This is a genomic window from Streptomyces polygonati (assembly GCF_042650325.1).
GTDB classification, from domain to species: Bacteria; Actinomycetota; Actinomycetes; order Streptomycetales; family Streptomycetaceae; genus Actinacidiphila; species Actinacidiphila polygonati.
The window spans coordinates 95,670-153,340 of the sequence record NZ_JBHSBB010000012.1 but is presented as its reverse complement, the minus strand read 5'-3'; the positions used below and the strand labels follow the sequence as shown (position 1 = coordinate 153,340).

General features: G+C 70.4%; 40 protein-coding genes (2 of these 40 cut by a window edge). 21 read left to right on the top strand and 19 right to left on the bottom strand.

Annotated features, from left to right (window positions below; translation table 11 throughout):
• A protein-coding gene (locus tag ACFO3J_RS17860; RefSeq protein ID WP_386430434.1) for a hypothetical protein crosses the window boundary here: on the top strand, window positions 1-674 show its 3' portion. The gene continues 301 nt to the left of window position 1, outside the view; 674 of the gene's 975 nt are visible here — the last part of the coding sequence; the start codon falls outside the window, past its left edge; its stop codon occupies window positions 672-674.
• 119 nt (window positions 675-793) lie between these two features.
• Here ACFO3J_RS17860 and ACFO3J_RS17855 read toward each other — a convergent pair whose 3' ends face one another.
• Both ACFO3J_RS17855 and ACFO3J_RS17850 read right to left on the bottom strand, forming a co-directional pair.
• Window positions 794-1,774, bottom strand: coding sequence for an NAD-dependent protein deacetylase (locus tag ACFO3J_RS17855; protein WP_386430433.1), 981 nt, complete (start codon window positions 1,772-1,774; stop codon window positions 794-796).
• 171 nt (window positions 1,775-1,945) lie between these two features.
• The gene (locus tag ACFO3J_RS17850) at window positions 1,946-2,290 is read right to left on the bottom strand and encodes a hypothetical protein (protein WP_386430432.1); all 345 of its coding nucleotides are present in this window, start codon (window positions 2,288-2,290) and stop codon (window positions 1,946-1,948) included.
• A gap of 704 nt (window positions 2,291-2,994) precedes the next feature.
• Here ACFO3J_RS17850 and ACFO3J_RS17845 point away from each other — a divergent pair.
• A complete protein-coding gene (locus tag ACFO3J_RS17845; RefSeq protein ID WP_386430431.1) occupies window positions 2,995-4,506 on the top strand; it encodes a GMC family oxidoreductase in 1,512 nt (503 codons plus the stop codon).
• Between the two features lie 106 nt (window positions 4,507-4,612).
• On the opposite strand, the gene ACFO3J_RS17840 is transcribed toward ACFO3J_RS17845, so the two are convergent.
• The 5 genes from ACFO3J_RS17840 to ACFO3J_RS17820 all read right to left on the bottom strand — a co-directional run bounded on the left by ACFO3J_RS17840 (window position 4,613) and on the right by ACFO3J_RS17820 (window position 9,620).
• On the bottom strand, window positions 4,613-5,821 hold the full coding sequence (locus ACFO3J_RS17840) for an MFS transporter (protein ID WP_386430430.1): 1,209 nt from the start codon (window positions 5,819-5,821) through the stop codon (window positions 4,613-4,615).
• Between the two features lie 30 nt (window positions 5,822-5,851).
• A complete protein-coding gene (solA, locus tag ACFO3J_RS17835; RefSeq protein ID WP_386430429.1) occupies window positions 5,852-7,024 on the bottom strand; it encodes an N-methyl-L-tryptophan oxidase in 1,173 nt (390 codons plus the stop codon).
• On the bottom strand, window positions 7,008-7,814 hold the full coding sequence (locus tag ACFO3J_RS17830; RefSeq protein ID WP_386430428.1) for a methyltransferase: 807 nt from the start codon (window positions 7,812-7,814) through the stop codon (window positions 7,008-7,010). The genes solA and ACFO3J_RS17830 overlap by 17 nt, the downstream gene beginning before the upstream one ends.
• Before the next feature lie 86 nt (window positions 7,815-7,900).
• Window positions 7,901-8,731 carry a pyrroline-5-carboxylate reductase family protein gene (locus ACFO3J_RS17825; RefSeq protein WP_386430427.1) on the bottom strand — a complete coding sequence of 277 codons (831 nt, stop codon included), beginning with the start codon at window positions 8,729-8,731 and terminating at the stop codon, window positions 7,901-7,903.
• Between the two features lie 10 nt (window positions 8,732-8,741).
• Entirely contained in the window at window positions 8,742-9,620 is an 879-nt protein-coding gene (locus tag ACFO3J_RS17820) for a TauD/TfdA dioxygenase family protein (protein ID WP_386430426.1), read from the bottom strand.
• Window positions 9,621-10,181: 561 nt separating this feature from the next.
• Between ACFO3J_RS17820 and dapA the strand changes: the two genes are divergently transcribed.
• The 7 genes from dapA (at window position 10,182) to ACFO3J_RS17785 (ending at window position 17,293) form a co-directional block, all read left to right on the top strand.
• Window positions 10,182-11,138 carry a 4-hydroxy-tetrahydrodipicolinate synthase gene (gene dapA, locus ACFO3J_RS17815; protein WP_386430425.1) on the top strand — a complete coding sequence of 319 codons (957 nt, stop codon included), beginning with the start codon at window positions 10,182-10,184 and terminating at the stop codon, window positions 11,136-11,138.
• A 90-nt stretch (window positions 11,139-11,228) separates the two neighbouring features.
• Window positions 11,229-11,882: a cytidylyltransferase domain-containing protein gene (locus ACFO3J_RS17810; protein WP_386430424.1), complete on the top strand. Its 654-nt coding sequence runs from the start codon at window positions 11,229-11,231 to the stop codon at window positions 11,880-11,882.
• A complete protein-coding gene (locus ACFO3J_RS17805) occupies window positions 11,879-13,114 on the top strand; it encodes a M20 family metallopeptidase (RefSeq protein WP_386430423.1) in 1,236 nt (411 codons plus the stop codon). Before ACFO3J_RS17810 ends, ACFO3J_RS17805 begins: the two co-directional genes overlap by 4 nt.
• 62 nt (window positions 13,115-13,176) lie before the next feature.
• Window positions 13,177-13,929, top strand: coding sequence for a helix-turn-helix domain-containing protein (locus tag ACFO3J_RS17800; protein WP_386430422.1), 753 nt, complete (start codon window positions 13,177-13,179; stop codon window positions 13,927-13,929).
• Window positions 13,929-14,723: a PIG-L deacetylase family protein gene (locus tag ACFO3J_RS17795; protein ID WP_386430421.1), complete on the top strand. Its 795-nt coding sequence runs from the start codon at window positions 13,929-13,931 to the stop codon at window positions 14,721-14,723. The genes ACFO3J_RS17800 and ACFO3J_RS17795 overlap by 1 nt, the downstream gene beginning before the upstream one ends.
• Before the next feature lie 59 nt (window positions 14,724-14,782).
• Window positions 14,783-16,090, top strand: a complete 1,308-nt coding sequence (locus tag ACFO3J_RS17790) for an ATP-grasp domain-containing protein (protein ID WP_386430420.1) — start codon at window positions 14,783-14,785, stop codon at window positions 16,088-16,090.
• A gap of 57 nt (window positions 16,091-16,147) precedes the next feature.
• Window positions 16,148-17,293, top strand: a complete 1,146-nt coding sequence (locus ACFO3J_RS17785; RefSeq protein WP_386430419.1) for a dipeptide epimerase — start codon at window positions 16,148-16,150, stop codon at window positions 17,291-17,293.
• 118 nt (window positions 17,294-17,411) lie between these two features.
• Here the strand turns inward: ACFO3J_RS17785 and ACFO3J_RS17780 are convergent, their stop codons facing one another.
• From ACFO3J_RS17780 to ACFO3J_RS17770, 3 genes are all read right to left on the bottom strand, one after another.
• On the bottom strand, window positions 17,412-20,720 hold the full coding sequence (locus ACFO3J_RS17780; RefSeq protein ID WP_386430418.1) for a glycosyl hydrolase family 95 catalytic domain-containing protein: 3,309 nt from the start codon (window positions 20,718-20,720) through the stop codon (window positions 17,412-17,414).
• Between the two features lie 14 nt (window positions 20,721-20,734).
• The gene (locus ACFO3J_RS17775; protein ID WP_386430417.1) at window positions 20,735-23,299 is read right to left on the bottom strand and encodes a discoidin domain-containing protein; all 2,565 of its coding nucleotides are present in this window, start codon (window positions 23,297-23,299) and stop codon (window positions 20,735-20,737) included.
• Between the two features lie 256 nt (window positions 23,300-23,555).
• Window positions 23,556-24,821: an ROK family transcriptional regulator gene (locus tag ACFO3J_RS17770; protein WP_386430416.1), complete on the bottom strand. Its 1,266-nt coding sequence runs from the start codon at window positions 24,819-24,821 to the stop codon at window positions 23,556-23,558.
• A gap of 86 nt (window positions 24,822-24,907) precedes the next feature.
• Here ACFO3J_RS17770 and ACFO3J_RS17765 point away from each other — a divergent pair, with 86 nt between their 5' ends.
• The 5 genes from ACFO3J_RS17765 to ACFO3J_RS17745 all read left to right on the top strand — a co-directional run bounded on the left by ACFO3J_RS17765 (window position 24,908) and on the right by ACFO3J_RS17745 (window position 31,948).
• Window positions 24,908-25,762 (top strand): LacI family DNA-binding transcriptional regulator, encoded by an 855-nt coding sequence (locus tag ACFO3J_RS17765; RefSeq protein WP_386430415.1) that lies wholly within the window; start codon window positions 24,908-24,910, stop codon window positions 25,760-25,762.
• 252 nt (window positions 25,763-26,014) lie between these two features.
• Window positions 26,015-27,337, top strand: coding sequence for an ABC transporter substrate-binding protein (locus ACFO3J_RS17760; RefSeq protein WP_386430414.1), 1,323 nt, complete (start codon window positions 26,015-26,017; stop codon window positions 27,335-27,337).
• Between the two features lie 131 nt (window positions 27,338-27,468).
• Complete coding sequence (locus ACFO3J_RS17755) at window positions 27,469-28,431, top strand: carbohydrate ABC transporter permease (protein WP_386430413.1); 963 nt, start codon at window positions 27,469-27,471, stop codon at window positions 28,429-28,431.
• On the top strand, window positions 28,428-29,324 hold the full coding sequence (locus ACFO3J_RS17750; RefSeq protein ID WP_386430412.1) for a carbohydrate ABC transporter permease: 897 nt from the start codon (window positions 28,428-28,430) through the stop codon (window positions 29,322-29,324). Before ACFO3J_RS17755 ends, ACFO3J_RS17750 begins: the two co-directional genes overlap by 4 nt.
• Window positions 29,321-31,948 (top strand): glycoside hydrolase family 2 protein, encoded by a 2,628-nt coding sequence (locus ACFO3J_RS17745; protein WP_386430411.1) that lies wholly within the window; start codon window positions 29,321-29,323, stop codon window positions 31,946-31,948. Before ACFO3J_RS17750 ends, ACFO3J_RS17745 begins: the two co-directional genes overlap by 4 nt.
• A gap of 60 nt (window positions 31,949-32,008) precedes the next feature.
• Here the strand turns inward: ACFO3J_RS17745 and ACFO3J_RS17740 are convergent, their stop codons facing one another.
• The 3 genes from ACFO3J_RS17740 to ACFO3J_RS17730 all read right to left on the bottom strand — a co-directional run bounded on the left by ACFO3J_RS17740 (window position 32,009) and on the right by ACFO3J_RS17730 (window position 44,023).
• Entirely contained in the window at window positions 32,009-40,918 is an 8,910-nt protein-coding gene (locus ACFO3J_RS17740; protein ID WP_386430410.1) for a hypothetical protein, read from the bottom strand.
• Window positions 40,915-42,321, bottom strand: coding sequence for a hypothetical protein (locus tag ACFO3J_RS17735; protein WP_386430409.1), 1,407 nt, complete (start codon window positions 42,319-42,321; stop codon window positions 40,915-40,917). Before ACFO3J_RS17735 ends, ACFO3J_RS17740 begins: the two co-directional genes overlap by 4 nt.
• Window positions 42,322-42,502: 181 nt before the next feature.
• Window positions 42,503-44,023: a ComEC/Rec2 family competence protein gene (locus ACFO3J_RS17730; RefSeq protein ID WP_386430408.1), complete on the bottom strand. Its 1,521-nt coding sequence runs from the start codon at window positions 44,021-44,023 to the stop codon at window positions 42,503-42,505.
• Between the two features lie 402 nt (window positions 44,024-44,425).
• On the opposite strand from ACFO3J_RS17730, the gene ACFO3J_RS17725 reads away from it, so the two are divergent.
• Both ACFO3J_RS17725 and ACFO3J_RS17720 read left to right on the top strand, forming a co-directional pair.
• Window positions 44,426-46,576 (top strand): DUF4139 domain-containing protein, encoded by a 2,151-nt coding sequence (locus tag ACFO3J_RS17725; protein WP_386430407.1) that lies wholly within the window; start codon window positions 44,426-44,428, stop codon window positions 46,574-46,576.
• 3 nt (window positions 46,577-46,579) lie between these two features.
• Window positions 46,580-48,265, top strand: a complete 1,686-nt coding sequence (locus ACFO3J_RS17720) for a mucoidy inhibitor MuiA family protein (protein ID WP_386430406.1) — start codon at window positions 46,580-46,582, stop codon at window positions 48,263-48,265.
• A gap of 109 nt (window positions 48,266-48,374) precedes the next feature.
• Here the strand turns inward: ACFO3J_RS17720 and ACFO3J_RS17715 are convergent, their stop codons facing one another.
• Together ACFO3J_RS17715 and ACFO3J_RS17710 are read right to left on the bottom strand one after the other, a co-directional pair.
• Window positions 48,375-48,965: a lytic polysaccharide monooxygenase auxiliary activity family 9 protein gene (locus ACFO3J_RS17715; RefSeq protein WP_386430405.1), complete on the bottom strand. Its 591-nt coding sequence runs from the start codon at window positions 48,963-48,965 to the stop codon at window positions 48,375-48,377.
• A 215-nt stretch (window positions 48,966-49,180) separates the two neighbouring features.
• Complete coding sequence (locus ACFO3J_RS17710; RefSeq protein WP_386430506.1) at window positions 49,181-49,918, bottom strand: SDR family oxidoreductase; 738 nt, start codon at window positions 49,916-49,918, stop codon at window positions 49,181-49,183.
• Between the two features lie 175 nt (window positions 49,919-50,093).
• On the opposite strand from ACFO3J_RS17710, the gene ACFO3J_RS17705 reads away from it, so the two are divergent.
• From ACFO3J_RS17705 to ACFO3J_RS17690, 4 genes are all read left to right on the top strand, one after another.
• Entirely contained in the window at window positions 50,094-50,663 is a 570-nt protein-coding gene (locus ACFO3J_RS17705) for a TetR/AcrR family transcriptional regulator (protein ID WP_386430404.1), read from the top strand.
• A 174-nt stretch (window positions 50,664-50,837) separates the two neighbouring features.
• Window positions 50,838-51,512 (top strand): TetR/AcrR family transcriptional regulator, encoded by a 675-nt coding sequence (locus ACFO3J_RS17700; protein WP_386430403.1) that lies wholly within the window; start codon window positions 50,838-50,840, stop codon window positions 51,510-51,512.
• Window positions 51,513-51,583: 71 nt separating this feature from the next.
• The gene (locus ACFO3J_RS17695; protein ID WP_386430402.1) at window positions 51,584-52,534 is read left to right on the top strand and encodes an aldo/keto reductase; all 951 of its coding nucleotides are present in this window, start codon (window positions 51,584-51,586) and stop codon (window positions 52,532-52,534) included.
• A 357-nt stretch (window positions 52,535-52,891) separates the two neighbouring features.
• A complete protein-coding gene (locus tag ACFO3J_RS17690; RefSeq protein WP_386430401.1) occupies window positions 52,892-54,061 on the top strand; it encodes a cytochrome P450 in 1,170 nt (389 codons plus the stop codon).
• Window positions 54,062-54,192: 131 nt separating this feature from the next.
• Here ACFO3J_RS17690 and ACFO3J_RS17685 read toward each other — a convergent pair whose 3' ends face one another.
• The 3 genes from ACFO3J_RS17685 to ACFO3J_RS17675 all read right to left on the bottom strand — a co-directional run bounded on the left by ACFO3J_RS17685 (window position 54,193) and on the right by ACFO3J_RS17675 (window position 56,810).
• Window positions 54,193-54,531, bottom strand: a complete 339-nt coding sequence (locus ACFO3J_RS17685; protein WP_386430400.1) for a thioredoxin family protein — start codon at window positions 54,529-54,531, stop codon at window positions 54,193-54,195.
• A gap of 83 nt (window positions 54,532-54,614) precedes the next feature.
• Window positions 54,615-56,033: a DEAD/DEAH box helicase gene (locus ACFO3J_RS17680; protein WP_386430399.1), complete on the bottom strand. Its 1,419-nt coding sequence runs from the start codon at window positions 56,031-56,033 to the stop codon at window positions 54,615-54,617.
• 132 nt (window positions 56,034-56,165) lie between these two features.
• Complete coding sequence (locus ACFO3J_RS17675) at window positions 56,166-56,810, bottom strand: GNAT family N-acetyltransferase (protein WP_386430398.1); 645 nt, start codon at window positions 56,808-56,810, stop codon at window positions 56,166-56,168.
• A gap of 203 nt (window positions 56,811-57,013) precedes the next feature.
• Here ACFO3J_RS17675 and ACFO3J_RS17670 point away from each other — a divergent pair, with 203 nt between their 5' ends.
• Window positions 57,014-57,376 carry a DUF6086 family protein gene (locus tag ACFO3J_RS17670; protein WP_386430397.1) on the top strand — a complete coding sequence of 121 codons (363 nt, stop codon included), beginning with the start codon at window positions 57,014-57,016 and terminating at the stop codon, window positions 57,374-57,376.
• 166 nt (window positions 57,377-57,542) lie between these two features.
• On the opposite strand, the gene ACFO3J_RS17665 is transcribed toward ACFO3J_RS17670, so the two are convergent.
• Window positions 57,543-57,671: the 3' end of a hypothetical protein gene (locus ACFO3J_RS17665; protein WP_386430396.1), read on the bottom strand. Its footprint extends 270 nt past the window's final position; only the last 129 of its 399 coding nucleotides appear in the window; the start codon falls outside the window, past its right edge; it ends in the stop codon at window positions 57,543-57,545.

Here is a 57,671-nt window from a genome sequence, read left to right as displayed (position 1 = left end):
CGGACGCGTCGGCGGCCGCGTTCTTGGATGAGACCGCGCAGCACGCGGCAACAGGCGTCCAGCACAGCGGAAAGTACTGGAGGGTGTTCACCGCCAGCCTCGTCCCGGGCACGGCGGAGGTGCGGGATGTCATGTTTGTCGACCGGGAGAAGGCCCGCGACAGGATCCTGAATCCCAACAAGGCGGGTATGATCACGTCGTGGTATTCCGAGTACCGAGGGCAGTGGCGTTGGGGAACGGGCCGGGCCGTGGTGACTTGGGACCAGCTGAACCAGCTGCCGACCAGTACCGCGGCGCTGCGGACGCGACTGACCGGCACGGACTTCGGTGAGACGGTGAGAACCGTCACCGACTTGCTGGCCACCTCCCCGGCGAGCCCGAAACTGCGCGCCGCGCTCTACAGGGTGCTGGCCACCACTCCGGGGATCCGCCTCGACGGCGCCGCGCGGGACAGCCGGGGACGCAAGGGTACGTCGATCAGCGTCACCTACAACGAGCAGTTCGGCCCGGCCACCGCGCGGGCGACCGAACAGCTGCTGATCGACCCTCGCACCGGCGTTCTCCTCCAGGAGCACCTCAAGATCGTCACCTATCCGAAGGGGTCACAGGGGAGGGTCCAGCACCTCAGCACCACCACGTACCTGTCCTCCGGCTGGGTCGACAAGCTCAGCTGATCCGGCGCGACCGTGTCGCCCTTTTCCTCACCGGCATGAGGCCGTTGGCCGGACACTGCTGTGCCCAGGCCAAGGAGGTCACGGGCCGACCGCACCGAACCCCGGCAGCGCGGACTCCGTCAAGCGCCGAGACGGTCGGCGAGGGCGGTGAGGGTCTGTCCGAGCGGCAGGTCGAGCCGGAGGGCGGCGAGTGCGTCCCCCCGGGTGGGGCCCTGGTTGACGATCGCCACCGGAGTGCCCTGGCGCGCTGCGCGCCGGGCGAAGCGCAGCCCGGACATCACGGTGAGGGAGGAGCCCAGGACCAGCAGGGCGAACGACGCGTCGACCAGGTCGTAGCACCGCTGAACGCGCTCGGCGGGCACGTTCTCCCCGAAGAAGACCACGTCGGGCTTGAGTGTTCCGACGCGGCACGCCTCGCAGGCCACGACGCGGAACTCCGCCGAGCGGGCGGCCGGGAGTTCGGCGTCCCCGTCCGCGTTGGTGTCGGCCGCGATGTCGCGGAAGCCGGGGTTGGCTTGGGCCAGTCGTTCGTCCAGGCGCGTACGGGCGCTGCGCTCGCCGCAGTCGAGGCACATGACGCGGTCGAGTCTGCCGTGCAGGTCGATCGTCTCAGGGGCTCCGGCGGCGCTGTGCAGGCCGTCGACGTTCTGGGTGATCACCCCGGAGACGAAGCCCGAGCGCATCAGACGTGTCACGGCCAGATGACCGGAGTTGGGCCGGGCCTGCGCGATGGCCCGCCAGCCCAGATGACTGCGAGCCCAGTAGCGGCGACGGTTCGCCTCGTCCGCGGTGAACTCCTGGAAGGTCATCGGTACGGACGGCCGCCGGCGGCCGGTGACCCCGCGGTAGTCCGGGATACCCGATTCCGTGGAGAGCCCCGCCCCACTGAGGACGACCGCCGAACGCCGCCCGGCCAGGAACCGGACCAGCGCCTCGGCACCGTCGTCCGGCCTGGACGCGGCGCTGCCCGTCGTCCCGCGGATCGGAGGCGCGTTCCGTCCGCCGAGGCTGTTCTCCTCGGGCTCCTTGATCCCCTCACCGGGAGCAGGAGGGGCGTGGGGGCTCTGGCCAGCCGGACCGGTCACGGTACCGATATCCATCTCAGCAGCGTACGCCTCCCGGCCGTATCCCCTGCCTCCGTCACCGGTGACGGCCACCTCGATCCGCGGACGGGTCGGGCTTCACCGGCCCCCGGAAATCGACATGGGCCAGACGCGGTTGCCGCGTCTGGCCCTTACTGCCGTGGCTGTCGCGGGCTGCCGCCCGGGGTGTCAGCCGAAGAAGTTGTAAGCGACCTCGATGACCCCGTCGCTGAGGTGCAGAATGCCGTACCCCTTGGCGATCGGTTCGGCCGCGGGGCCGAGGTGCCAGGTGTAGAGCGCCGCGTCGTTGTGCGAGCCGATGATCGTGGTCAGGTCCAGCGGGAGGTCGCCCAGCTTCTCGCGGGCGGCTGCGATCGCCCCCACGATGGCGTCGCGGTCCTCGGCGACCCAGTCAGGGTCGATGATCTTCGCCTGCTTGGCGAAAATCGACTCAAGGGTCGCCTTGCGGCTGTCGGCGTCGAAGTCGTTCCAGGCCTTGAAGTAGGTCTCGACGATCTCGGTGACGTTGCTCATAGGTAGGTTCCTTCCGAATATAACGAGATAGAGCCTCGCGCGAGCTGCTGCCGCAGTCCGGCGCGTGCTTCGGGCTCAAGGCGCCTGCACGGTGGTTGACTTCTGAACACTGTGTAATTGCACCACCACAAACACTAGCGCAACGCCGTAAAGTGTCAAGCGGACCCCGGGGAGGGGCGGTCGGCCCAGGTCAACCCGCACATACGGCCCGGTCGGCGACCCTCGGCCCGACGCCACTGCGGCGCCTGGCGGGATCTCGGACCCGGGACCGCGGAGGGCAAGCCGAGCGGTCGGCGCCTCAGGCGTGCGGCGAGCGCCCACATTGTTGAATGACGGTCACACGCAGGGATTCGGCCGCGGCGCCCTTTTCCGCCATGTGTTTCCGTGCGATTTTCCTGACCTCCTGTGTGTGGCCTCGGCACGGAGGCGCTCTCGCCTGCTCGGTTTCGGGTGCCCGATGCTGCTGTCCTAAACGGAGTGAAGTGAGATGATGGCTGAATAAGGTCTCAGGGGTGTTCGGAGCTTCGGCGGCCGTATTTCCGGCGGGTGGACGCGCGCAGACGGCTCCGACCTCAGCTTATGCCCGCCGTGTTGTTCGCCCCCGCTTCCGGGGCTGACCCGGACGTGGATATAGGGGTTGCCGTTAGGGGGGCACCCGCCCATAGCGTCGGTCCAGGTAGCGGAATCGGCGAAAGGTAGGGGCAGTGACTGACTTATTCGGCGGTTGGGACTACATAATTGTCGGCGGGGGAGCTGCCGGATCCGTGCTTGCTGCCCGTCTGTCCGAGAATTCATCAGCCAATGTATTACTCCTTGAGGCAGGAAAGGACACGCGCCCCGAAAATCGTCCCGCGAATTTCCGTGGCCGCCGATTCGATTTGGACATGAATGCCCATCCGGACTTCTGGTGGCACAGCCTCCGGGCCCGTGTCCACCCGTCGCTCGACCCGATCCCGTTCCAGGCGGGGCGCGGTATCGGCGGAACCTCGCAGGTCAACGGGCTCTTCTCGATCCGTGGCGTACGGAATGACTTCGACCGGTGGGTCGCCTTGGGCGCCGAAGGGTGGTCCTTCGACGAAGTCCTCCCCTGGTACATCAAACTGGAGGACGACCTGGACTTCCCGGACGCTCCCCACCACGGGAAGGGCGGTCCGCTGCCGATCTTCCGCGAGCCGAGAGAGCACTGGGGCGGCGCCGACCACGCGTTCCACGACGCGGCGCGGGATCTCGGGGTCGTCTGGCACGACGACACCAACGCGCCCGGGGCGACCGGCCTGTCACCGTTCGCCATGCACATCCGCGCGGGCAAGCGGGTGGCGGTGAGCGACGGATATCTGGAGCCGGCCCGCGGCCGGACCAATCTGACCATCAGGAGCGAGGTCCTGGTGGACCGTGTGACCTTCGCCCCCGGTGGGACCCGGGCAGTGGGTGTGGAGTTGGCGGGCGGTGAGAGCATCCCGGTCGCCGCGGGCGGTGAAGTGATCCTCGCCGCGGGCGGGACCCTCTCCCCGGCGCTTCTCGTCCGGTCCGGCATCGGATCCGGCGACGATCTGGCCCACCTCGGCATCGATCATGTGGTGGACCTGCCCGTGGGGCAGGAACTGACCGAGCACCCCTTTATCGTGCTGCCCCTGCCGATCCCGTTGGAGAAGGCGGCGAGCCCCTTCGGGCGCCCGGTGAACGTGACCTGGCGCTACTCCTCGGGCCTGGCGGGCGCCGGTGACAACGATATGATGATCATCCCGAACAATGGCTGGCTGGGCCTTCCCGGCGTCTGCATCTGGCAGATGCACGCCGTCAGCCGCGGCAAGCTCGTCTTCACCTCGCGCGATCCGCTGGCCGGCCCGCTGGCGGAACTGCGCATGCTCACCGACGAGAGCGACCGGCTGCGCGCGCGGGACGGCCTGGAGAAGGTCGGTGAGCTGGTCAACCATCGCGCGTTCAAGAACATCCTGGCCGACAGCCCAGCCCTGCCGACGATCGACCAACTGCCGGCCGCCACCTTCGCCAGCCACCACGTGGCCACGACGGTCCGGATGGGCTCCCCCGACGACGCGACCACCGTCGTCGATCCCGACTGCCGAGTCCTGGGCACCGAGGGACTGCGGGTCATCGACCAGTCGGTCATGCCCGAGGTCGTCCGGGGCAACCCGCTGCTCACCGTACTCATGATCGCCGAGCGGATGGCGGACCGGCTGAAGTCGTCACCCGCCTGACCGGCGGGAGGAGCGGACCGGCCGGGAGGAGCACTCCAGCCCGACGCAGCTGTCCGGCTTCCATCGGCTCCCTGCCCCAGGCGCGGTCGTCAGCGCGGTCCCGGCATCACGCGGGAACCTCGACCCGGGCGTTCATCGTGCGCTCGGTCGTGCCCACCCAGAGAAAATAAGTGGCCACGACGACCAGACCCCCGGCAGAGACCCAGAAGAGAAGGGCACTGCTCGGCCATGCGACGACGGCAGAGGTGGCCGTCGCGATTCCGACCCACGAGCCGAGAGACTCTGCTCCGCCTCGTACCGCGCCGGCGATCCCATAGGCCGCAAAAGGCGTTATACGCCCCTTGAGACGGGGAACGATCGAATCGTAGGCCGGTCCCCAGACCAACTCGGTGAGGGTGAAGATCGTCATGGCGCCGTAGGCGACGATCATCGAGGCGTGGCCGGTGAAGCCGAACATGAGGATCGAGATCCCCAGCGCGAGGTGCACTCCCGGAAGGATGGTCCCGGCCGCAGGGCCGGGACCGCGTTTCCTGAGGTACTCGACCGCGGCCGTGATCGGGGTCTGCAGGACGATGATCATGACCGAGTTGACGATGAACAGATACGAGATCGACTGCGTCCCCACATGATCGGCCGAGAACGTGGGCAGCACGTCGAAGACTTGTGAGTAAGCCACCCAGGTGATGCTCGTGAAGAACAGGAAGAAACCGAAAGCCAGTCTGCCGCCGGCTGCCGGGGCGTCCGACGGCGACTGGTCCTGTCTCTCGGAGGCTTTGGGGACGAGTTTGAGCAGGATGAGTGCGGCAGCGTACAGTCCGGCGGCGCTCCAGGCGAACAGCCCGGGGGAGTGAGCCATGAGGTAGCCGCCCGCCGCGATACCGGCTGGTGCACCCGCATTGACGGCGAGGTTGAGCCGTGAGAATGCCCAGAGCCGTTGTTCGGAAGAATAAGCGACTACTACCAGGGCCTTGAGCGCGGCGGTTGCCGAGGAGAACGACAGACCCAGCAGAGAGCCGAGGAGAATCCAGACGACAGGATTTCCGCCCTGATAAAGCGCCATGAGCGATGCGGTCGCGGTGGCGGCTATGTAGGCGGTGACGACCGAGCGGTGCAAGTCGATCCTGCTCAGAAACGGTGCGGCCACCATCCCTCCGACCCGACCGGAGAAGAGACACAGCGCTACGACCGTTGCCGCGGCCTCGCCCGACAGGCCTCGGGAGTTGATGAGCCAGAGAGCGAGAAAGGGCACCAGGAGAAAGTACGCCGCGGCACTGAACCCGCGGACGCCGAGAAACGACAACTCAGCCCATTTCATCTGCGCTCCATCCGCGGCCGGTACGCTGCATCAGGCCACCGTACGTGCGGCGAAGGCGGAGATGTCGACGCTGGTACGTCCGTCGACGACCAACTCGGCCATGGCCTCCCCGAGTGCTGGTGCGAACTTGAAGCCGTGACCGGAACACGCGCTGACGTAGGCGACGTTCCGGAACTCGCTGGACCGCGCCACGAAAAAACTCTCGTCAGCGGTCATCGTATAGACGCAGGCCGTCCCACTTCCCTCGGGCCGCAGTCCGGGAAGCAGCCGGCTGACGCTCTTCCACACGTCGTGGAGTTCCGCGTTCGTCGGCGGTTGTCGCGGAGCGTCCATGTCGGTCTGCGAGAGCTGTCTGTTGTGGAAACCCACCCTCACCCCGCCCCCGGCCCGCCAGGGGGGCAATCCGTAGACGAGTGCTCCTCCGGTGTCCTCGAACAGGAACACCGGGAACCGCCCGGGTTGGTGGCTGGATTCATGTCCGGCCGCCACGGGAAGCTCGAACACGGGGATGCGCATGGGGGTGATCTGATCGGACAGATCCCTCGGCAGCAATTGCCGGGCCCAGCCGCCGGCCGCGACGACGACACTGCCGCACGACAACTGCCAGTCGTCTCCCCGGATGGTCACCGAGGTCTCGTTGCTCGTGAGTGACAGGGCGCGCCGCCCATAGGTGAGATGAGCACCGTCCCGGACAGCTTGTGACAAGTAGCCGAACCGCGCCGTCTGAGCCGACAGCATCATGGCGCCGGGTTCGAGGATCGCGACCTCGTCGTCGGTGACGTGGAAGGCCGGAAACCGGCGTCGTATGTCGTCCGCGTCGAGATACTCGTGGGCCACACCGTGGGTTGACGCGGTGTCCCGAGCGCCGCGGACGAGACGGGAATCCGCCGACCCGACGAAGAGGCCCCCCTCCGAGAGGATGACGGGATCGCCCGTGGCGTTCGCGGCGTGCAGTTCCTGCCATCCCTCGTGGGCGCGTTCCAGCAGCGGCAGGAACACCTCCCCTTCCCAGTACGCGCGTCGGAAGATGCGCGTCTGACCGTGCGAGGACCCCAGCACGTGTGCGGGCCCGTGCGCATCGATGCCGAGGACGCCGATACCCCGCCGGGCCAGGTGAGCCAGAGCGGCGGATCCCATGATCCCGAGCCCGATGACCACCACGTCGTAGCGCCGGCGTCCGGACCCCTCACCGATCATCTTCATCCCCTGCACCATCGATTCCCTGTTGGCGGAGCGGCAGATCCGGTGAGTCCACGACGGTGAGTTCGGTAATCTCGTAGTACCAGTACAGCATTTCGTCCCGGATGACGTACTGAGCGCCGTAGAGACGCCGATGGGACTCGAACTCGCGCAGCAGCCCACTGCGGACCGAAGCCCACTCCTCGGTGTACAGCAGTAGCGGGAGCTCAATGCGATCCAGTACCCGCAGTTTGAGCTTGCCACCGCCCACCCTCACGTAGGCCGCCTTCGATCTCTCCAGCACGTCGGACACGCCCACCAGCGAGTTCAGCCCGACGATGGCACGGCCGCCCGGTGCCAAGCGGGACGCCAACTGATCCAGGAACCGCAGAAGTACCGTCTCGCCGTGGAACATCGCGGCCAGATCCAGCGCTCCCGCGCAGGTGTCCAGCTGCGCCTTGAGCTCAGGGGACGGGCTTCGCCAGCCCGGGGGATTGAACACGACGAGATCGAAGGGGCCGGTCAGCGGACCGTCCGTGGTCTCGAAGACGTCAGAGACCTGGAAGTCGATCCGGGAATCGGGGAAGTTGAGTAACTCATTGCGCTGCGCGGTCTCGACAGCCGTGAACGAGATGTCGGTGGCTGTGATCGAGGTCGCTCCCATGGCCCGCAGCATGAGTGCCATCGCTCCGCTGCCGGTGCCGAGATCGAGCACCCGGCCCGCGATCTCGTCCTTGGTCAGGTGCTGGGCCAGGAACTTGCCCAATGCCCGGCCGGCACTGCTCACCTGAAAGGTCTGGCGCTGGTCGAGCAACTCAAAACGATGTCCCTCGAACGTCGCGGTGTAGACGGCGTCCCGGGTGGGGGTCGCGAATGTCGTCTCGGCCCCCGGCAAATCCCCTAGCACTCCGAGGTCTCGGGGTGCGTCACGCCATCGAGCACGGCGAGCTCACGAGATCGGCTGGCCGAGGCTGTCAGGGCGGCCGTGATCGTCGACTTGAGCTGCGCGGTGTCGAAGACGGCGATGCCGCGCTCGGTCGTTCCGCCCGGTGTCATCACCTCGCGGCAGAGCTGCATAGCAGGCTTCTCGCTACGGGAGATCAGCAATGCCGAGCCGGCGAAGACCTGGGTCGCCATGTCCCTGCCCTCGGCATCGGAGAAACCTCGGGATTCCGCGAACTGGCAGAACGCGTCGACCAGGTAGCTGACGAACGCCGGTCCGCCGCCGCAGATGGCGGTCGCGTCATCGACCAGCTCCTCTCGCCGCACCCGCAGGGTCTTCCCGATCGAGCTCAGCAGCGACGTGGCCCGCTCCATGGTGGTGTCCGAGACGGACGGCGCCGCGAAGTAGACGGTCATCCCGCTGAACACCTCCGACGGAGTGTTCGGGATCGCCCGGACCACCTCGTCGGTGCCCAGTGATCGCGCGATGTGCGCGACCGTGACGCCTGCCATGACGGAGACCGTGGGGGTGGCGATGTCGAACTTGTGCTTCTCGGCGGCGGCGAAATCCGCGAAGTCCTGAGGGGGGATCGCGAGCAGGATCAGGTCCCCCGGCTCGGGCGTGAGCGTATCGGTGACGACGAGTCCCTTGACGCCCTGGAGCAGGGTCCTTCGTTCGGCGTCCCGCTCGACGGCGATCACTTGCCCGGAGTCCTCGGCCCCCAGCAGGCCGTACGCGATGGCCAGGCCCATGTGCCCGCAGCCGACGATGATGACGCGTGACGACATTGCCACTCCCCTAGGCCTGGACCAGCGCGGCATCGAACGGGGTCTTGACGTCTGAGACCGTTGTTCGGTGCAGGGCCCGGCGTTGTGACATGTCGTACGGTCGCCCGCGGTGCATGGTACATCGGTTGTCCCACACGACCAGATCGCCGACAGCCCAGTCGTGGGTGTAGACGAATTGCTCCTGCGTCGCGAATTCGATGAGCTCGGCGAGCAGGCTCCGCCCCTCGTCGACGGGCCGGCCGACGATGTGGGACGCGTGGGAGGCCAGATAGAGGTTGGACCGCCCGTTTTCGCGATGGTCCACCAAACGCTGTGGCACCGGCGGGAGAGATTTCGCCACGTCATCGTTGAAGCTGTCGAATCCGATGAGGCTTCTCGAGTGGGCTATGCTGTGCTCCGCCACGAGCTTGTCGACTTGCTGCTTGCGCTCGTCGGGGAGGGCCTCGTAGGCCGACCGCATATCCGCGTACTGCGTCGCGCTGCCGCTCTCCGGGATCTCGCGTGCCGACAGAAGAGAGCACTTGGCACGCACCGCCTTGAACGAACTGTCGGTGTGCCACAGCTGGTTGCCGAGGTTGTATCTCGCGAGCCGGTCCTCGGGGTCGACGACATTGCCCTCGCTGTCCAGGTTGGAGATGTCGGTGAACTCGTTCCTCAGCCGGAGGGCATTGCCGGCGTAGTTGGGCGCCGTCTCGATGGGGCCGAACCTCTTGGTGAACTCGAGTTGCTGTTCGTCGCTGAGGGGCTGGTCGCGGAAGACGAGGATGCTGAACCGCTCGAATGCCTCATGGATCTCATGGAACTCCTCGTCCGACATCGGAGCGGTGAGGTCAACTCCGGTGACCTCCACGACGAAGAGTGGATGCAGCGGCTTCAGATTGAGCGGCACGGACTTCCTCCAAAGAGAATCTTCGACAGGGAGGTTCACGATCGAGGTGTGGATCTTGATCAGCGCCGTGATACGTTGCCGTGTGCAAATCAGGCATTACTCTCTTCGTACGATCGGGACGATGTCAAGAAGTTTGAAACTCAGGGCCGCGTCGTTCAGGTGAGATGTCCTGGTTGATCACGCGATGTCTAATCGCGCCGAAGCCATGTTGCGCAGAGTCCATGACACGTATAGCGGTGCCGGTGCGTACGCGGGAGGCGCCCTCGGCGTATACGGGGTCCGTGATCTGGTGGACCGGTTACCCAACTACGCGTTCCGGAGCGACCTCGCCGTTGGTGACTATCCGTCAGAGAGGCACGATCTGGACGGTCCGCACCGCGTGTGGGAACGTGATGCCGGTGACGGCGGCGGCTTGATCCGGCGGATCGGGTCACGGCCGCGCGCGGTGGCCCGCGTCCTGTCCAACGCGGAACGGCCGGGTAGGTCATCAGTGGCGGCTGGTGCCCGCACCGCCTGAACGACGCCGCCCTGGTTACGAAGTGTCAGGTCTCTTAGCGCGGCATGGTGGGGCAGACCACTAGCATCACTCGTGACTTGATCGCATCAAGACAGGGAGTATGCGTGACCATCACCAAGCAGCACGTCAGCGGCGTTATTCTGCCCCTCGTGACTCCTTTCTCGGACGGGAAGGTGGACGAGAAGTCGCTGACTCAACTCGTCGCCCGCTACCGTGCGACGGGAATCACCGGGGTGGTGCTGGCGGGCACCACGGGTGAGTCACCCGTGCTCTCCGGCAGCGAGGTCCAGCTTGTCGTGGAGCATGTCGCCGGTGAGCTGGACGGCGCCCTGCCCGTCTATCTGGGCGTCTCAGGGAATGACACGCGGTCGGTCGCGGCGGACATCGCGAGCTACGACAAGCTGTCCGTCGACGGGTACCTCGTCGCCGCTCCCTACTACAACCGGCCCTCCCAGGCAGGGCTGAGCGCCCACTTCGATGCCGTGGCCCGGCAGACCGACCGCGCGGTCATCGTCTACAACATCCCGTACCGCACCGGCGTCAACCTGGAGAACAGCACCCTGCTGGCTCTCGCCGAGCGGCACTCCAACGTCGTCGGTGTCAAGGACTCGTCCGGCGACATCAAGCAGAGCATGGAGCTGATCCGCGAAGGATCGGAGCGGCTGGCCGTCATGACCGGCGAGGACCATCTGTTCTTCGCGTGCGTCGCCCTGGGAGGAGCCGGCGGCATCCTGGCCTCCGCCCATGTGCTGCCGGAACGCTTCGTCAAGGTCTACCGCGACCTCGCCGACGGGCGTCGCGAGGACGCGCTGAGCGCCTGGAACCAGCTGAGCCCCTGGATCCCCCTGCTTTTCAACGAGCCGAACCCGGTCCCCCTCAAGGCGTGGCTCGCGGAGCAAGGGATCATCTCGTCGGCCGAGTGCCGGTTGCCGCTGGCTCCCGCCACGCCGGGATTGCTCGCGGCGGTTCGCGAGCGGCTGCCCCGCGACCCCGCGCACTGAACTCACGCGTGCCCGTCGATCATCCGTACGCTCGGCGGCCGCCGTTCGATCTGCCCGACCCAACACCCCCAGCGGAAGGATCCATCCGACATGAAGTACGTCGTCCCCGCGAAGCGCTCCTCGACACGGGTCCCGGACAAGAATTTCCGCGCCTTCGCCGGCGAGAAGTCGCTGATGGACATCATGGTGGAGAAGTACGTACGCCTGGGCGACCCCACTCAGGTCTATGTGTCGTCCGAGGACCCGTGGGTGAAGGAGTTCTGCGACAGGCACGGGGTGAACTACCTGCCCAGAGAGCAGCACCTGACGGCCAACTCCTACCCCTACCAATCAGTGGTCAACGAGGTGTGCCGGCAGCTCCCGGGCGATGACGACGTCATGTGGTGCCACGCCACCGATCCGTTCTTCGACGACCACCGGGCCGTGATCGAGGCATGGGACGCTCGGGACCCCGCCGCGTCCGACTCCATCGTCGTCGTCTACCCGATGAAGGAGTATCTCCTCGACGAGAACTTCCATCCCATCGGTTTCGGTTTCGGCCCGTGGCACCGTCCGTCGCAGGAACTGCCCACCTTCTACCAGTTCGGTCTCACCTGCTCGATAATGACGCGGCACGTGGCGACCACCATCGGTGTCGTCGGAGCGAAGCCGCTGTGGCATCAGGCGACCAACCACACCATCGACATCGACACCCAGCCGGAGTTCGACCTCGCCGCGCGGCTCTACCTGCTGGAGAACTCGTGACCAGTGCGGCCCGCTTAGCCGAGTCGACGACGCCGGATACCGAGGCAGCGCGCCTCGCCCGCGCGGTGTCCCGGCTGGTCCAGGTGCCCAGCGTCAATCCCTTCCACGCGGGTCCGCGCGCGGAGCAGGCCGGCCCGGTCGGCGAAGCCGTCATCGCGCGGACGCTCGCGGAGGACCTGCGACGGTGCGGAGCTGCGGAGGTGTTCACCGAGGAGGTCGAGCCCGGCCGGCCGAACGTCTACGCGTTCTTCCCCGGCCGTACCGAGCGTCTGGTCGTCGTCGACGTCCACACGGACACCGTCTCCGTGGAGCACATGACGGATCCACCGTTCGACGGACGCGTCGAGTCCGGACGCGTGTGGGGACGAGGCGCTCTGGACAGCAAGGCCACCCTCGGCGTGCTGCTGACGCTGCTCGAGGAGTGGCAGCGACAGGGACTGCGACCGGAAGCGACGCTCCTCGTGACGGCGACAGCGGGCGAGGAGGCGGGCGGGCTGCTCGGCGCCACGCGTTTCAGGTCGTGGGCCATGGAGCGCGGTCTCGTCATCGACCAGATCCTTGTGGCCGAGCCCACCGGCTTCCGGCCGGTGCACGGACTGCGCTCGCTCGTCCTGGCCGAGGTGACGACCCATGGCGCGGCCGCCCATTCGGCCCAGCCCGAACTCGGCGACAACGCCATCGAGGCCATGGCGCCGGTGATCGCCGCCTTCGTACAGGAGAACGCCCGGCTGCGTGAGATGGCCGCGGCGACCGAACTCGGCTGCGGCACCGTGTCGGTGACGCAGGTCGACGGAGGCAGCGGAAGCAACATCATCCCCGACCGATGCTCGATCACGGTCGGCAGACGCATCGTGCCCGGTGAGAACCCGGCCGAGGTCCTTGACCGGCTGCGCACCCTCGCCCAGTCGGCCAGCCGTCTTCCGTGCGCGGTCAGGTCTCTTCTGCCTGAGGCGCCGGACGGCGGGCCGGCCTGGCCGGCGTTCTATCAGGCTCCCGACTCCGCCCTGGTCCAGCGGCTCGCGGAGATCTGCGGCACCGTACCCGGCGTAGCGCCCTACGGCGCGAACGCGCTTCGCTACTCCGGACTCGCGCACGAGGTCGTCGTATTCGGGCCAGGGTCCATCGACGACGCGCACCAGGCCACGGAGAACGTCGCTGTGGCCGATCTCGTGCGGATGGCCGACGCACTGCGCGCCTGGCTCCTGCCCGCGGCACCCGAGGGGAAACCATGACAGCCGACAGCCCACCGAGCGAGGCTCCCGCGGTCCCGTTCGGGAAGCAGACGGCCGCCTCAGTGGCGGAGGCGATCACCGAGCCGATCCAGCTGTACACCAGGCGCTGGATGCTGGCTCCGGCGACCGACCAGTACGGCGTCGACCTCGGGTTCGAAAAGGGGTCACAGTTCTGGGTGGTGGGCCGTGCCGGAGTCCTGGGCTCGTGTCCACCGGAGATCGCGGCGGCCGCGATCGCGTTCGAGCCGCCCGCTATCGTGCGGCGGGCGTGGAGTGCGGTACCTCAGGGGCTGAGTCACCACGATGTCGCGTTGGAGTACAAGGGAGTGATCGTACGGTGGGCCGAGCGGGCGTTCCGCGATGTCGACCTTGAGATCCTGGCGCAGGTCGACCTGCTCGGGAGACGGATCGCACATGCCGCGCCCGCCTCACTCGGCGTCCTGTTCGCGGGATGGCGTGGGCTCGATCCTCCGGAGTCGGCCGCCGGTCGGGCCGGACTGACCATCCATGTGCTGCGCGAACTGCGGGGAGCGGCCCATATCTGCGCCCTCGCGGCCAGCGGTCTGACGCCGCTGGACGCGATTCTGGCCGCGCCGCACCCGCCGCCGCGTACCGGCCCGAAGTACGCCGAGCGGATGGGATGGGTCGGCCCTTTCCGTGAAGTCTCCGAAATACGGGAGGCGCGGCTGGACGCGGAGGTACTCACCTCGACGATCCTCGTGCCCTACTTCGGGGTACTGTCCTCGCGCGAACTCGGGGAGCTGAGAGAAGCGATCACCACGGTGTGCCAATACGACGGAGGATCCAGGGTCTGATGGCATCGTCGATGTCGAGCGCCTCCGTGGACGAATCATGGGATGAGCTCCCCCCTCTGCCGCGTGACTTCCGGCGTGTCCTGGTGATCAGCGCTCATCCGGACGACGCCGAGTTCGCCTTTGGAGGCAGTGTCGCCCGGCTTGTCGAAGGCGGCAGCGAGGTGCGTTACCTGGTGTGCACCGATGGCAGCCTCGGCGGTGAGGACCCCGGCGTCGACCCCGCCGACCTCGGAGAACGCCGGGCCGCTGAGCAGCGCGCCGCCGCTGCTCACCTGGGGGTGGCGTCGGTCGCGTTCCTGGGCCTCACGGACGGCGCGGTCGAAAACGGACTGGGCCTGCGGCGTGCGCTGAGCCGCGCCATCCGCCGGCACCGCCCGGATCTCGTCCTGACGCACCAGCCGCTGCGTTCGCTGGTCTTCCCGATCGGGGCCTCGCATCCCGACCACCTGGCGGTCGGGGAAGCCGCGATGTGCGCGGTCTTCCCGGACGCGGGCAACCCGCGTGCCTTTCCGGAGCTGCTCGACGAGGGCCTGGCGCCCCACAAGGTCTCAGAGATCTGGGTGCCCGGTCACGAGCACACCAACTTCTACGTGGCGCTGGCGCAACGGCACGCGGAAGCAAAACTTGAGGCCATCCTGCTCCACGAGAGCCAGTTCGAACGCTCCCCCTCTCCAGCAAAAGAAATCGGGTGGGTGGCCGACCGGATGTCGAAATACGGCAGGCACGCCGACGCGGGCTGGGCCGAAGGCTTCGTACGCGTCATCTGCGCGACATCAGCAGGCCCGGCCGACTGACGCAGTCCCGGCGCGAAATTGTGGGCAAACATCGGATAGTGAGAGGCAGACCGCACCCCATGACGCTCAACGGCGCGCATTCCGACGCGCAGCACCCGGAAGCCTTTCTCCTCTACGGCAGCAACAAGGTCCTGACGCGCTATCCCGAGCTGTACCAGGCGCTGCGGGAGCGTGGTCTGAAGCCTCTGGTCATCACTGAACCCGTCGAGCGGGCGGGAAGACTCCCGGAATTCATCGGGGACACCTCGCACCCGTTGTCGGACATCGCCGCGGTGGGCTACCACGAGCGGGGCGACCTGGACGGGATTCTGGACACGGTGGCTTCCTGGCGAGCCGAGTACTCCATTGTCGGTGGATTCTCGATCGGGGAGTATTTCGTCGGCCCGTCGATCGTTGTGAACGACTACCTGGGGTTTCCGTCCCCCGGACTGCGCGCAGGGCAGGTCTGCAGGAACAAACATCTGCAGCGGCTCTACCTCGAAGAGTTCTCTCCGAATTCACGGATGATCGCACCGGACCAACGCGAGGATTTTCTCGCCTCCCGCGAAGTCCAGTCCGGGATTGTCAAGCCGGTGGGTCGAAACTCCAGTTCCGGTGTGTATCCGTTCTCCAGTGTCGAGGAACTGCGCGAGCAGATCCAGACCTACCAGGAGGATGAGATCCTGCTCATAGAGCAGCACGTGAGCGGGAATGAGGTCTCCGTCGAGTCCCTCGTGCAGGGTGGGGAGGTCATCTTCACGGGAGTCACACAGAAGTTCGTCGGAGAAGGGTTCGTCGAGATCGGTCATGAGTTTCCCGCCGACCTTCCCGAAGCGCAGACACGCGCGCTTGTCGAAACCAACAAAGAGATCCTGCACCGGCTCGCCTTCCAGGACGGCATCTCCCACGCGGAATACAAGATCGACCCGTCCGGCAAGGTGTACTTGATCGAGATCGCCGCGCGCTTCCCGGGCGACAGCATCATGGGTCTCTACAACCTCGCAACCGGAGAATCCCTGGCGACCGCGATCGTGGACATAGCCCTCGGTCGCACCGTCACCTATCCGACCCCCGCCAGGTTCGCGAAGCAGGTGTTCGTCGTCCCCCCACCCGGCATCCTCTCCGAGGTCTCAACGACCGGGGACCTGGGCACCGAGGTCAGCTGGTCCGACAAGACCTGGATGTGGCCGCTGCTCATCGAGGCGGACGCCGATACGCCGGCCACGCTGCGCGTCATCATGTGCGACAAGTCCGTGGGCGACACCGTGACATCACTGGAGAGTTCCGCCGACCGCGTTCTCTCCTTCGTCGTCGACGCTCCTACCCGCCATGACCTGCTCGATATCGCCAAGTCCGTGGAAGCGTCCGTCGTGGTGAAGACGGTTTGACAGGTTCACCGACGGTCACGGGTAGCTCCCCCCTTGATGTAAGGAGACACAGGAACCTTGCGGGTCGAACGGATCAGCTTGCACGAACTGCGGGTACCGCTGCGCTTCCCGTTCGTGACAGCGACCACCCGTCTCCTGGACGCTCACACACTGGTCGTCGAGGTCGAGGATTCCGATGGGTTCACCGGCTGGGGGGAGGCACCTCAGGCGTGGAAGGCCACGGGAGCGTCGGTCCAGTCCTCGAGAGCCGCGCTCGAGGGACCGATCGGAGAAGCCCTGATCGGGGTGGAGGCGGACGTCCGACGGGCGTCCTCGATCCTTCACCGCTGCGTGTACGGAAACCACTCGGCCAAGATGGCCATGGACATCGCGGTGCACGACCTCGCCGCACGGCGTTCCGGAGTGAGCCTCGCGACCCACCTCAGAGACTTCGCGTCGGGTCCGGACAGCCGCGGTTCCCAGCCGTACGGGGACGGGGAGACACCACCGGTCTCCATGGCCGGGGCCGTCCCGACCCGGATCGAGTCCGACGTCACGCTGCCCGTCGGAACACCGGATGAGCTCGCCGAGAACGCGTCGGCGAGGGTGGCGGACGGATTCACCACGGTGAAGGTCAAGGTGGGCGGGCGGCCGGAGGCGGATATCGCCGGCGTGCTCGCCGTACGCCAGGCGGTGCCGCACGCCGCCCTGCGACTGGACGCGAACGCCGGCTGGCGGGTCGAGGACGCGCTGTCGGTCCTCGGCGCACTGGGTAGAGCCGGTGTCGATCTGGAGTCCGTCGAGCAACCGGTGCCCCGGCACGATCTGGAAGGCATGGCGTACGTCAGACGGATGCAGCCGTACCGCGTCGTCGCCGACGAGTCCTTCTCGACGCTCGAAGACCTCGTGGCCATCGTCCGCCTCGGCGCCGCCGACGTGGTGAATATCAAGCTGGCCAAGTGCGGCGGTCTCACGGCGGCAGTCGAGCTGCACAAGGTGGCCCGCGCGCACGGCCTCGACGTGCTGGTCGGCTGCATGGTCGAGAGTCACATCGGCGTCGGCGCGGCCGCGTCACTCGCCATCGGCGCCGGCTCGACGACCGTTCAAGACCTGGACGGCGCATGGTGGTTGAAGTCGTCACCGTACCGCGGTGGAATGACGTACTCAGGTTCCGAGGTCGTGCTGCCGGATCGTCCCGGTACGGCCATCGACGGTCTCCTCTGACGGAGACCGGCCCGCGACGGCTCGGCCGGCACCCCGCCGGCCACGACAGCGCGGGGGCCACCGCTCCCGGTGGCCCCCGCACCCGTGCCCTGCGGCTACGCGCCGTCAGGCGTGTCCGCTAGCCGTAGACCTGCATCTCGTAGAGCGAGTAGCCCCACTGGCCCGACAGTTGGCTGCCCTGCATGCGGACGTATCTCGCCTGCCCGCTGACGGGGATCTTCTCGGTTCCTCCCGCCGAGTTGGTCCGGGTGTAGAGGTCGTGCCAGGTGGAGCCGTCCGTGGAGCCCTGCAACTTGTAGGACTTCGCGTAGGACGCCTCCCACAGCAGGTCCACCTCGGAGAGGTTGTACGTGCCGCCGAGGTCCACCTGGATCCAGCTGTTCGGGTCCTGGCCCGCGCTCCAGCGGGTGTTCAGGTCTCCGTCGAAGGCCTTGGCGGCCGACTGGTCGTCGCTGGACTGGGAGGAGGCCGTCGCCGGCCTGCCCTGCGCCAGGTTGGCCTTCGGGGCGGTCATGGTGAGGCTGACGGTCACCGTCTTGCCGGCCTGGAGCGGCAGGACGCGCGCGATGTTGCCCAGCGGAGAGCTCTGGACGGTGATCCCGTCACCGGTGATCGAGGAGATGCCCGCGCGCTGGATCAGCGTCAGGTTCTGGTTGATCTTCGAGGTGAGCGTCACCTTCGCGGTGTGCGCGGTGGTGTCCCAGGTCAGGTTGTTGATGGTGAACTGGCTCTTGCCGAGCATCCCGGAGATTGATCCCTTGTCCAGGCCCTTCGGCAGCCCCGGCAGCAGCTCCAGCGTGCCGGGCTTGGTGGCGGCCAGCATCTCCATCATCACCGTGGGCACGGAGTTGACGACGTCGGTGGCGAAGGTGTTGTGGTTGTTGTAGTGGGACGTCGCCATACTGGTGTAGTAGTAGTCGTCCTTGGCGAAGCGCAGCAGCTTCGCGCCCACCGAGTCCGGCATGTCGAGGTCGGCCGCGATCAGGGCCCCGTGCAGCAGACCGTGTCCGGCGTTCTCGTAGGCGCCCTGGTCCTTCTTCTGCAGGAAGACCTGCGCGGCCTTGAACTGCGCGGCGTTGGTCTCCGGGGTGATCTCGCGGTAGGGCCACACCGGCAGCAGGCCGCTGGAGTGGCGGTGCTGGTAGTTGTTCTTGTTCTCCAGGTCGGGCCACGCCCACTCGGCCAGCGCACCGTCGTTGTTGATCAGGTACGGCGGCAGGTGGTCCAGCTTCTCCTGCCAGACCGGGATCTTGTCGGCGTCGCGGCCGAGGGTCTTGGCGGTCTGGATCAGCGTCGTCAGCGCGAACTTGGCGCCGGAGATGTCGTAGACGGAGTTGACGGCGAGCGGCACCCCGCCCGGCGGGGTGTTCTCCGGCGAGATGGAGCCGGCGAAGATGTAGTTGCCGTTGGCGTCCTTCTTGGTGAGGAAGTCCTCGTAGAAGTCGCCCATGTCGCGGATCAGCGGGTAGTACTTGTCGGCCAGGAACGTGGTGTCCCCGCTGACCTCGTAGTACTCCCAGAACGGTTCGAGCAGCCAGGACTCCCCGCCCGTCACGTACTGGTACGGGTAGTCGAAGTTGATGTTGGAGATCAGGCCCTCGCCATTGGGGGTGTTGCCGCCGGTGAGCATGCCGCGGGTGCCGAGGAGTTTCTTGGCGTTGGTCTCGAAGTCCTTCTGCCATTGCTGGTTGAGCCAGAAGTAACCCGCCATGGCTTCCGGCATGTTGCCGATGTTGCCGCTGGAGATCTGCAGATTGAGATTGGCGTCCAGGTGGTAGTAGCCGTCCCAGCCGACGTTGCTGTCACCCGTCCAGTTGCCGAGCAGGTCCGGGGCCTGCGTCGGTCCGCTGGAGCCGAGCAGATGGTAGCGGCCGGCGTAGAACATCCGCTCGTACAGTGCCGGGATCGGGGTCGAGGAGGACTTCTGCTCGGCGAGCAGCTGCTCGGTGGACTTCGCCCGGTCGGCCGGGGTGGCGCCGAAGTCGATCGAGACCCGGCCGAAGATCGAACTGTGCGCGCTGGTGTGCCGGTTGAGCAGTGTCTGGTAGTCGCTGCTGAGCCCGGCGAGCTTTTGCTGGAGCAGGTTCTTGCTCCACTCCTGCTCGGCCGGGACGCCGCCGTTGTACGTGCCGTTGTAGCGCTGGGTCAAAGACAGCAGCAGTACGTAGCTGGCGTTGGAGACGGTCACCTGGCCGTTGCTGATGGTCTTGGCGCCGTCGGTGACGATGCGGGTGACGCCTTCGTAGCCGGCGTTGTAGCTGCCGCTGGGGTATTTGGCCCGCAGGTTCAGATAGTCGGTGGTGGAGTTGTCGGTGGTGGTGACGCCCTTGTTCAGGAGGTTCATGCCCGGGTCGATGGACAGGCCCAGGGTCATCGTCTCCTTCTGGCCGGCCGGCGCCGCCTGGTACTGGACGGTGGCGCCGTCGGTGCGGGATACGAAGGAGTCACGCTCCCACGAGCCCTTGTTGTCGGCCCAGTTGACCTTCACCACGCCCGCCGAGTAGTCGGTGGAGCGGACGTAGTTGCTGATCGGCCCGGCGTCCGGCATCGCGATGGTCATCTTGTAGCCGGGGTGCTTGCTGCCCTCGCCGCCGCCCTGGTAGCCCTGCACATCGGCGGCGAGCTGGTTGGCCTGCTGGTACTGGCCGGAGATCAACTCGTCGCGGATCTTGTTGATGTTGTCCTGGCTGACGGTGTTGAAGGTGCGGTGCGGATGGGCCTCCGTCCGCGCCATGAAGAAGTCCTTGTCGTCGAAGACGACCGTGTCGTTGCGCGGGTTGCCGAAGACGATGATTCCCTGCTTGCCGTTGCCGGCCAGCAGTCCGTCCTGCCAGTCGCTGTACGTCGTCGGGTAGGTGGTGGACGGCGCCACGGTCGGTGAGCCGGCGGAGGGGTTGCCGCTGCCGCCGCTCGCCGCGCCGTAGACCGCGAACTCCCACAGGGAGTAGCCGTACTGGGTGTTGGCGGTGACACCCTGCATCCGTATGTAGTGCGCCGCCTTGTTGACGGTGACGGTTTCGGTGCCGCCGCCGCCGTTCGTCGTGGAGTAGGCGTCGGTCCAGTGTGTCGAGTCGTCGGACGTCTGGATCTTGTACGCCTTCGCGTACGCGGTCTCCCAGGTCAGCGCCACGGACGAGACCGTGTACTCGCCGGCGAGGTCGACGTAGATCCAGGCGTTGGCGTCGTTGCTGTGGTCGCTCGACCAGCGGGTACCGGTGTTGCCGTCGATCGCGTTGGACGCCACATAGGTGCCGTCCTGGTACGAGGCGACGGCGCGGGCTCCTGGATTGCGGGCGAGGTTGACGGGGGCGTCGGCAGCGCTCGACCGGGACGCCTGCAAGGCCATGGTGAGCAGCAGCAGGAAGGTCACGGCGACACCGAGCAGTTTTCTTCCCGTGTGCGGTGTGGCGGGTTTGATGAGGATCATGGGTGATCGGTCCCTCAGCTGCCGTTGGCGGTGACGCGCAGGGACGAGATGGCGTCGTTGTTGCCCGTGGTGGTCAGGTTCGGGGCGTCGCCGGTGAAGTTCCAGGCGGTGCCGGCGAAGCCCGCGTCGGCGTAGCCGGTCACCGTGTAACCGGCCGGGACGCGGAGCGACGAGATGGAGTCGTTGGCGATGCCCTTGGCCTGGAGCGCCGGCAGGTCGTAGCTGCCGGGCCCGAAGGCGGCCGAGGTACCGGTGTAGTTGGCGTCGCCGTAGACGGTGGCGCTGCCGGTGCCGGCGCCGCCCACGGGGGTGCCGTAGACCTCGAACTCGTAGAGCGAGTAGCCGTATCCGGTGGCGGGCGTGACGCCCTGCATCCGTATGTAGCGGGCGTTCTTGCCCACGTTCACCGTCTCGTTGCCACCCTGGCCGTTGGTCGTGGAATAGGCGTCGGTCCAGCTGGTGGCGTTGTCCGAGACCTGGATCTTGTACGCCTTCCCGTACGCGGCCTCCCAGTTGAGCACGGCGGTGGACACCGCGTACTGCGCGCCGAGGTCGACGTAGATCCAGGCGCTGGGGTCGTTGCTGTGGTCGCTCGACCAGCGCGAGGAGCCGTTGCCGTCAATGGCGTTGGAGGCCAGGTAGCTGCCGTCCTGGTAGGAGGCGACCGCCTTGGCGTTGGCGCCGAGCGACAGGTTCACCGGGGTGCCGGCCGGCGGGGGCGGGGGAGTGGGCACGGTCTGGCCGGCCGGCGGCCACAGGGTGACGGAGTTGGTGCCGTTGTGCGCGGTGGCGAACGGACCGGCCATGGTGTTGGTGCCGCTGACCGGCTGGCCGAAGAAGTCCGTGGTGACGTCGGCCTGGATGCTCTGGTTGGCCAGCGGCATTTTGCCGACCCTGGCCTGGGTGACCGGGGTGTTGCCGTGGATGCCGGAGGCGTCCAGGTCGAAGTTCAGCGACATCTGGGTGTTCGTCGCCGTGTAGTGCACATTGGAGACCGTGCCGGTGGAATTGCCTTCCTGCACCTGGGTCTTGTCCGTGGCGTTGGCCGGCAGTGTCGAGCCCTGGACCAGGTTGTTGTACCAGAAGAACTTCTCCGGCGAGGTGAGCGCGGTGGTCTCGTTCATCGTGCCCGGCTGGAAGTAGTAGGCGTCCCGGCCGCTGCCGTCGTTGTGGATGTTCGCGTTGTCGAGGAAGAGGTTGTTGGCGAAGACGATGCCGGTGGCGTCCAGGGTGCGGATGTCGCTGTTGCCGATGAAGACGTTGTTGTCCACCAGGATGGGGCCGAAGACAGCCTCGGCGTAGTAGCCCCAGGGGCTGTTCATCACGATGTTGCCGGTGATGCGGACGTTCTGGTTGCCCCAGTCGGTCCAGATGCCGGCCGAGTTGCTGCCCTTGGAGTTCTTGACGTAATTGCCCTTGATCAGGCCCTCGTTCATGTAGTGGACCTTGATCGGGGCGGTCTCCGCGCCGCTGAACTCATTGCGGTAGTTGGTGTCCTCGATCATGTTGTAGAGGATCTGCGAGTGCCAGGAGAAGACGCCCGCGATGCCCGACTGGCCGCATTTCGCTATGTAGTTGTTGCGCACGATGTGCGAGCCGTACGCACTGGTGTTGTGGAAGTCGGTGCGCGCTGTGCCGGGGCGGTTTCCGGCCCAGGTGTCGTTGCTCAGGCCGATGTCGATACCGATCGTCCTGGCGTTGATGACGATGTTGTTCTGGATGATCCACTTCAGCCCGCCGTAGACGCTGATCGCGCCGGCCTGCCGGCGGTCGGGGCTGTCGGGGAAGTCCGAGTAGGTGTTGGCCGCGTGTTCGACCGTGAAGCCGTTGACGGTGATGTAGCCGAGGCCCCACACATCGGGCGCGAAGATCTGCCGGCGGACGTTGATCTCGGCCAGTCGCGCGTTGGGGTCGGCGCCGTTGAAGTTGGCCCAGATGGTGGTGCTGGACGAACCGACCTCGGAGTACCAGGTGTTGGCGGCGCCCTGCACCGTGCTGAGCGACGGCTTCTCGTAGTACGCGGTCTCGTCCAGATAGACGTCACCGGCGGTGTAGCCGGCGAAGGTGCCCCCGCCGCCGCCGTTCGGCTGCCCCTGGGCGTAAGGATTCCAGTCGCCGAAGTAGCTGTTGGGCAGCGTGGCACTCCAGACGTTGCCGGTGCCGCGGGTCCAGGAGTTGACCTCCTCGGAGCCCTTGACGGTCACCGCGCCGTCGCCGGCGCTGGTGTAGGTGATCCGGTGCTGCTCGTCGGTGCCGCCGCGCGCGGGCTTGACCGTCTCGCGGTACAGCCCGGCGTGCACCATCACGGTGTCACCGGGCTGCGCCACCTGGGCGGCGTGGTTGATCGTCAGATACGGGGAGGCCTGGGTGCCGGCGTTGCTGTCGCTGCCGTTCTTGGCCACGTGGATGACGCGCGGGGCGTCCGCCGCCTGCGCCGGGGCGGCCGCGGGCAGCGCCAGTACGGCGAGCACGGCGGCGGCGACCGTGGCGCACAGCGCGCGGAATACCGCGGCGCGGCGGGGGGCCCGGCGTTTGCGGCCGGGCGCGGCCTGGCGGGCCGGGCTGATGGGGTGTCTCATCGGGCTCCTTCGGAGGGGGGAGAGGGCGCCGCGACGGCCGGGTCGGCGCGAAGGCCTCACAGACGGGAGGCTTAGTTTCTTAATTAATTTATGCAACTCTTCGTGCCACGGCCCCGCAGGTGCCAGCGGTCGAGCACGGTACCCGCGCTCCAGCACGGCATCAATACATCGGACCAAAGTAGTCGCAGGTGAGCGGAAGCCGGGCCCCGTCAGAGGTGGCCGCGAGGCCGACGACCAGGCCCCGGGGCCCCAACGGCTAGCTGCGGGCGGCCAGTTCGGGGCCGTGGCCCGGGGCCACCGAGCCCTGGAGCACCAGCGCCGCGCCGCCGATCGCCGCCGCGTCCCGCGGGTTGCTCGACAGGTCCACCCGCACGCCGTGCACGTCCCGGGTGTACGCGCGCTCGGCGAGCTGCCGCCTGACCTCGCTGACATAGATCGAGCCGGCGACCGCGAAACCCGGCCCGGCCAGCACTAACGTGTCGAGGTCCCACACATTGACCAGCGCCACCGCGCCCTCCGCGAGCAGCGCCGCCGACTCGTCGACCAGCGCGCGGGCCTGCTCGTCGCCGTAGAGCGCGGCCCGCGCCAGCACGTCGAAGGCCCGGCTGTCCGGCTCGTCGGGGCTGATCCGCAGCCGGTCCGCGAGCCCCGGCACCGCACGGGCACGGCGCACCACCGCGCGCGGCGGTGCGTACATCTCCAGACAGCCGCGGTTGCCGCACGGGCAGGGCTCGCCGTCGCGGATCACGGACACATGTCCGATCTTTCCCGCGTTGGAACTGGCGCCGCGGTGCAGTGCGCCGTCCAGGACGAGGCCCGAGCCCACACCCGAGTTCATGTACAGGCAGCCGAAGGTGCGGTCCCTGGAGACCTGTCGGCCCCAGAACTCGCCGACGGTCGCGGCCGCCGCGTCGCTGTCCACCAGCACCGGGATGCCGAGCCGGGCCGCCAGCGCGTCCGCGAGGTCGAGTCCAGCCCACCGCGGCAGGCCCGGCGGGGCGAGGAAGCCGCCGCGGGCCAGGTCCACCGGCCCCGGGCCGACCACCGCGAGCCCGGCGACGCTCTGCGTCTCCAGGCCGAGGCCCTCTGTCACGTCCCGGTAGAGCGCGGCCAGTTGTCCGACGGCGTCCTCGGTACCACCCGGCCCGGGACCGCCGCCCGGCGCCGAACCGCCCGGGCCGGCGTCCGCGCTCGCGACGAGGGCACGGCCCACCGTGCCGCCGCGGGTGTCGGTGACCACGCAGGTCAGCGCGTCGGAGCCGACATGGATGCCGACGCCGTAGGCCGCCCGCGAGTTGATGATCAGCATGGCGCGCGGCTTGCCCCGGGTGGCCACCGTGTCGCCGGTCTCGCGCACCACCCCGTCGTCGATCAGCCGGCGGACGATGTTGGAGATCGTCGGCTGGGTCAGCCCCGTCGCGTTGACCAGCTCGACCCTGCTGATCGGGCCCGAGGACCGGATGAGGTCCACGACGAGCGCCCGGCTGCCCGGTCCCGCCGCCGCAGACTCCCGTCGGGCCATCCTCGTCCACCTTCCGTTCGGCCGTACGCTGTCGTACGACCGCGTCACGCATGAGGTTAGACGAGACCCACGACCAGGAGGCCAGCATGCCCGCGACCAGCGACGGGGCCCGCCCGCCGCGCGGCACTCCGGTCGGGCTCGCCCTGGTACGGGACGCCGAGGTGCTGGGCGCTGAGCCGTTCTTCCACGATTTCATCGCCGGTATGGAGCGCGTCCTGGTGCCGCTCGGGGTGCCGGTGCTGCTCCAGGTCGTGGCCACGGTGTCGCAGGCCGCCGACCGGATGCGGGCCTGGGCGCGGCACGGCCAGGTGCAGGGCGTGATCCTCATCGACCTGCTGCCGGGCGACGAGCGGGTGGCACTGGTCAAGGAGCTGGGCATGCCGGCGGTGGTGATCGGCGACCCGGTGACCGCGGGCGGGCTGCCGGCCGTGTGGACGCAGGACGACGTGGCGATGCGGGACGTCGTGGACGAGCTGGTCGCCGCGGGGCACGCCCACCTCGGACACGTGGCGGGCCCGGCGCAGATGGCGCACACGATCATCCGCCGGCGCACGTTCCAGGCGGCGGCGGCCGGGCGCGGGGTGCGCACCACGACCTTCGAGGGGGACTACTCGGAGGCCGCGGGCGTCCGGGCGCTGGCCGCGCTGGCCGCGCTGGGGGACCGGCCGACGGCGGTGGTCTTCGACAACGACGTGATGGCGCTGGGCGCCCTGCACGAGGCCGGCCGGCTCGGACTCGCCGTGCCGGCCGACCTGTCGCTGGTGGCCTGGGACGACTCCGCCCTGTGCCAGCTCGCCGTCCCGCCGCTCGGCGCGGTCAGCCACGACGTCCAGGAACTGGGCGAGCTGGCCGGCCGCACCCTGGCGGACGCCCTGGTCGGCGCCCCCGCCGCCACGGTCAACGCCCCGCCGGCCCGCCTGGTGGTGCGCGGCAGCGTCTGAGGCCGGGCCGCCGGGCCGCGTCGGGCCCGTCGGCCGCCGACCCGCCTGCCCGAATCCGGCTCCCCGCCTGCCCGTATACGGTCCCGGTCCGCACCGCCGCGGCGGTACGTCCGCTGCTCGACGCCCGGCGAAGCCGCGCTCACCTGCATCTATCCAGTTCCTTGATAGATTACTAATCTTTCTTATTGACTTCCGCTGGGCGCTCGTAGACGCTGTGTCGCGTTCGAGCACGTTTCAAGCAAAGGAAGCTCTATGGACCACCGCACCCGGCCCTGGGCCGTGCGCGTCATGGCCGGGTCCGTCATCACCGCCCTCGCCCTCGCCCTGGGCGGCTGCGGCACGGGCGGCGACTCGGCGAGCGGTACCGGCGGCAGCAACTCCATCGACGTCGTCACCCGCTGGTCGGCCGGCAACACCGCGGCGGCGGCGCAGGCCCGTGTCTTCCAGGCCTTCACCAAGGAGACCGGCGTCAAGGTCAACTCCACCGACGGCCTGGAGACCATCGACGACCAGGTCGAGAACGCCGTCGCGGCCGGCAAGTCTCCCGACGTGGTGATCGTCAACCTCTACGACAAGACGCTCGGCTGGCAGGACGCCGGCATCACCGTCCCGGTGGACACCTACCTCAAGGAGTGGGGCCTCGCCGACAAGATGAAGCCCAGCGCGCTGGACGAGTGGCGGGTCGGCGGCAAGCCCGATGGCAAGCTCCAGGGCCTGCCCTTCTCCGGCTTCAGCTGGCCGGTCTGGTACAACACCGACCTGCTCAAGGCGGCCGGCGTCGACAAGATCCCGACCAGCACCGACGAGCTGATCGATGCCGCCAAGAAGCTGCGCGCCGCCCACATCCAGCCGCTCACGGTCGGCGGCAACGACTGGACCGGGCAGAAGCTCTTCTACCAGATCGCGCAGTCCTTCACCGACGCCGCGACCATGGAGAAGGTCATGCAGGGCGGCGGCTACTGCGCCACCCCGTCCGTGATGCAGGGCATCAAGCTCTTCACCCAGCTGCGTGACGCCGGTGTCTTCGCCGACAACGCGGCCGGCCTGAACGCCGACGCGATGTACGCGGCCTACTACTCCGGCAAGGCCGCCATGATGTCCGCCGGCTCCTGGGCGTACACCGACGCCAAGAAGTCGGGCACCGGCGTCGAGACGCACACCACGCTGGCCGGCCTGCCGCTGCCCTCCGGCTCGGTCTTCAAGAACCCCACTGCGCTGCAGGGCTTCACCGGTGTCGGCTTCATGATCACCAAACGCGGCGCGTCCAAGGACCGCATCGACAACGTGCGCAAGTTCATCACCTCCTTCTACCAGGACGCGACCGTCGGCGACTTCGTGAAGGACGCCAGCATCCTGCCGCCCACCGACGGCGACTTCCAGAAGTACGCCACCGACCCGCTGCTGTCGCAGTCGCTCAAGCTCGACAAGACGGTGGACTACGCCGTGGTGCCCGATGTGTGGATCGGCTCGGCGTCCGACCCGATCATCCAGGTCCTGACCGGGGCGTACGGCAAGTCCTCCGCCGACAAGATCTGCCAGGGCCTCGACAGCGCCACCAAGGGCGCCAAGAGCTGACGCCGCCGGACCGCGCGGCTCCCGGGGGCCGCCGCGACGCGGCGACCCCCGACCGTGCCCGAACCGCCGGCCCGGACCGTGCGGCCCCTCCCCGGATCGCCAGCCCGACCCCGGCCGAAAGAAACGTCTCCATGTCAACGACCAGCACACTGACCGGCACCCGCGCCGCGCCCGAGCCCGCCCTGCCGGCCGCCCGCCGCCGCGGACGGCGCCGCGGCGGCCTGAACACCCCCCGTCTGCTGTGGCTGACGGTCCCGTCCCTGGTGTGGTTCGCCGTGTTCTCGGTGGGGCCGCTGGTGGCGATGTTCGTCATCGCCACCCTGCGCTGGAAGGGCCTCATCTACGACCCCAGCTACGTCGGCACCGACAACATCCGGCATGTCTTCGCCGACCCGGTCTTCCACGACGCGCTGCGCAACAGCGCCGTGCAGGTCGCCGTGGTCATCCCGGTGATGATTCCGCTGGCCTTCATGCTCGGCTACCACCTCAGCACCAAACCCCGTGGCTACCGCCTGCTGTCCGTGCTGTACTTCTCGCCGGGCCTGATCTCCATCTCCATCACCGGGATGATCTTCTACGGGGTGCTGTCGCCGAACGGCGGCACCAACGGCCTGCTGCAAGCGGCGGGCCTGGACTCGCTCGCCCACTCCTGGCTGGCCGATCCGAGCACCGCCCTGCCCAGCCTGATCGCCATCGACCTGTGGCGCGGCATCGGCTGGACCGCCGTGCTGTTCGCCTCCCGGCTGGCCAGTGTCCCCGGCGACGTGATCGAGGCGGCCAGGATCGACGGCGCCGGACGCTTCCGCATCATGTGGCAGATCACCTTCCCGATGGTGAAGGACTATGTCCGCACGCTCACGATGCTCCAGTTCCTCTGGACGCTGTTCACCTCCGCCGCGCTGATCCTGCTGCTCACCAAGGGCGGACCCGGCACCTCGTCCACCACGCTGTCCTACCTGGTGTACGAGAAGGCCTTCTCGCAGAGCGACCTCGGCTACAGCCAGGTCGTCGGCGTCGTCCTGCTGCTGGTCGGCGTCGCCGGGATGCTGCTGATCCGCGCCCTGCTGCGCAGCCCCCTGGAGAAGATCCGATGACCCTCCCGGCCTCCTCGCCCCCCGGCGCCCGCGCGCACAGCCCCGAACGCGCCCGTCCGCCGCGGCGCTCCCGGCGGCGCGGCGCCGGAGCGCTCGCCGTTCCGCTGTCCTGGCTGTACGCGCTGGTGCTGGCCGCGCCGCTGTACTACCTGGTGGTGAGCGCCCTCAAAACCAATATCGAGATCTTCAACCATCCCTTCGCGCTGCCCGGGCACTGGCTGTGGCACAACTTCCGCACCGCCTGGCGGACCGCGGACCTCGGGCAGGCGCTGCTGAACTCGCTGCTGATCTCCGTCGTCGCGATCGTGCTGACGCTGGGCCTCGCGCTGCCCGCGTCCTTCGCGCTGGCCCGGCAGGACAACCGGCTCTCCCGGCTGGTCACCGGCACCTTCTCGGTGGGGTTCCTGATCCCGCCGTTCGCGGCGCTGATCCCCACCGTGATCCTCGCGATCAAGATCCACATGTTCTACACGCGCGAGTTCCAGATGCTCTTCCTGCCGGCGAGCGCGCTGCCGCTGTCGGTGCTGCTGCTCACCCAGTTCATGAAGACCGTGCCGCCCGCCCTGGTGGAGTCCGCCGCGCTGGACGGCGCGGGCAACTGGCGGCTGCTGGTCAACGTGTTCATCCCGATCGCGATGCCCGGCGTGGTGAGCGTGGCGATCCTGCAACTGCTCACCTTCTGGAACGAGTACCTCTTCTCCCTGAGCATCACCGGCACCGCGCCCGGCGTCCGCACCGCCCAGGTCGCGCTGCCCACCCTGATCTCCGACTCGACCGACTTCGGCGTGCTCACCGCCGGCACCGTGCTGACCCTTCTGCCGGTGTATGTCGCCTACTCGCTCGCCAGCCGCCGTATGCAGGAAGCACTCACCGCAGGGGCAGTCAAGGGATGACACTCAGCACTGAACTCAGCACCGGCTCCGGCCCCGGCAAGGGCTCCGGCTCCGGCGCCCGTACCGTGACGGCGACCGGCACCGCCGCCGACGCCTCGGCGCCGCCCGCGACCCGTCACGACCTCGGCGGCGAGTGGCAGCTGACCTGGCTGGCGGGCCCGGACGGCACGCCCGCCGAGGTCCGGGACGCCGCGCTGCCCGCCCAGGTGCCCGGCGAGGTGCACACCGCGCTGCTCGCCGCGGGCCACCTGGCCGACCCGGACGTGGGGCTCGGCGAACTGGCGCAGGACTGGGTCGGCCGCTCCCAGTGGTCGTACCGCCGCTCCTTCGCCTACACGCCCGTGCCCGGGAGCCGCGCCCACCTGGTCGCGGACGGGCTGGACACGGTCGCCGAGGTCTACGTCAACGGCCGCCATGTCGGCGCCGCCCGCGACCAGCACCTCGCCTACCGCTGGCCGGTGGAGGACGTGCTGGAGCCCGGCGACAACACCATTGAGGTGCGCTTCGCCTCCGCCTGGGACGCCGCGCTCGCCCACGAGCGCGCGCACGGCCCGCTGCCCTCGCCGTACGACGAGCCGTACGCCCACATCCGCAAGGCGGCCGCCAACTTCGGCTGGGACTGGGGGCCGCACTATGTCACGGCCGGCATCTGGCGGGACATCGGGCTGGAGACGTTCGCGGGCCGGATCGACCACATACGCCCGCTGGTCGCGCTCGCCGCCGACCACGCGGCCGCCGAGGTCACCGCGCACATCCGGGCCGAAGCCCCGCCGGGCGCCCGCGTCCTGGTCGAACTGACCGGCCCGGACGGCCGGTCGGCCGGAAACGTGACCGGCCAGGTCACGGGGGAGGAGACGGTGCTGACCCTCACCGTCACCGACCCGGAGCTGTGGTGGCCGGTCGGCCTGGGCGCCCAGCCGCTCTACCGGCTGACCGCCCGGCTCGACGACCCGGACGGCACCGTGCTGGACGAGGCGGCGGTACGCGTCGGGCTGCGCTCGGTCGCGGTGGACGAGACCCCGGACGCGCTCGGCAACCGCTGGGCCCTGGTCGTCAACGGCCGCACCGTACGGGTCCGCGGCTACAACTGGATCCCCGACGACACCCTGCCCAGCCGCGAGACACCGCAGCGCGTCGTCGCCCGTATCGAGCAGGCGGTGGCCGGCAACGCCAATCTGCTGCGGGTGTGGGGCGGCGGCCACTTCGCCGACGAGCACTTCCTGGACGCCTGCGACGAGCGGGGCGTCCTGGTCTGGCACGACTTCCTCTTCGCCTGCGCCGCCTACTGCGAGGACGAGGAGACCGCGGCATTGGTCACCGCGGAGGCGGAGCAGGCGGTGGCCAGGATGTCCCCGCACCCGAGCCTGGTGGTGTGGTGCGGCGGCAACGAGACGGTGCTCGGCCGGCACCACTGGGGCTGGGAGGACCAGATCGGCGAGCGCGGCTGGGGCGCGCGCTACTACCTCGACGTGCTGCCCGAAGTGCTGGCCCGGCTCGACCCGACCCGCCCCTACGTGCCCAACTCGCCCTGGTCCGGGGCTCTCGACGCCGACCCGGCGGCCGACACGCACGGTCTGAGCCATCTGTGGGACGCCTGGAACGAGGGGGACTACGCGCACTACCGGGACCACGACCCGTCCTTCGTCGCCGAGATGGGATGGTGCGGACCCGCCGCCTGGACGACCCTTGAGCGGGTGCTCGGCGGGGAGACCCCCGGCCCCGCCTCGCCGCTGACCCGGCACCACCTGCGGGCCATCGACGGCATGCACAAGCTGACCCGCGGCCTCCAGCCGCACGTGCCCACGCCCGCGGAGGGCGCGGACTGGCACTTCGCCACGCAGTTGGTGCAGGCCCGGGCGGTCGCCGCGGGCGTGGAATGGCTGCGGTCGCGGGAGCGGTGCGCGGGCGCGGTGGTGTGGCAGCTCAACGACTGCTGGCCGGCGATCAGCTGGTCGGCGGTCGACGTGGCCGGCATCGAGAAGCCGCTGTGGTACGCCCTGCGGCACTCCTTCGCGCCACGGCTGGCGACCGTGCAGCCCGTGCACCCCGGCCCCACGCACGACCCGACGGGCACGGCCGGTCTGACGCTGACGCTGGTCAACGACTCGGTGGCGGACTGGACGCCGGAGCTGTCGGTGTACCGCGTCACCCTGGACGGCCGGGAGTTGGCCCGTACCCGCCTTGCGGCCAGCTGTCCGGCGGGCGGCCTGCGCACACTGCGACTCGACCCGGCGCTGGCGGCGCCGGGCGACCCGCACGCCGAGCTGCTGGTGGTGGACGCGGACGGGGTGCGGACGACCTGGGCCTACCGCCCGGGCCGCGCCCTGACCTCGCCGCCGCCGGCCCGCACGCTGACCGCGTCCTACGCGGACGGCGCGCTGGCCCTGACGGTGTCGGCGGAGTCGGTGCTGCGCGACCTCTGCGTCTTCCCGGACCGGCTGGCCGCCGCACTGGGCCTGCCCCCGCACGCGCTGACGTCCGACACGTCCCTGGTCACCCTCCTCCCGGGCGAGACCCACACCTTCCGCCTCACCACCCGGGACGGCAGCGCGCTGCGCGAGGCCGGCATCCCGGAGCGGCTGCTGCGGCTGGCCGTCCGCTCGGCGGAGGAGCTGACCGCGTGACCGCTTCGCGGGCCGCCCCTGGTGCACGGGGGCGGCCCGCTCGGCGCCGAAGCGGCGCGGTCAGTGCGGGATCGGCCCGCTCTTCGGCTTGGTGCCCAGGGCCCGGGTGAAGACGTCGTAGCCGGTGGTGCCCGGCAGCGCTCCCTTGGACTGGAGGAAGACATCGAGCAGCGCCAGCACTTCGAAGATCGAGTCCGCGCCGTCGGGCAGCGCGTACCAGCCGGCCGACGGGGCGTAGGGGCCGGCCAGCTGGGCGCCGGAGACGTTCAGCATCAGGTCGCCCACCTGGCCGGAGGCGACCGTGCCGACCGGCGTGCCGAGTCGTACGCACCACGCCTTGCCCCCGTCGCCGAAGCTGACGGTCACGTTCATCGCGCTGTTGAACACGTCGTACGGCTGGTTGCCCGTCAGTCTGCCGCCCTGCGCGAGCTGTCCGACCAGCCGCAGCAGGACCGGCAGGCCGCTGAACGCGCCGTCCACGCCGACCCAGCCCGACGCGGCCGACCCGTTGGGGTAGTACGTCGACGGGAGCTGGGAGGCGGTGGCGCCGCGGGCGGCGCCGAAGTCGCCGGCCGGCGACCGGCAGGGGTCGCCGGCCGGTGCGCCCAGGCACAGCGCGCTGGTCCCGGTGCCGATCGCGGAGCCGACCCGCGGCACATTGGCGAAGGTGCGCTGGGCGTCGGCCTCGGTCAGCACGTTGTTGGCGCGCAGCGCCGCCACCAGCCGGGCCAGCACGGTCGCCGCGGCGGGCTGGCCGAACGGCACCGAGACCCAGCCGGTGCGCGGCGTCGCGCGGGTGGAGTGGAAGTTGTCGGCCACCTCGGCCGGGATGGTCTTGCCCCAGAAGTCGCCGAAGGCACCGATGACCCCGCCGGCGTTGCAGTTGACGCCGGCCGGCGCGCCCAGGCACAGGGTGCTGAACGTGCCGTAGGTGGTGTGCACGGCGGTCGACCACGGACCGGGCTGCTCGGCCACCGCGCGCACCTGGAGCAGGTAGTTGGCGCCCTGGGTGAGCGGTGAGCGGTCGATGCCGATGCCCGGTCCGCCGGTGGAGGCGGTGAGCACCGGGCGTCCGAGCAGGTCGGTGATCTGCGCCTGGTAACCGGTGGCGCCCGGGACCGCGGTCCAGGTCGCCGCCACTTTCCCCGGGTCGTCGACCGTGGTGAGCCCGGTGGGGGCGCCCAGCAGGGTGATCGTGGCGTACACCGGCGGCGAGGCCACCATGCCCTGCGCGCTCTGCTTCTGGGCCACCAGGCCGCACATGTACTGGCGGCCGAGCTGCAGCAGATTGGTGTTGAAGGTGGTGGAGGTGCCCGGCGCCTGGACCGTCGAGGACGCCACGGTGCTGCCGCCGGCGGCCGGGCCCACGGCGAGGTGGTAGGAGGTGGCGCCCGGCGTGGCGTCCCAGCTCGCGCTGATCGCGGTGCCGTCGTAGCTGAGCTTGAGCCCGGTGGGGGTGGGGGCGACGGGGAAGCGGAACGGCTCGCTCCATGGGCCGTAGAAGTCGTTGTAGAGCCAGCAGCGCACGCTCACCAGGTAGTCCGCGAAGCGCGGCAGCCCGGTCACGTCGAACACGGTCTGCGGCGCGGGTGTGGTGCCGCCGGCCCCGCTCATCGAGGTGAGGTAGCCGAGGACCGAGGGGTCGTCGGGGTTGGAGTAGTTGAGGTTGACGTAGTAGCCCGCCTGGGGCGCCGCGGTCGGCGTCCAGTTCACCGTGACCTGGTTGCCCGCGAAGGTGGCACCGGTGACGGTCGGCCGGTCGAAGGAGGCGGCGGTGCGCGGCGGGGCCCACGGGCCGGTCTGCCGGCCGTGCCGGGTGCGGACCTTGACGTCGTAGATCTGTCCCGGCGGCGGCATGGAGCCGTCGTCCGGGGTGAGCACGCAGCTCGGGCCGGCCACGGCGGTCCGCGAGGCGACGGGGGTGACGGCGCTGGGATGCCACGGCGAGGGGCCGAGGTTGACCAGCTGCACGTCGTAGCTGCGGCCGGCCGCGCCGCCGGGGTCGGTCTGGTCGGTGAGCGCGGTCCAGCTCACGCCGAACTGGTCGCCCAGCACGGTCATCGCCGTGTCGGCCGGCGCCGGCGGGACGGCGGTGAGCACGATGTCGGCGCGGTCGCTCCACGGGCCGGTGTTGGTCACCGTGGCGGGGTCCTCCACCGAGACGCGGACCCGTACCCCGTAGCGCTGCCCCGCGGTGGGCGTGGTGCCGTCGTCGAGCGGCAGCGCGGTGCCCCCGGGGACTCCGTCGGTGACATGGCCGACGACGGTGCCGGGGTCGGCCGCACCGGTGGCGCGGGTGAGCTCCAGTTCGTAACGCGGGGTGCGGCGCGGGGTGTTCACGCCGGTGAAGGTCGCGCTCAGGGCGTCGACGTCGCAGGACAGGGTGAGATCGGCCGGGGCGGGCAGCAGCACGGTGATGATGTTCTGCCGCGCCCAGGGACCGATGTGGTCGGTCGCCAGCGCCCGTACCGACAGGCTGAAGACCTTGGCGGCGGTGACCGGGTTCTCCGCGGTGGCGCTGAGCCGCGCGGTCAGCTCGCCGCTCGCCTCGACGGTCGCGGTGGCGATGTCGGTGTCGGCGGCGAGCACCACCGCGTAGCGGGCGGCGCCCGCGACGGGCCGCCAGGTCACGGTGAACACGTCGCCGTCGCGGGACACGGCGGTGATGGCCGGTGTGGCCAGCGAGAGCACGTCGAGGCTCGCGGGCGTGCCGCTCGCGGGCGGCAGGTCGCCGCCCAGGACGGTGACCAGCGCGGTGTAGGCGCCGGCCGCGGGCTCGGTGACCTGCGCGGTCACGGAGGTCGCGTCGGCGGCCAGCTGGGTGTCGACCAGCGGTGTTCCGTCCGGGGCGAGCAGCTGTACGTGGTAGCCGGTGGCCCCGGTGACCGCGGGCCAGCCGGCGCTCAGCACGCCCGCCGACCAGGTGAGCGCCGGGCTGGGACCGGCCAGCCGGACGATGCCGAGGGTGCCCCAGTCGCCGGTGACGTCCCCCCGGCGGCCGCGGACCCGGACCTGGAAGGTGCCGGTGCCCAAGGTGGCCAGGTCCACCGGGATGATCCAGGTCGTCAGCATGCCGAGGTCGGCGGTGAACAGCACGGCGCCGGTGGGCCCGAGGAGCTGGACGGTGTAGCCCGACGCGTACTTGGCGCCGTCCCAGGTCACCGTCAGCGCGCCCTGCGCGTATGCGGCCGGGCGCACGTTGGGCCGCCGCGGTGTGGTGTCCTGCGGGTCGCCGCTGTCGTCGTCGCCGCCGTGGGCGAGGGCGTACAGGATCGCGGGGACCATGACGGCCAGCAGCGCCGCCGCGCCCAGGCCGATGCCGAGGTCCGCCACGATCTCCGCGGCCACCCCGCAGGCGAAGGCGACGACACCGTCGATCAGGCCCTCGCAGACCAGGTCCAGGGCCACTTCGGCCGCGCTCGGCCCGAACAGCATGACCAGGAAGAGGACCGTGTCCAGCGGATGCGTGAACAGGTCCTCGATCACCTGCCGCGCGCCGCCGGCCATGCCGGAGGCGAGCGCGTCCGGCAGGCCGTCCCAGGTGGTGCTGACCGGGATCCGGACCGTCAGCGCGGGCAGGTCCGCCGTCACCATCGGATCGTCCATGCCGGCGAAGGTCAGCGCGTACGTGCCCCGGACGCTGAAGGCGAACTCGCCGCCGTCCAGCGCGGCCGACGGGGTGAGGGTGAAGTCGGCGTCGCAGGCCGCCGCGCCGATGGCCTGCACGATGGCGCCGCAGCCCTCGGAGCCCAGCGCGTTGGCCAGGTCGCGCAGCGCCTGCACGAAGTCGATCACGTTCCGGGCCCAGTCGAAGGCGGGCCAGTCGACCAGGTGGAACTCGTCGGCGCCGCGCGGATGGGTGATGTACTCGAAGGTGGCGCCGAGCAGCCCGAAGGGTGAGACGGGCCGGGCCGCGACGAGCCGGCCGGTGAACCGGTTGCCGCCGTCCGAGCCCTCGCGCACGTTGACGCCGGCCTGGAAGAAGGGCGCGTCGAGGAAGTTCACCCCGGTGGTCAGCGCCAGAGCCGGGTGGTCGCCGGTGGTGAAGCCGAGCGACGGCCCGTGCGCGTACAGCCCGCTCGACGGGTCGAGGCCGGTGCCCGCCAGCGACATGAAGCCCAGGTCGATCGGGTCGTCGAGCTGGAAGGCCGCGGTGGCGTCGGAGAACTGCTGGGTGCTGGCGTTCCTGGTCACGGTGACCGTGCCGTGCAGCGTCAGCGAGGTGACCAGGGTCAGCCGGACATAGGCGTCGACGGTGAAGCCGGCGGCGAAGGTGTGCCCGTCGACGGTGGCGACCGTCTTGTACGGGTCGGCCCGGTCGTCGTAGTAGGAGATCCGGCTGCCGCTGAGGAAGGCGATGTCGATGAAGTCCGACGGCCAGTTCGCCCCGGAACCGGTCAGGCACTGGGCGAGGAAGGCGCCGACGGAGAAGTCGCGGTCCAGCGACAGGTCGAACAGCGCGGGGACCCCGCCGACCAGGGCGAGTTCGGCGGCGACCGACGGCCGGTTGTCGGGCAGGCTGGGGTCGGCCGGGGCCGGGCCGAGCAGGACATGGCCGCGCAGCGCCGCCCAGGAGGTCTGCGGCTTGAGCGGGGTGCTGGCGGTGGCCGGCACCTCCCAGACGATCCGCAGGTCCACCCCGAGCCCGGAGAGTACGACGCCGGGTATGCCGAACGGCTGGGCTATCCGCTGCTGCGTCTGGGTGATGGTGGAGGTCAGCCCGATGTCGTCCACCACGAGGGAGACGTCGAAGGTGGGCGCCGCGCCGAAGACGCCGGTGAAGGCGATCCGGCCGTCGAGCTGGAAGCGGTGGGCGTCGGCCGGCCGGTAGCCGAGATGGATGCCCGGGTAGGCGTCGGTGTGGGTGAGCACGACGGCGTCGAGCACGGTGAGGTCGGGCAGGTCGGCGCTGTAGACGGTGTTGACCGGGTCGGCCGCGTCGATCAGCGCCTCCAGCCGCAGCTCGGCGAACTGGTCGGCGCTGCCGATCTTCAGCAGCTTGTCGAACAGGCTGACCTGGCCGAACCGCAGCCGGGCCGTCAGATACGCGCCGGCCCGCAGCTTCAGCGGGTCCTGTCCGAGCCCGGTGAGCGGCGCCGGGGCGCTGGGGTCGGCGAGCGCGAGCAGCGCCGCGCTGTCGGTGGCCAGCGCGCCGAGGCTGCCGCCCGCGGTCGGATCGGCCTCGGTGGGCGCCCGCAGGTCGCAGATCACCAGGCGCGCGTCGGTGACCCGCAGATAGTCGTCCACCACCGCGAGCGCGGGCACCAGCGCGCCCATCCGGAAGTCGGCGCCGAGCGAGACCGCCACCGCGTACGTCCACGGCCGGGGATCGGGACCCGCCGCCCGGGCCACGTACAGGAAACCGTCCAGCGCGCTCTGCCCGGCGACGTCCACCGTGCCGTGCAGCAGCAGCCGCGATCCGGTGACGTCCAGATACAGCCGCGCCGAGGCGAAGGCGGGCGGGGTGAGCGGCGCGGGCACCAGCGTGGACCAGCCGGTGTCCGGCGCGGCGCTGGTGAGGGTGTCGGCGAGGGTGTCCACCGCCACATCGGCCAGATCGGCCGGGGCGACGGAGCCGGTGAGCACCGCCGGGGTGTCCTGCGTGCCCACGGTGAGCCCCACCGCGGCCCGCAGCCCGGCCACGTCGAACTCGCCCAGCAGCCGTACCACCAGCGGCTTGCCGGTCGCGGCGACATCGAGCGAGGCGCTCAGCGAGCGGACGGCGACGGTGGTGCCGGCGAAGGCGAACTCCCAGTCGAAGCCCAGCTCCCCCTCGGCGTGGAAGGTGCCGCTGTCCGGCACGGCCAGCACCGAGGCGGCGACCAGTTCCACCGAGGCGGGCAGATCGCGCGCGACGGCGTCGGCGGGCAGCGCGTAGTCGCTCCGGTCCCCGATGCCGTCGGCCAGCGCCAGGACGTCGAGGGCGCGGCCCTGGATCATCTCCCCGGTGAAGGTCCACGGGCCGGCGCTGTCGGGCTTGGCCGCCCGCAGCCCGATGGGCACACCGCCCAGCGTGAGCACCGCGCCCACGCTGCCGGTGACCTGGGAGGCGACCACGGGCTGCGGGACGGTCAGCGAGAGGTCCAGGTCGGTGAGCGACAGCCGGCCCGGGACGATCGTCCAGACGTCCTCGGCCTCGGCGCGGAAGGCGACCTGGTCCAGCGTCCCGCCGGGTCCGCCGAAGCGCAGCGCCACGTCGCGCACGTCGATGCCCTGGCTGAGCGGCAGGGCGGCCGGCAGGGCGGCGCGGCTGGCGGCCGGGGCCATCCAGCCGGCCAGCTCGGCGAACGAGGGCAGGTGGATCGGGTGCGCCGAGGCGGCGTGCAGCCGCCATACGTCGTCCGGTTCGTTCTTGAACGTGGCGATGTCGACCGGCTGCCCCGGCACCACTTCGAGGGTGGCGCCGATCTGACCCCACACGCCGATCGGGCTGGTCGACGGCTGGAAGGCGATCGCGGCGGTGACGTCGCTGACGGTCAGCAGATTCTCGGCGATCGTCCAGGTGCCGGTCTGCTCGAACGCGAACGACAGGTGGGTCACAGCGCCGGCGTCCGCGTCGATGAGCACCAGCAGCCGGGTGACGTCGAGGCCGCCGAGGGTGGCGATCCCGATGGGCAGGTTGACCGGACCGCCGCGCAGCAGGCCCAGCAGCTGCCCGACGGTCGGCAGGTGGACGACCTGGTCCTCGCCGAGTTCGACCCGTACCAGGCCGGCGGACAGCGGCAGCGGCACGCCGACGGCCACCGTGGTCGAGGACCGGCCGGCGGTCAGCGTCACCTCGCCGTCCAGTTGCGCGCTGACGTCCCAGCCGGTGACCGGGTCGTTGTCCAGCGCGATCGCGCACGACCAGCCGGACAGGGTGAGCGCGTCGCCGAGCAGCGCCCACGGCACCGTCTGGGCCAGGGTGACCCGGACGTTCCGCACCGCCCTCGCGTCGGGGTCGATCAGCAGCCAGATCCGCGACAGCCGCAACGAGCCCGTCGCCGCGGTCAGTTCGGCCGGCAGCACACGCAGCACCGACGCGCCGGTCTTCCCGGCGAAGCCGGCGACGGTGTCCAGGGAGGGCAGCGGACCGGTGGGTCCGTCGTCGAGGCCGTCGGCGTCGTCGTCCGTGGTGCCGTCGGTGTCGTTGTCGAAGGACAAATACCACGGGCCGGCGCTGGACAGCACGGCGGTGACCGCGTAGTCGCCCGAGTCGTCGCCGAGCGACAGCGTGGCGCCCAGCGTGAGCCGCGCGTTGGCGTAGGTGGTGGCGGCCCAGCCGGACGAGGTGGTCAGGTCCAGGGTCAGCCGCGGCGCCTTGAGGCCGAAGCCCTCGGCGGGCGTCCACGCGGTGTCCGAACCCACGGTCAGCACTGTGCTGGTGGCCTCCGTGCCGAGCGGGTCCACGCCCAGTTCGTAGCGGTAGACGGTGGCGTCCACCAGATCGAGCAGGGTGGCCGGCAGCGCGACCGGCAGCGTGTTCGCGACCCCGGTCGCCGCCAGCAGCGCGCTGACGCTGGGTCTGCTCACCTGCGGGTCGAGGGCGCTGAGGACGACGGTGGGGTGCCGGCGGGTGGCCACGGTCAGTTCCACCGCGATCGGGTCGCCGCCCAGCGTGCTGCCGCCGCCGACCGCGGCGCGCGCGATGACGGCCGGCCCGTCGCCGGGGTCGGGGACGGGCACGCAGCTGAGGGTGATCCGCTCGCCGGTGACCGGCAGGTCCGGCAGGCCGACACGGCGCACCACCAGCTCACCGAGGTCGGCCGCCGTGGTCCAGTCGAATGCGGGACGGCCGTCGTCGTCGAGCGCGACCGGTCCGCCGACGACGGTCTCGATCCGGCCGGCCGGATCGAGACCGTCCAGGTCGGCCGGGCACAGGTCGCGGCGGACCGCCACGGTGGCCTGGAGGTTGAGACCGACCGCCAGCGGGGCGTTCACCGCGGCGTCGGTGTGCTCCCAGGTGGTGGCCACCACCGCGATACCGCCCAGCCACAGGTCGTCGATGCCGCTGCCGTCGAGCGCGTCGAACAGGTCGCCGGGCGTCCAGCCGTCCGGCGGCCGGGTGGTCCAGGTGGCCCGCAGCAGGACGTCGTCGGAGACGGTGAAGACCACCTCGGCGGGCGGTTCCTCACCGGCGCCGAAGGCAGGGGACACCCCGCCGAGGGTCAGCCGGTCCAGCGCCTCGGACAGTACCGGCCCGGGGTCGTCGGGCGCGGTGCTGACGAACGGGGCGGCGCCGGTGGCCGTCGCGGCGGTCAGCACGCCGCGCACCCGCGCCGCGTCCTCGGGCAGGTCGTCGGGCAGCGTCACGGTGTCCAGCACGTAACGCAGCCAGGTGGCGCCGTCGTCGTCGGTGACCGTCACCCGCGCGGCCAGCAGCCGGTCGCGCAGCGCGGTCAGGATCGCGGCGGCCGACCGCAGCACGGCGGTGACCGGCGTGCTCGCGGGTCCGTAGGATTCCCCCGCCCGGGCCTGGACGGTGACCAGGTAGGGGGTGTCGGGCCGCAGCCCGTCAGTAGCGGTGAGGGTCGCCGCGGTCAGGTCGGTCTGCGCCCGGTGCACCACCGTGGCGCCGGCCGCGTCGGTCACCCGGACCAGGTAGGCGGTGGCACCGGGCACGGCGGTCCAGGTCAGCGCGCAGCCGTCGATGACCGCCCGCGCGGTCACCACGGGCGCGTCGAGCACGACGACGGTGACGGCCGCCGGTTCGCTCGGCACACCGAGCACGGTGACGGTGACCGTGTAGGTGACCCCGGGCCGCGCGGTGAAGTCGTCGGAGGCCAGTTCGACGGTGCCGGTGGCGTCGGCGGCGGCCAGCAGGGTGGAGTACACCAGCGGCGGCGGCTCGGCGGTGTCCGCGGTGACGTCGATCCGATAGGCGTAGGCGGCGGCCACGGGCGGGAAATCGGCCGACAGGGCGCCGGCCTCGTAGCGGGCGGTGACGACGGGCTGGAGCGCCAGCTGGTCGTCGGAGGGCGGCGGCGTCATCCGATGTCCATTCCCGTCGCGGGGTCGATGAAGGGAACGGAATTGCCCGCGCCCTGGCCGAAGTTGTCGCGGCGCAGCGCCGCCGCCGTGAAGTTGCTGAGATCGATCGTGCCGCCGCGCAGCTCCGGGTCGTTCAGCGCGTCGGTGTAGGCGGCCAGCAGCGGATCCAGTTCGAAGGCGCCCATCGCCTTGGGGACCTCGATCGCGGTGAAGTCGAGGTGGTCGGTGTCCCGGTCGTACTGGTAGACCGCCGCCCAGGTGAAGCCGCTGAGCACCACCCGCGCGCGGGCCCCGCCGCGCGGCCTGAGCCGGGTTCCCATCGCGAACGTCCAGTAACGCAGCTTGCACACCGGGTTGGTGGCCTCCTGGGCGATCGGCGGCTCACCGCGCAGCGGCTGCTTGGCCCGGCCGCGGCCCGGCGGCGGGGCGGGCGGTCGGAGCCTGCCGATGCTGTCGAGGTAGTCGCTGATCCGCCACAGTGCTGCCGGACCGGCCTGGTCCCACATCTCGTCCATCTCGTAGACGGTCAGCAGGTGCACCAGCACACTCCCGTCCTCCTCGTAGACGCACAGGGTGTCGGGCATGCTGTCGTCGGGCAGCGTCAGCAGCACATAGCGGCCGATCACCTGCGCCCTGACCTTCTTGGCGTCGTCGTCGGTGAAGGTGGCCAGCGGCGCGGGGGCGTTGGGCGCCCCGGGCAGCGGCCGGGTGCGCAGCTCGTTGAGCGCGAGCTGGTACGGCTCGAAGTTGCCGAGCTCCGCCTCGGTCGGCGTCAGCGTCAGGATCAGGTTCTCCGCCATCAAGGCGTTGGAGACCTCCTCCGCGGTGATCAGCCCGGTGGCGACCTCGGCGGTGATCGACGCGCACCGCGCCTGCTCGGACGGGTCGACCCCCTGGACCGGGCGGGGCGAGAACAGCGACCCGTTGGGACGCCCGAACGCGTAGAAGTCCTCGACGCGCAGGGCGGTGCCGTCCTGGAGCAGCCCGTTGTAGGCGTAGAAGGGGTAATAGGGCAGCAGCCTGCCGTCGATCGCCTCCTTCGGACCCATGAAGTCGAGGAACCGGTCGTCGGGGGTCGCGTAGGGCCAGCGGTCGGCCAGCCGGCCGCCGAAGACGTCCGGCGGAATGGGGACACCGGCGTACTCGACCCGCATCGCCTGCAGATAGCCGATCTGGTTCAGCCGGTACTTGGGGTATTTGGCGTTCTCGCGTGCCACGTCGGGGCTGCTCGCGGCGTCGAAGTACGCGCGCACCGTGACCGGTTCGCTGAACCGCTGGTCGAAGCCGATGTAGTGGTCGCCCACCTGGAAGGACTGCTGGCCGAGCAGCGAGCGTACGGCCGGGTCGTCCACCACGCCGGTCACCCAGTACTGGCCGCCCTCGATCGCGAGCCTCAATGCCATGGTCTGCGTTTCCCTCTCGGTCGTGCCCGGTCGTGCCGGTGGGATCCGCGGGCGGCGGGGCGCCGGGCGCGGAGGAGGTGGGGACGGGACAGCTGGATGGAGATGGGGCGGGGCGGGGCCGAGCGGTCGCGTCGGCCGGTACGCCGCCGTAAGGGCTCGTACGCCCGCGCCCCCCGCTGTCCTAGTGCCGGTCGACGGTGAACTCGTCCGGCCCGTAGGGGTAGTAGGTCAGCGCCGAGGTGCCGGCCGAGGCGGCGCGGACCGTGGTCGTCGCCTTGGTCGCCGCGGTGGCGACCCGCGTCCCGTACACCCGGACATCCAGCGCCGCCTGGTCGAAGGCCGCCTCGTCCTGGACCGCCCGCACCGATTCGTCGGTCGGCCGTACCACGATGTCGCCCACGATCACGGCCTCGCGGATGTCCACGGTGAACGCCGTGCTGTTGACCTGCTCGGCGATTTCGGTGATGTACACACCGGACACCGTGTTGGGGGTGGTGACGGTCGCCGGCTGACCGCGGATGCCCCAGTCCGCGGTCTGGCTCTGGGCCAGCCGGTTCAGCACCGCCTGGGTCGGATGGCCGTGGAACTTCGGCCGCAGCCCGCTGCTGATCAGTGCTATCTCCGGGCGCAGCGTGGCCAGCGAGTAGACGTCCGTACTGGAATTGCTGCCGTGATGGCTGACCTTGAGCACCGTGCAGCATCCGGCGCTCTTCTGCTGGGGGCTGCCCGCGGCCGGAGTGACGGTCCTGGGGAAGTACGCCTCCAGCGCCGGGCCCAGTCTCGACTCGACATCGGCGTGACTGGAGGAGAACCACTTCTTGCCGGCTGTCGAGGCGGCGTTCGCACCGGTGTTGCCACCGGCCGCCTGGCCGTTGCCGGCGATGTCGCCCGCGGCGAAGAACCGGAAGGACCCGTATTCGATCATCACGATCATCGAGCGGTCGTTCTGGTCCAGGCCGGCCGGGTTGTCGATGTCCACGACCTTGCTCGTCACGGCGTCCCACACGCCCTGCGCGGAGCCGATCACATGCACGGTGATGGGCAGCGCCTTCGGACCGGTGCCGCCCTTGCCCAGGTCGATCTTGGTGGGCGCGGCGCCGGTGACCCCGCCCTTGTCCAGTACGTGGATCTGGGTGGGCGTCACGGTCGCGGCAGCGGCGGCGTCGAGATCCTTGAGCAGCACCTTGTAGTACAGCTCGCGGTCGCTCGGCTTGCGGGAGTCGTCCTTCGGCCGGTAGACCGCCGCGGGTCGGTAGTGGTCGACCATCTTCACCGGCGGCGGAACCGCCTTCTTCTTGCCCTTCTTCTTGGTCGGCTTCGGCGGCGGGGGCGGCACCGGGACCGCCTTCTTGTACACCGACCGCAGTCCGGCGGCGTGGTCGGCGTGGTGATGGCTGATCATCAGCGACAACTCGGGCACGTAGTCCGACGCGGCCGGCGCCACCCCCACCTGCCGCAGGTAGTCCTCGACGAAGCCGCCGTAGTCGCCGTCGCCCCCGTCGATCAGCAGCGCCTTGGTGACCGTCCCGTGCAGGTCCAGCTTCTGCTCGACCGCGAACGGCAGGAAGTCCATCGGCTCCGTCGGCGCCCCGGTCACCGCCGATACCTTGGCCTGGAGCTTGGGCACATCCCGGTTGACCACCAGGATCGCGTCACCCTGACTGATGTTGATGACATGGATTTCCAGGCTCGCGTTTGCCATGACCCCCCCAGGCGCTGCTTCGGCGTCCATCAGACTGACACAACATCAGCCGCCGGTCGGCCGTGTTCCCGGGATATTCCGCGCGCCCATGCATGATGTCTCAAACCCGCCCCACCCACCCCCCACCAGCCTCTTCGCCCCCACCAACGCCCCGCCGCACGCCCCGACGGCCCCGCGCCCCTCCCGAACCGGCCAACCAGCCGAACGGGCCGCCAGGACGTCGAGCGCGGCACACACGCCCGGGCCTGGGGCCGGCGAGGTCCAACCGGGGGCCCGTGCGGTCGGAGCACTAAGGTACGGACGAGTCAGTCGTGGCCGGGGTCCGAACCCGGCACGCACCGGGCGGGAGGGGAAGGCGTGGGGGAGACAGACACGCGCGGTGGCACAGCAGGAGAGCCCGCTGTGCGGTCCGCGGTGACGTCGGTCGTGGTGCACGCGTCGGGCGCGGTCTGCACGCGCCTTGCCAGGCTCGAACTGGCGCTGGGCGACGGCGCGGTGACCGTCCGGGTCCCGGGTCTGCCGCCGACCCTGGTCGAACACTCGCTGCGCGGCCGCGTGGTGTCCGGACCGCCCGGCCTGCGGGTGACGGACCTGCGCCTCGACTTCGGCGCGGTGCTCCGGCGTGCCGAGCAACTGCCGAGCCTCCGGCTGGACGTGGAGGACGCCGAGGACCGGGAGTCCCGGCTGCGCGACCGGCGGGACCGGCTGGCCACCGAGATCGAGGAGGTGGCCGGCTTCCGGGCCGAGCCCCCGCAGCCGCGTCGGGGCGACCCGCCGCGCTGGGCGCCGGTGGAGTCCATCCTCACGCTGGCCGGCTTTGTCGAGTCCCGACTCTCCTTGCTGCACCAGCGGTTGCGCACCGCCGAGGACGAACTGGCCGCGGCGGTCCATGATCTGGATGTTCGCCGGCACCGGCTCGACCAGGCGTCCAGCGCCCTGAGCACCGACCGGGCCGACCTGTCGGTGGCCGCGGTGCTGACGCTGACGCTGGCGCCGGGCGACGCGCCGGACCCGGCCGCCCCCGCCGACGAGGCGGGCGAAGCGGACACCGAGCCGCTCGCGCCGACCACGAGGACCGGCGAGGGCGCCGCCGATGCAGCAGGTGGGGTCGAATCCACCGCCGTCGCCGTGGAGTTGGAGTACCAGGTGGGCGGCGCCGCCTGGGCCCCCGTCTACCAGCTCCGGCTGGACGGGCGCAGCGGCGCCGGCACGCTCGTGCTGCGCGCCTGCGTCGCCCAGCGCACCGGCGAGGACTGGACCGGTGTACGGCTCGGGCTGTCCACCGCCGATCTGCTGCGCAGCCCCGGCCTGCCGGAGCTGCGGGCCCTGCGCATCGACCGCAGCCAGCAGGGGCCCGAGGCGTCCAGTTGGCGGGAACCCCCGGCGGGGCTGAAGGAGTTGTTCGCGGGCTACGACGCCGCCACCGTCTCCCGACCGCCGGCGCTGCCGGCGCCGCGATTCGGCGGGCGATCGACGGGGTCGGCTCCCGTGCCACCGCCGCTGGAGCCGGGATCGGCCCCGCCCGCTCCGGGGGGTGCTCCCCTGGAGGAGCGGTTCCGCCACACCGCGGTGCCGCTGGCCGCGCCGATACCCATGGCGTCGTCGGTGCTCGGGCCCGGCGAGCCCAGCCCCCGCCGGGCCATGCACAAGCGCATGATCGCCGCGTCCGACAGCGCGCCGCTGACCGATGCCGCCCCGGCGCCGCCGGCCCTGGCCGCCGACCTGCTGGACTACGCGCGTCTGACGATGACCGGCCCCGACGCGGCCGAGGGACGCGGCACGCTGCGCCCCGGATCCACCGGCCTTCCCCCGTTCGTCGGCGAATACCGGCGGCTGGCCGACACCGTGGCCCGGCTGCCCCGTCCGGCGCACGTCGTCGATGTGCGGGCGTCGGCGGGCTCGTTCGACTACCGCTTCGACACCGCGGCGCCGGTCGATGTCGGGGCCGACGGTCACTGGCACACGGTGCCGGTCGGCGAGGTGCGGGTCAGCACCGAGTTCGAGTACGTCTGCGTCCCGTCGGTGGACCCCTCGGTCTTCGGCACCGTCCTGGTGACCAACAGCTCCCGGCACGCGCTGCTGGCCGGACCGGTCGATGTGCTGATCGACGGCGACTTCGTCCTGACCGCAGCCCTGCCGACGCTCGCGCCCGGCCAGCGGCAGGCGGTCGGTGTGGGCGTGGCCGAGAGCGTCAAAGCGGCGCGGCGCACCCACATGCGCGAGTCCACCGCGGGGCTGCGGGGCGGTACGACCGTTCTCGACCACACCGTGGAGGTGGAGCTCGCCAACCGGCTGCCGTACCCGGTGCTGGTCGAAGTACGCGAGCGCGTACCGGTGTCGGCGGACAAGGATGTCCGTATCGAGGAGCACGCGGCCCGACCGCCCTGGGCGGAGCCCGGTCAGCCGCTGGACGGCCAGGAGGACACGTACGTCCGTGGCGCCCGGATCTGGCGCGTCGCGCTGGAACCGGGCCGGACGACCACGCTGACCGGAGGGTTCGACGTCCGCTTCCCGGTCGGGAAAGCCGCCGTCGGCGGGAACAGGAGGAACTGAACGATGGCCGTGACCCGCCCGTCCGCCGAATCCGCGCCGGTCCCGACGACCGAGGACCCGTACGCCTTGCCCGTCACCGCGGTGACCTGCATGGAGGACCGCGCCCAGATCGAACGCACCGGGCTCGTCCAACTCGTCGCCGGGGTGGGGCGGTTGCGCATCGGGCCGGTCACTCCGCTGACCGTGGACCGTTCGCTGCGCGCCGAGTTCCCCGCCGGTGACGGGCCACCGGGCACCGGGTTCAGCGAACCGGCCTCCGATACACCGCGGATGACCGGCGCCCGGGTGCTCGATGCCCGGGTGGTGCGGATGTACACGCCCACGCCGCCGGGCGAACCGGGCCGGGACGCCTCCGGGCTGCGCCGCGAAGTGCACGCGTTGGAGCGGGAGATCGAGGACGCGCGGCAGCTGCGGCAGCGGCTGGACAACTCCCTGGCGGTGATCGGACAGGCCAAGGCCGACCTGTACCGCGACATCGTGCAGGGCGCCGGAGCCGGCGACGCCGACCCCGAGCGCTGGACGGACCGGCTGGAACGGATCGAGCAGGCGGCCGAGCCGCGGATCGAGGAGGCGGACCGGCTGCGCCGGCGCGTACACGACCTGGAGGAGGAACTCCTCGAAGCGCGGCAGGCGCTCACCGCCGTGGAGAGCGAGCCGCAGCAGCTGACCGCCTTCGTCGATCTGGTGATCGAGGCCGAAAGGGCCGGTCCGGCGGAGCTGCGGGTGACCAATCTGGTGCCGTGCGCGCTGTGGCGGCCCGCCTACCGGGCGACGCTCGCCGCCGACCGGCGGTCCGTGCTGCTGGAGACCGACGCCTTCGTCTGGCAGGACACCGGCGAGGACTGGAGCGGGGTGCGGCTGTCGCTGTCCACCGCCCGGCCCACGCTGGCCGCGAGCCCCCCGGCGCTGACCGAGGACGTACTCACGCTGCGGGAGCGGTCCTCGGAGGAACGCCGCACGGTCGAGGTGGACCTGCGCGAGGAGGAGATCCGGACCGTCGGCGGCGAGTCGGCCGCCGAAACGGTCGGGGCCGCCGCGCTGCCCGGGCTGCAGGACGGCGGCGCGGTGCGCGTGCTGACGGCTCCCCGTCCGGTCGACATCCCCTCCGACCGGCGCCCGCACCGGGTGCCTCTGTCGTCCTTCAGCGCGCCGTGCCAGGTGGAGAACATGTGTGTGCCGGAGCTGTCGCCGCTGGTGGCCGCCACCGCGCGGTTCGCCAACTCCGCCGGCCATGTGCTGCTGGCCGGGCCGGTGGAGCTGGTGCGCGGCGGCGGTTTCGTCGGGCGCGGCGAGCTGGCGTTCGCGGGTCTGGGCGAGGAGGTGCGGCTGGCATTCGGCAGCGAGGACACCTTCCGGGTGGTGCGCCATCTCGAAGAGAGCCGCGAGACCGCGGGGCTCGCCGGTATCAACCAGCGCACGGTCATCACCCGGCGGCTGCGGCTGTTCGTGTCCCGGCTCGACGCTCCCGAGCCGGGCGGCGAGGTGGAGCTGGTGATCCGTGAGCGCGTCCCCGTCTCCGAGGTCTCCGCGGTGGAGGTGCGGGTCCGTACCGAGTCCTCGGTGCCGGCGCCGGACGAGGTGGACGCGGACGGCATGGTCCGCTACCGCCTGCGCCTGGGCCCGGGGGAGCGGCGCGAGATCGGCCTGGTCTACGACCTCACCGCGTCGAGCGGCGTCACCGGCCTGTGAGGTCGCGGGGCGCCGCGGCGCCGGCGGTGGGCCCCGCCGTTCCGCCCGGCGGCAAGGGCGGAACGGCGGGGCCAGCGGGGATGGCGAGGACGGCCGGCGGGACTTCCGGTCAGAACTGGACGTCCGCGCAGGAGTAGAAGGCGTTGGCCGTGTCGGCGATCGTCCAGACGCCGACGATGAGTTGCTTGCCCGTGCGGCCGGTGGGGATGGTGCCCTGGTGGGTCACGGTGGTCGGGGGCTGCGCGCCGTTGTACGCGACCTTGAGGAACGGGGTGGTGTTGAGCGCCGCGCGGGTGAGCGGCTTCGTCGGGTCGTAGCCGGCCTTGGTGAGGTAGTACGAGAAGTCGGTCGTGGAGTGCTGGGCGGTCAGCTTCCAGGTGAAGGTGTAGCTCTGGCCGCCGGTCAGGTGGGTGGCCGGCCAGGCGCCGCCCCGGGGGTCGTCGAGCTGGGCGAAGCGGGCGTTGGCGCCACTGCAGATCTTGCCGTCGGCCGGGCCGGCGGCGGGAAAGCCCTTGGGGCCTTCGACGCTCTGCGGCTCGTACTGGATGTCGCCGCAGTTCTTCACCGTGCCGGCGGCGCACAGGGCCGCCCGGCTGGGCGGGGTGCTGATGTAGCCGTGGCTGCTCGCACTCCCGGTGGCCAGGACGAACGAGCCGGCGACTCCGAGGCCGATCACGGCCGCGCTGATTTTTTTGCGCATGACGGACTCCTGGGAACGTGGGGTATTCCGCGGATGTGTCTGCGAGGCGGCGGTGACGGGGCGTCGAGAACCACAGGTGCGAGACGTCCGGCGTGGCCGCCAGGTCTAGACCAACTCTCACCTTAGTGGGGTCTGTTGGGCATGTCCACATCAGAAACGCGGCGGCTGTCGGGCTACGGGGACGCGAGCGCCGGCCCCGCGGCTCCTCCGTGCGCTCAGCCCTGGGCCGTCGGCCGGACGACGATCTCGTTGACGTCGACGTCGGCGGGCTGCTCGATCGCGAACCGGATGGCCCGGGCCACCGCCTCCGCCGGAATGGCGATCTCGTCCTTCCGCGCGTTCATGCGCGCGCGGAGGTCGGGGTCCGGCACCGAGGCGATGAAGTCGGTGGTCACGAAGCCCGGCGAGACCATCGAGACCCGGACCGAGGAACCGGCCTCCTGCCGCAGGCCCTCGGTGAGGGTGCGGGCGGCGGCTTTGGACGCCGAGTAGACCGCCTGCCCGGGGACCGTCTTGTAGGCGGCGGTCGAGACGGTGTGCACGAACTGGCCGTACCCCTGCTGCCGGAAGACGGGTAGGGCCGCCGCGACGCCGTACAGGAGACCCTTCACGTTGACGTCGATCATCGCGTCCCAGTCGTCGACCCGCAGGTCGTCAAGGGGCGAGACCGGTCCGACGCCGGCGTTGCCGACGAGGACGTCCAGCCGTCCGAAGCTGTCCTGGGCGAGGGCCACCAGGGCGGCCGGGCCCTCGCGGCGGCGGACGTCGACAGCCGTGAACGCGATGTCGCAGCCCTCGTCGCGGAGTTCACCGGCCAGGGCGGCGAGCCGCTCCTCGCGGCGGGCGCCGAGTACCAGCTTCGCCCCGCCGCGTGCCAGCAGGCGGGCGGTGGCGGCGCCGATGCCGCTGCTCGCGCCCGTGATCGCCACGACCTTGCCTTCGATGCCGTCCATCTCCCTGATGCCCTTGATTCCCAAGATGCCTCCGGTGCCTCCGGTGCTCGACATGGCCGAGCCTCCGTTCTTCTAGAATCACACAAGCGGACTTGTGTCCGGTATGGATGAACGGTAACGGACACGCGTCCGGATAAGCAAATGGGCCGGTCCCGGCCCGGATCGGAGGCCTCGGATGACGCAGCCACGCCAGCGCGCGACACGCTCGGACGCCCAGGACAACCGCGCCCGCATCATCGAGATCGCGCGCACGACCTTCACCGGCGCCCCCGACGCGACACTGCAGTCGATCGCCAAGGCGGCCGGCGTCGGCCAGGGGACGATGTACCGGCACTTCCCGAACCGCGAAGCCCTGCTGCTCGCCGTCTACCGGCAGGACGTCGAGGCACTCATCGACGCCGCCCCGCGCCTGTTGGACGAACACGAGCCCCTGGAGGCGCTGCACCTGTGGTTCGGCCGGCTCGCCGCTTACGGCCGCATCAAGCAGGGCGCGGCCCTGGCCGTCGAGGCTGCCACCCGCGCGGATCTCGGAAGCCGGTACTACGGGCCGGTCGTCACCGCGCTGGACCGGCTGCTCGCCGCCGGCAAGGCCGCCGGGCGGCTCCGGGCGGACGCCGGCGCCGACGAGGTCCTGCTGCTGGTGTCGTTCCTGTGGAAGGCCGACAGCGGACCGGACTGGCAGGAGCGGACCGGGCACATGCTCGCCATCGTCATCGACGGACTGCGCGCCGGCGCGGGCCGCTGAGAGCGCGGGGCCGTCTGTGCGCGCGGACGCGCGCGCCGCCGGGTCGGCCGATCCGCGCAGTGGCGGCCCCGGCCCCGGCCGAAGGCCGGGGCGTGCGCGTATCCCTCGACACGCACTGAACGGAACTGTATCGTTCCGGAACTAGAGGGTCCGTCAATTATGTCGGGAGCCGCGATGCCTGTCAGCCGTTCACTGCCTCCTTCCCCCGCAGCCCGGTCCGATCCGGCTTCGGAAAGGAGCCGTGGCGGCCGCTCCCGCGACACCTCGCGCGATGACGTCCTGCGTCGGGCCGCTCTCGACCTGGTGATGGAGATCGGCTACGACCGCATGACGATGGACGCGGTGGCGGCTCGGGCGGGGGCGGGCAAGGCGACGGTGTACCGCCGCTGGTCCAACAAGGCGGAGTTGGTGGGCGACGCGCTGGCGCAGCAGCACATCGACGGCGAGGTGCCCGACACCGGGTCGCTGCGGGGGGACCTGGCGGCGCTCGGCGGCTACCTGTTCTCCGGTCAGGACCCTGTCGACAAGGCCCGGCTGATCACCGGGATGGCCTCGGCCCTGCTGGTCGACACGGAGCTGCGCCGAGCCTTCGAGACGCTCACCCCGCCGACCGAGCGAGCCGTGGCGACCGTCGTCGACCGGGCGGTGGCCCGTGGCGAGATCGCCGCCCCGGCCGATCCGGCGCTGCTGGCCGCGATCCTGCCGGCGTTGGGCCTCCACCGGCTGATCTTCACGGGCGGCGGCCCGGACCCCGACTACGCGGCCGCCGTGATCGAGAACGTGCTGCTTCCGGCCCTGTTGGCCTCGGCCGTGTCGGCCTCGCCCCCGCCGGAATCGTCTGCGCCGTAGCCGCGCGGGTCGGCCCGTCCGGCTCATCACGGCCCGGCGCCGGCAGCTCATCTCAGGAGGAAGAGGTCTGCGTGTCCCACAACGACAGCCAAAACACCGCTGAAAGCCCTGACAGCCCGGAATCCCGAGGCCCTTCGGACGACGACCGGCGCCCCGGCGGCCCGGCGGCCTTTGCCGGTCGAACGGTCTCCCGCATCGGCTACGGAGCCATGCAGCTGTCTCGCCTGGGCGGTGATCCCGATCAGGCGACCGGACTCCTGCGTCGCGCTGTCGAACTCGGAATCGATCATTTCGACACGGCTCAGTTCTACGGGGACGGCCTCGTCAACGACCTGATCCGCGAAGCCCTCCGGGCCGAAGACGACGTCCTCGTATCGAGCAAGATCGGCGCGGACGCCGATCCCGGCGGACCTGTCCATCTCCGACTCGCTCAGCGACCTGAGGAACTCCGTGCCAGCGTGGAGGACAACCTCAAGGGCCTGGGAGTCGAGCAGGTCGCCGTCATGAACCTTCGACGCCCGGACGACCGCCCGGGACTGCGGGGCGAGGGCGACCAGGCCGTCGACCTCGACGATCAGCTCGCCGCGATGACGGCGATGCGCGACGAGGGCAAGATCGGCGCGATCGGGCTGAGCAACATCACCCTCGACGGACTGCGCCGGGCGATCCCGGCCGGCATCGTCTGTGTGCAGAACGCTTACAGCCTCGTCGACAGGCGCGACGAGGCCCTTGTCTCCCTGTGCCTGACGGAAGGCATTGCCTGGGTGCCGTTCTTCCCGCTCGGCAGCGCGGTTCCCGGTCTGCCCAAGGTCGCGGAACAACCCGCCGTCCGAGCCGCGGCCGAAGCGCTCGGGCACTCGCCGTCCCAGGTCGGCCTGGCCTGGCTGCTTCACCACGCCCCCCACGTGCTCCTCATCCCCGGGACCACCGACGTCGAGCACCTCGAGTCCAACGTCACCGCCGGCTCCGTCCACCTCGATGACGCCGTGCTGACCGCCCTCGACGGCATATCCGCCATCTGACGTCCCGCACTGCTACGCCCGGGCCGGGCTCATGGGCCATGTCGACGCCGCCGTGACAACGCCATAGAATCCCTGTTCGCGCTCCCGCAAAGAACGTCCTCGACCGCCGTCCGGCCACCCGGGAGGACCTCCGCACGGCGATCACCACCCGGATCGAGCGCACCAGCCACCGGCGCCGCCGTCGCCGCCGACGACTCCGGCTGAACCGCTGACCCCCGTCGACTTCGAGACGACCGTGAAGCGCCACCGCCCCCCGGCGGCATGAAACCCCGCTGTCACCGATCCGTGCACCGGTCCCGGCCGTTCGCGCCCGGCGTCCGGTGCCCGCCCCTGGTGGCATTCAGTCAGGAGGTAGCGATGCGACCCACGTTCCCGCTCAGCACACCCCGCCACCTTGACAACGAGCCCGAAGCCGAGGCCCTGCTCGCGCAGGCGCCGGTCGTCCTCGCGACGATGGGTACGAGTGACGTCTGGCTCGCCCTTTCCCACAAGGCGGTGCGCCAGGTTCTCAGCGACAGCCGGTTCAGCCGGGAGGCAGCCACGCTTCCGGGCGGCCCGATGAAACTGTCCGTCGCCGCCGACCCGTTACTCGTCACCAGCTTGGAGGGCGAGCGCCACGGCCGTCTGCGCAAGCTGATGTCCCAGGCGTTCAGCCCACGCATGATCGATGAGCTCGAGCCACGTGTGCAATCCATTGTGGACTCCTTGCTCGACTCCCTCGATCCAACGGCGGATCTGGTGGCAGGTCTCTGCGCTCCCCTGCCGTTGATGGTCATCTGCGAGCTGCTCGGCGTGCCCTACTCCGAGGCGGAGGCCATCCGCGGCTGGACCAGGCGGCTGTTCGTCACGGACATCACTCCGGACGAACTGCGGGCCGCACAGGGCGAGATGCAGGGCTGGCTCGCCGATCTGGTGCGCCAGAAGCGGGCGAACCCGGACGACGCGTTGATCTCGGCGATGGTCGCCGCCAACGACGAGGGCGACCAGCTCACCGAACCCGAGCTGCTGGCCAACCTCGAGGGCCTGCTGATCGCCGGCCATGAGACGACCGTCAACCAGCTGGGCAACTCGTTGCTGACCCTGCTGCGGCACCCGGACCAACTCGCGCTGCTGCAGTCGTCACCGGACCTGATCGGACCGGCGGTCGAGGAACTACTGCGCTACAGCAGGCTTTTCACCTCGGCTGAGCTCCGGGTCACGACCGAGCCCGTCCAGCTGGAGGGCACTCAACTGGACGCGGGCGAACCGGTGCTGCCGGTCATCGTCGCGGCCAACCGCGACCCCGGGGTGTACCCGGATCCCGGCCGCTTCGACATCACGCGCGAAGGACCGGCGGCGCACGTCGCCTTCGGGCACGGGCCGCACTTCTGCCTCGGCGCACAGCTGGCCCGCCGGGAGATGCGGGTGGCGATCGGGTCCGTGGTGAAGCGGTATCCGGGACTGCGCCTCGCCGTTGACGAGTCCGAGCTCACCTACGTGCCGGAACTGGTCTTCCGCGGCCTGCGGGCGTTGCCGGTCACTTGGTGATCCGCGGTCTGCGGGACCAGCCGGATCCGACCTGGGAGTGATGGACGGGCTCACCTTTCGGTCCGGGCGGTGACCGTGCCCCGGGGGCCGGTCACCGCGGGCCCGACCTCGCCGGCCGGCGTGCGGTCTGCTCACAGGTGGGCGGCCAGGAAGTCCCCGAGCGCGGTCCTGGACATCGGACCACTGCTGGTCGCCGTCGCCTCGCCCCGGTCGATCAGCACGAAGAAGGGCGCGCCGGTGACGCCGTACCGCTGTACCGGCCCGGGGCACCTGGCGATGTCGGCCCGCATCACGATCAGGCGGCCCTGGTAGGCGTCCGCCGCCTCGCCCACCAGGGGATCCATTTCCCTGCAGGCTGCCGCCGCCTTGGGCCACACACCGTGGAAGTAGGCGAGCACCGGGACGTCCGCCCTCGCCAGGATGAACTCGAACTCGGCGTTCTCCTGGGGTTGATGGACTCTGTTTGCCATCGGCACTCCTTGGCGTTGCACTCGATGCGAAGTGGCGGGCGCGCCTCCTCGCGGCGCCCGGCCGCGGCGGCGCGTCCCGCCCGTCAGCGGGCCCTGCGCACCTGGGCGGCCTTGCGGGCCTCCGCCATCATGCGCGCCTCCACGGCCCTGCGGGATTCCTTCGGCGGGCGGCCCGCGCGGGTGCCCAGCCCCCGGAACGCCGCGTTGCCGGTCTTCGTACCGTCTTGCACCGGCGGGCGCTTCGCGCCGGTGATGCCGGTCAGTTTCTCCTCGCCGGAGCGCACCTGGGTGACCGTGGGCCGGATCCCGGCGTCCGCCATCATCCGGTTCACGTCCCGGCGCTGGCCGGGCGTGACCAGCGTGACGACCCTGCCGGACTCTCCGGCACGCGCGGTGCGCCCGCCGCGGTGGAGGTAGTCCTTGGGGTCGGCGGGCGGATCCACATTGACGACGAGGTCCAGGTGCTCGACGTGGATGCCGCGGGCGGCGACGTTGGTGGCCACCAGCACCGAGATCTCGCCGTCCTTGAACTGGGCCAGCGTGTGGGTGCGCTGCGGCTGCGACTTCCCGCTGTGCAGCGCGCCCGCCCGTATACCGCTGCCCCGCAGATGACGGGTGAACTGGTCCACAGCGTGTTTGGTGTCCAGGAACATCAGCACCCGCCCGTCCCGGGCGGCGATCTCGGTGGCCGTCGCGTACTTGTCGGCGGGATGGACGTTCAGCAGATGGTGCTCCATCGTCGTGACCGAGGCCTCCGCCGGGTCGACCGACGCGAATACCGGCTCACGCAGATAGCGCCTGACCAGCTGATCGACGTTGCGGTCGAGCGTCGCGGAGAACAGCATCCGCTGGCCCCCGGGGGGCATCAGGTCCAAGATCTCCGAGACCTGCGGCAGGAATCCCAGGTCGCACATCTGGTCCGCCTCGTCCAGCACCGCGATCCGCACCCGGTCCAGGTGGCAGTCCCGCCGGGCGACGAGGTCGGCCAGCCGTCCAGGCGTGGCCACCACGACCTCGGCACCCGCCCGGAGCGCCGCCACCTGCCGGTTGACCGACAGCCCGCCGACCACGGTCGCCGAGCGGAGGCCGAGCGCCTCCGCGTACGGGGCCAGCGCCTCGCTCACCTGCTGCGCGAGTTCCCTCGTCGGCACCAGGACCACCGCGAGGGGACGCTTCGGTTCGGCGGGCCGGCCCGCCGTACGTACCAGCAGCGCGAGCCCGAAGGCGAGGGTCTTTCCCGATCCGGTCCGCGCGCGGCCGAGGACGTCCCGGCCGGCCAGCGCGCTCGGCAGGGTGGCCGCCTGGATCGGGAAGGGCTCGCGTACCCCGAGTCCCGCCAGCACCCCCATCAGCTCGGCCGGCAGTTCCAGCTCCGCGAAGGACCCGGCCGGCGGGAGTCCGGGCACCACCGTCCCCGGCACCGAGAGCTCGCCCCGGGGGGTGCTGCCCAGGTCGGGCCGGCCCGGTCCGGAGCGGCCGGAGGCCGGCTGCTTCGCGCTCATGGGGGTCCTTCCTGGGCCGGATGCCCCGAACGGACCCGGGCCCGTACCTTGTCCGGCACGGGCCCGGGCTGTTTGCGAGCGTCCTCCGACTTTACCAGCGCGAGCCCCGCCCCGGCCGGTCCGGCCGCACCGCTAGCCGATGCCCAGGACAGGCAGGCACTCCTCGACGCCGGTCAGCTCGATGTCGTCCCGGCGGACCCGCTCCCAGGCGTCCCGAGTGAGCCGCCACCGCTGGATCCGCGCGGGCTCGCCGCGGCGGGTGTCCCAGTCCGTGCCGTTCGGCTGGTAGCCCAGGCTTCGGGAGACGCGGTTGGACGCCTCATTGTCGACGAAGGCGTCGCTGCCGGCTTCGCGTGCTCCCAGCCCGGCGAAGGCCAGCTCCAGGACCGCCGCCCGCATTTCCTTGCCGAGCCCCTGTCCGCGGCTGCCGGGGGCCAGCCACGAGAAGCTGGACACCGTCCCGAACCGGCCGAAGTCCGTGCCGATGAGATCCTGCATCCCGACGGGTTCGCCGTCCAGGAGCACGGCGAAGTACAGCCGCCACGCATCCGGGCTCACGCGGGCGCGGCCGGCCCAGATGGCACGCAGCCATCTCCATTCGCGTTCGGGGCTGTCGGCGTAGAACGAGATCGGGTCGTCGAACGGCCACGGCTCGGCGTCGGCGACCCCGGCCCGCACCAGCGGCACGAGACGCTCCAGCAGTTCGTCGGACGCACCGGCCAACGTCAGGCGCGGCGTGCGGACTTCGACGTTCAGCGGGGGATAGGTGTGGGCCACGCCGGGACAGTAGCCAGCCCGCCCGGCCGCCGCATCAGGTTTTCCCCAGGTCACGGTGACGAGCGGGCGCCGGTGGGGCTGGTGTTCACCGATCCTGCGTTGAACACCGTCAATCCCGGTGCGGCGGCCCCTGGTTTTCGAGCGGATCAAGGAGCCTGCGACGCACATATCCGCCGGTGGGCATCCGCCTAAGCTGGGCCGTCATGAGCTATATCTTCGAGGTGGAAGGCGACTGGGTGTGGACCCCGGCCAACAGGCCCGGCCGGCTCTACGTCGGCATGGCGGACGCCGCCGCCGCGGTGCTGGGCCTGCCCACCGGACTGGAGACGGACAGCGGAGACACCTACGAGATCGACGTTCCTGCTTTCGGCGCCTTCGTGGGTGGGATGCTCACCCTCCGCGCGTCGAGCGGTCACCTGTATCTGAACATGATGCTGGACGGCATCCTGCCGCTGTCGGTGGCGATCCTCTACCGGGCCGGCGGCTCCCTGTCGCCCGCCACCCCGGACGAGCGAGACCTGCTCGTCAGGATCCGCGCGATGGATCTGCCGATGACCGGCGCATAGGACCGGACACCGGGTCGGACAGGCACCTTTCCGCCGGAGCGGCCCCCCGACGCGCCAATTGCCTTCGGTGCCGACAGCCCGGCATGGCAGGGTCCAGCCGAAGCCGTTCCCGACCGGGACGGCGCCCGGCTGGAAGGGCGGCCCACCAGGTGCCCACGGCCACCGATCAGCCGAAGAGGAGGTCGACGTCCTTCTCGACGCAGAGCCGAAGGACAACCACCAACTGGTCGACGGTCTGGATGCGTCGTTGGAGAATCGGATCGTTGCCGCTCCCGTTCCTGTGACGAGCGATCTC

Bases quoted from the DNA above. Each gene is read 5' to 3' on its own strand.
- solA (WP_386430429.1), bottom strand. From the start codon at position 7,024: ATGAAGATGATCGGTGAGGGGTCCGGACGCCGGCGCTACGACGTGGTG.
- ACFO3J_RS17750 (WP_386430412.1), top strand. From the start codon at position 28,428: ATGACCCTCCCGGCCTCCTCGCCCCCCGGCGCCCGCGCGCACAGCCCC.
- ACFO3J_RS17795 (WP_386430421.1), top strand. From the start codon at position 13,929: ATGGCATCGTCGATGTCGAGCGCCTCCGTGGACGAATCATGGGATGAG.
- ACFO3J_RS17700 (WP_386430403.1), top strand. From the start codon at position 50,838: ATGCCTGTCAGCCGTTCACTGCCTCCTTCCCCCGCAGCCCGGTCCGAT.
- ACFO3J_RS17755 (WP_386430413.1), top strand. From the start codon at position 27,469: ATGTCAACGACCAGCACACTGACCGGCACCCGCGCCGCGCCCGAGCCC.
- ACFO3J_RS17705 (WP_386430404.1), top strand. From the start codon at position 50,094: ATGACGCAGCCACGCCAGCGCGCGACACGCTCGGACGCCCAGGACAAC.
- ACFO3J_RS17710 (WP_386430506.1), bottom strand. From the start codon at position 49,918: ATGGACGGCATCGAAGGCAAGGTCGTGGCGATCACGGGCGCGAGCAGC.
- ACFO3J_RS17790 (WP_386430420.1), top strand. From the start codon at position 14,783: ATGACGCTCAACGGCGCGCATTCCGACGCGCAGCACCCGGAAGCCTTT.
- ACFO3J_RS17780 (WP_386430418.1), bottom strand. From the start codon at position 20,720: ATGATCCTCATCAAACCCGCCACACCGCACACGGGAAGAAAACTGCTC.
- ACFO3J_RS17735 (WP_386430409.1), bottom strand. From the start codon at position 42,321: ATGGCATTGAGGCTCGCGATCGAGGGCGGCCAGTACTGGGTGACCGGC.
- ACFO3J_RS17765 (WP_386430415.1), top strand. From the start codon at position 24,908: ATGCCCGCGACCAGCGACGGGGCCCGCCCGCCGCGCGGCACTCCGGTC.
- dapA (WP_386430425.1), top strand. From the start codon at position 10,182: ATGGTGGGGCAGACCACTAGCATCACTCGTGACTTGATCGCATCAAGA.
- ACFO3J_RS17850 (WP_386430432.1), bottom strand. From the start codon at position 2,290: ATGAGCAACGTCACCGAGATCGTCGAGACCTACTTCAAGGCCTGGAAC.
- ACFO3J_RS17740 (WP_386430410.1), bottom strand. From the start codon at position 40,918: ATGACGCCGCCGCCCTCCGACGACCAGCTGGCGCTCCAGCCCGTCGTC.
- ACFO3J_RS17690 (WP_386430401.1), top strand. From the start codon at position 52,892: ATGCGACCCACGTTCCCGCTCAGCACACCCCGCCACCTTGACAACGAG.
- ACFO3J_RS17730 (WP_386430408.1), bottom strand. From the start codon at position 44,023: ATGGCAAACGCGAGCCTGGAAATCCATGTCATCAACATCAGTCAGGGT.
- ACFO3J_RS17745 (WP_386430411.1), top strand. From the start codon at position 29,321: ATGACACTCAGCACTGAACTCAGCACCGGCTCCGGCCCCGGCAAGGGC.
- ACFO3J_RS17825 (WP_386430427.1), bottom strand. From the start codon at position 8,731: ATGTCGTCACGCGTCATCATCGTCGGCTGCGGGCACATGGGCCTGGCC.
- ACFO3J_RS17715 (WP_386430405.1), bottom strand. From the start codon at position 48,965: ATGCGCAAAAAAATCAGCGCGGCCGTGATCGGCCTCGGAGTCGCCGGC.
- ACFO3J_RS17760 (WP_386430414.1), top strand. From the start codon at position 26,015: ATGGACCACCGCACCCGGCCCTGGGCCGTGCGCGTCATGGCCGGGTCC.
- ACFO3J_RS17775 (WP_386430417.1), bottom strand. From the start codon at position 23,299: ATGAGACACCCCATCAGCCCGGCCCGCCAGGCCGCGCCCGGCCGCAAA.
- ACFO3J_RS17810 (WP_386430424.1), top strand. From the start codon at position 11,229: ATGAAGTACGTCGTCCCCGCGAAGCGCTCCTCGACACGGGTCCCGGAC.
- ACFO3J_RS17770 (WP_386430416.1), bottom strand. From the start codon at position 24,821: ATGGCCCGACGGGAGTCTGCGGCGGCGGGACCGGGCAGCCGGGCGCTC.
- ACFO3J_RS17685 (WP_386430400.1), bottom strand. From the start codon at position 54,531: ATGGCAAACAGAGTCCATCAACCCCAGGAGAACGCCGAGTTCGAGTTC.
- ACFO3J_RS17680 (WP_386430399.1), bottom strand. From the start codon at position 56,033: ATGAGCGCGAAGCAGCCGGCCTCCGGCCGCTCCGGACCGGGCCGGCCC.
- ACFO3J_RS17720 (WP_386430406.1), top strand. From the start codon at position 46,580: ATGGCCGTGACCCGCCCGTCCGCCGAATCCGCGCCGGTCCCGACGACC.
- ACFO3J_RS17855 (WP_386430433.1), bottom strand. From the start codon at position 1,774: ATGGATATCGGTACCGTGACCGGTCCGGCTGGCCAGAGCCCCCACGCC.
- ACFO3J_RS17840 (WP_386430430.1), bottom strand. From the start codon at position 5,821: ATGAAATGGGCTGAGTTGTCGTTTCTCGGCGTCCGCGGGTTCAGTGCC.
- ACFO3J_RS17670 (WP_386430397.1), top strand. From the start codon at position 57,014: ATGAGCTATATCTTCGAGGTGGAAGGCGACTGGGTGTGGACCCCGGCC.